The sequence below is a fragment of the Enterocloster lavalensis genome, assembly GCF_046603895.1.
In the GTDB taxonomy this organism is placed as follows: domain Bacteria; phylum Bacillota; class Clostridia; order Lachnospirales; family Lachnospiraceae; genus Enterocloster; species Enterocloster lavalensis.
Map to the genome: position 1 here is coordinate 2,704,204 of NZ_CP176637.1, position 57,671 is coordinate 2,761,874.

Sequence of the window (57,671 nt, forward strand, 5' to 3'; positions counted from 1 at the left end):
AGATAAGAAGCCGGAACTGTAGATTCAAATTCATCCAATTCACCAGCATTCATAAGAATGGGACGTTCAATCACATCAAACATATCCGCCTCCACATATTCCTCCATCGGACACTCACTCACTGCATTACTGGAAGAAGCCACCTCCACCTGCTCCACCCGATTTACCTGAGCCGGTGTCGCCACATCTGCCGCAAAAGAAGGTGCAGCCATTCCAAAAACCATGACCGCAGCTAAAATAAATGCCATCCATCGTTTCCGCAACATACTGCACCTCCCAGGTCATTTCGCTGCGCTCGTCTCGCCCAGCTCCTCAAATGTCACAATCTTTACCTCATCTACAAAATCCAGGTCCATGATCTTCAAAACCGGCTTACCGTCCGAACCCACATTCATTTCAAATCTGGCGTCATAGAGGGCCGGGGCCTTCTTGATCTTCTTCATCAACTCATACGGCAGCGATCCCTTCGCCGGCCGCGTTCCCTTTGATCCATTCGTGTTATCCTCCGCCGCCAGGTTTACGTTAAAGTAATAGTTACAGGTAACACCGTTCTTAATCTCTCCGGTCGTTTCATCTACAATCTGGTACTGAGCCGCGTACAATAATATAATTTGCGTATTCATAAATCCTCCTTCATTTATATGTATCTCAATTTTTCAGCTCGAGCTAAATACCTGCAGGAATTTTGTATTACAACAAATATCATGATCCATTAACTAAAGACCAAAAGTCTAAACCATTCGTCAAATCTGAATAAATGATCGCGACCATAAACCATAACAGACACACTAAACATAAAAAAAATAAATATGTTGACAATGGCACCCCATTAAAAAAACGCTTATGCACGATATAAAGCAAATACACAATAAATGCCGTTATCAACATCGTTATTAAAAAATCCATACATATCTCCTATCCATCCACAACACAGCCGGCAGCCGCTTTGCACGCGGGGTAATCAAGCGGCTGTCAGCGGACCTCCGCCGACAGCCACTCCCCACCATGCTCGGGGCTGCTCCGGCTGTCAAGGGGGTAGTATTTCCGGCTACGGCTGCGCCTGCGCCGGAAATCTCCACCCTCATCCTTGACAGCCCGCTGCTCTTTCGCAGCCCCTTCATTGGAGAGTGCGCGGCCGCGGCGGTTACCGCCGACAGCCAGGATTCGCCAGCCGGGGAACCGCTTCCGCCAGGAGCTTCCACCGGCCGACTGTATCTCAGGCCCGGGCAGCTGCCGGCTGGCCGATTCTCTTTTTGTAGCACATCACTCCTGATCAGGATCACCCGATATACCATCCGGAAAATATTCCCTCACAGATGATTCAATCGCTTTCAGATCACGATAGACCACACGGTAAAACGCAATCTGGTTATACATTCGGGTCAGCTCAGCCTTGCGAATCGCTATGCTGCCATCCAACGCTTCAATGCGACGCTTCCGATCCGCTTCTGCACACATGGCGTCCAGGATGATATTTTCAAATTTCTGGTTGAATCCCTCCCCACGATATCCGTCTATATATGTAAAGACCTCTTCAGACAGGCGGATGGACTTGGCTATGCACTTTCCCTTACTCATCACGATACCTCTTTTCTGCCTTTTCTTCGGGCTTTTCGTCCATCAGGCATATCATCAGCATCGCCAACCGTTCTTTGTCCTCGCTTGACATACGCATTTCATCCGCTGCCAGCAAGGCATATCCAATCGCTGCACTATTTGTCATTAGGACACCTCCTCAAGCATGCCGCTCTCTAGCAGATATTTCACCGACACATACACCACATGATCTCGCTCGGGAACCTCGTCCGAAATGTACTCACGGATTCGCAGCAGCGGCGTTCCACATACGCCGGACAAGTAAAACGTATAGCGATAGCTGGATAGCCAATAGCTATGCCCTATCTTCTTGAGCTCAAATGATCTCATCGGCGGCAGCTCCAGGCCGCTGTATTCCTTTGCCAACTGGTAAAATTTCGTTTTGTTTGTCTTAATCACGTATTTCATATAACTCTCCCTTCCTGATCGGCAACCGGTATAATAGCCCATTGCCAACTTCCCAAAACAGTTACTTTCTGTTTTACAGAGGGTTATTTTCATGTTAGAATGGAATCACCACAAAACCAGACTACACCCAAATAACCCTCCAACCATCAAATCACCCAAGGAGGTGAGACAATGGGTCAATTAATCGAAGCTATTTTTACTCTTCTTAAATGGTTTTTTCTGGACATCTTACCCATGACACTAAAAGCCATTTGGAATTTTATTATTAGCTTCTTTTGAGGTAGTCTCTTTGTCTACCTCTAGTTATATTGTACTACAAATTTGTAAATTTATCAACTCATTTATTCCAAATATGTAAATTTATTAGGAGACACTATGTCAATCAATGAACGCTTTTTCAAAACATTAGAAGAAAAGGGAATAAAAGCCTCAGAAATAGCAAAAGCCCTCAATGTAAACAACTCTATTATAAGTGCATGGAAAACAAGAGGAACTAATCCCCCGATAGAATACACAGTACAAATTTGTAAACTTTTAGGAATTTCTATAGAATATTATATAACAGGAAAAGATTCAAACGAATTATCTGATGAAGAACAAGAACTATTAAATTTTTACCGCCAACTTCCAGAAAAAGAGCAGCTGCGCGAACTCGGCCGTTTGGAAGCCAAGGCGGAAATGTTCAAGGGGAAATTATCAGAATCGAAGATTGGATGAAAAAATAGTGTAGACGATCCTACACATAAAAGGTATAATAAAATTGCTGTCTACCCTACACCGTACAGCGGAAAGGGGGGACATTATGAACATTTTATTGAATCTCTTAGTTTCGGTTACGGCAAGTGTAATTGGTTATTACATATGCAAATGGCTAGACCGAAACCATTAAAGACAGCTAGCCTACAAAAAGGAAGCCCCAAGGAATCGCACTCCTTGGGGCTTCTGACATCATGAACTATTGAATCTCTTGGTTATTATTATATTACATCGCCCCCTCAAAAATGTCAATAGGCAAAGAGACTCTTAATCTATTTGTCCAGGGTTCGAGTCCCTGAAGGCGCACTTAAAAGGTCTGATTTTGCGGATATTGGAAGCCGCGGGGTCGGACTTTTTTTTGTTGCCCACCCCCGGCATCCTGCAAGCCACACGCAAGCTGACGGATGTCCCGGAGTCTCAGACCGACGAATCATCAATATCGCAGACCGGCTAAAAAATAGTGTAGACGAGCCTACACTTCAAAGGTATAATTTATATGCTGTCCACCCTATACCGACAACGGGAAGGGGGTGCAACATGAATTACATATTAAGTTTCTTGATTTCGGTCATGGCAAGTATAGCTGGTTACTATATCTGCAAATGGTTAGACCGAAATAACAAAGACAGCTAGCCAAAATGAAACCCCAGAGAATTGCGCTCTCTGGGGTTTCGCTTTGCAACATGAAATATTAAGTTTCTTGGTTATCTTCATATTACCCCGATCCCAAAAAAATGTCAAGATACAAACTAACTCTTAATCTATTTGCCCAGGGTTCCAGTCCCTGAAGGCGCACTTAAAAGAAAAGGTCTGATTTTGCGGATATTGGAAACCGCAGGGTCGGACTTTTTTTGGGTTTGCGGGTTTGATTTTTCCAGTTCCCAAAGAACCACCCCCACAACCTCACTCCCCTCTCCTCCCGCTTCCTTCACGCTACAGTTTTGTTAATTTTTCGTTAAAATCCTTACGCCCATCTAGTGCTATTTGCACAATTTTCCGATCTGTTTTTATCATTTCTTCATAACCAGCCGAACTTTTTTCAATATTTTGCATAGTTTTTTTAGTATATTGTATAATTTTTCCATCATATTACTTCATTTTTCGACCACAACCTGGCATTTGGTTACAAACGAGGAAACTGTTGACAATCGGAAAATTTAGAAGTAACATGTGGTTTACATTCAATTTCATCTCAGAAAGGGAGTGAGCACTACGGGAGATCTCGCGGAGAATCTACTGGAAGAGTTGAACTGCAAAACGGCGTTTACCATCCCCGTTTTCGGCGGCCTTCCCATATCCGAGTCAGTGGTGGTGACCTGGCTCATCATGGCAATCCTCACCATCCTGTCCATTTGTCTCGTCCGTAACCTGAAGGTAACCGACGTGGGCCGTAAACAGCTTGTGCTGGAAATGGGCATCGGATTCCTTTATCAGTTCTTCGATGGGATACTCGGAAAACGCGGCAGACGATATGTCCCCTATCTGATTACGGTCGCCCTCTATGTGGGCGTCGCCAATCTCATCGGGCTGTTCGGTTTCAAACCGCCCACAAAGGATCTCAATGTAACAGTCGCACTATCACTTATGAGCATTCTTTTAATCGAGTATTCCGGTTTTCACGAAAAAGGCCTGAAGAAATGGCTGAAAAGTTTTGCTGAACCAATCCCCATCATCGCACCGATCAACATACTGGAAATTTTCATCCGGCCGCTTTCCCTGTGTATGCGGTTGTTTGGCAACGTCCTGGGTTCCTTCGTCGTTATGGAATTGATCAAGCAGGTATGCGCACTGATCGTGCCCATCCCCTTCAGCTTTTACTTCGACATTTTTGACGGGCTGATACAGGCATATGTATTTGTGTTTCTGACCGCCTTGTTCATCAAGGAAGCACTGGAAGATTAAAAAATTCTAAATCATTCAAAAAGGAGAGTCTTACTATGTCAACATTAATCGCAATCGGAGCAGGTATCGCAGTTCTCACAGGAATCGGAGCAGGAGTCGGAATCGGAATCGCCACCTCCAAGGCAGTGGACGCCATCGCCAGACAGCCGGAGGCCGAGGGCAAGATCAGCAAGGCGCTGTTACTTGGCTGCGCATTGGCCGAGGCGACCGCCATCTACGGTTTCGTCATCGCCCTTCTGATCATTATGCTGTTAAAATAATTTCAGGAAAGGCAGGCGAAACGAATGCTGCGATTAGATTGGAATATGGTGATCACAATCGTTAACCTGATTGTGCTCTGTCTGTTATTGAAGAAATTTTTGATCGGGCCGGTCACCGCCATTATGGAACAGCGGGCCGCTCTGATTGAGCAGCAGCTCGCCGATGCCAAAAACGACAAGCAGGCGGCCGGGGATTTAAAAGCCAGCTATGAAGAAAAGCTGAAAACCTCCGACGCCGAGTCCGTCCGGATCGTGGAGGAGTCCAGGGCCAGCGCCCGGGCGGAATACGACCGGATCGTGGCCGAGGCGGACCGCAAGGCGGCCAGAATCCTGGAAGATGCGAAAAAGGCCGCCGAGCAGGAGCGGGAAAAGACCCTGGAGGAAGCCCGCACGCAGATCGCTGGCCTTGTGATGGCCGCCGCCGCAAAGGTCTTAAGCGAGAGCAGCGAGGCCGGTCAGAGCTTGCAGCTCTACGACCAATATCTGGCGAAAGCAGGTGTGACGGATGAATCAAACCGCAATTAATTACGCCACCGCGCTCTATGAGCTTTCCATCCCCGGCGAGGCGGTGGATGAGACGGCCGGTCTGTTCGCCCAGGCGCCGCAGTTACAGCAGGTGCTGTCCAGTCCGGTAACTTCCTTAAAGGAAAAGCACGCCGCCATCGTCCGGATCTTCCCCCCGGCCATGCAGAACTTTCTAAAGGAGCTCTGCGACAATCAGGATGTAGACCGGATCGGAGAGATTCTGGAAGCGTACCGCGGCCTCTGCCTTGAGAAAGAAGGCATACTTCAGGCCGAGCTTCGCTGCGCGGCCAGGCCGTCCGGCGAACAGCTGGAACAGATGACCGGCCGGCTTTGCCGCAAATACCATAAGTCCGACGTCCGCTGGACGATCCGGCATGACCCCTCCCTGATCGGCGGTTTTGTGATCCGGGTAGGCGATGTGGAAAGCGACTGGAGCCTGAAAGGGCGCCTGAAACAATTACAGCAAAAATTGATGTGGAGGTGAACTGCGTGGGTTCCATCAGCTCAAGTGAAATCATCTCAATTCTGAAAGAAGAGATTGAGAATTATGATCTGGATACCGGCGACCAGGAGGTCGGGCAGGTAATCTGGGTCGGTGACGGCATCGCCACCATATATGGAATGGATCAAGCCATGTACGGCGAGATCGTACTGTTTGAAAACGGAATCAAGGGCATGGTTCAGGACGTGCGCAAAAATGAAATCGGCTGCATCCTGTTCGGCTCCGATACCGGAATCCGGGAGGGCACCAAGGTCACCCGGACCAAAAAGAAAGCGGGCATCCCCGTGGGAGAGGCCTTCGTCGGCCGCGTCATCGATCCATTAGGCGCTCCCATCGACGGCAAAGGCCCCATCGCTTCCGAGGACTACCGGCCCATCGAGCACGAGGCCCCCGGAATCATTGACCGTAAGTCCGTCAGCGTTCCCCTGGAGACCGGAATTCTTTCCATCGACTCCATGTTCCCCATCGGCCGCGGACAGCGCGAGCTGATCATCGGGGACCGTCAGACCGGAAAGACCTCCATCGCCGTGGACACCATTTTGAATCAGAAGGGCAAGGACGTGATCTGTATCTACGTTGCCATCGGCCAGAAGGCCTCCACCGTAGCCGGAATCGTCTCCACCCTTCAGAAATACGACGCCATGGACTACTCCATCGTGCTGTCGTCCACCGCCAGCCAACCGGCGCCCCTGCAGTACATCGCGCCCTACTCCGGCACCGCCCTGGCGGAATACTTCATGTACAAGGGCAAGGACGTGCTGATCGTCTACGACGACCTGTCCAAACACGCGGTGGCCTACCGGGCCCTGTCCCTGCTGCTGGAACGCTCCCCGGGCCGCGAGGCTTATCCGGGCGACGTGTTCTACCTGCACTCCAGGCTTCTGGAGCGCTCCAGCCGTTTAAGCGACGAGCTGGGCGGCGGGTCCATTACCGCCCTGCCCATCATTGAGACACAGGCGGGCGACGTGTCCGCTTACATTCCGACCAACGTCATTTCCATCACCGACGGCCAGATCTTTCTGGAGAGCGACTTATTCTTCGCCGGAATGCGCCCCGCCGTGAACGTGGGCCTCTCCGTATCCCGTGTGGGCGGCGCAGCCCAGACCAAAGCCATGAAAAAGGCCTCCGGCAGCATCCGAATCGATCTGGCCCAGTTCCGCGAGATGCAGGTGTTCACCCAGTTCAGCTCGGATCTGGACGCCACCACCAAGGAACAGCTGACCTACGGCGACGGCCTGATGGAGCTGTTAAAGCAGCCCCTGTACCACCCCATGAGCCTTCACGCCAAGGTCATTACCCTGTGCGCGGCCACCCACAAGGAATTTCTGGACCTCGATAAGAGCAAGATCAAGGACTTCCAGAACGGCCTTCTGGAATACTTCGACCGCGTCCACCCTGAGATCGGACAGGAAATCGAAGCCAAAAAAACGCTGACCGACGAGCTGATCCAGAAGATTCTGGATGTAACCGCAGAGTATAAAAGCAAAAAGTAGGTGAGAATATGGCCAATACCCGAGAGATACAGAGCCGGATGAAAAGTATACAGGACACCATGAAAATCACCAACGCCATGTATACCATCTCCTCCTCAAAATTAAAAAAGGCCAGAAAAACGCTGACGGACACGGAACCGTACTTCTACTCCCTGCAGCAGATGATCAGCCGTATCCTGCGCCACATCCCCGAGATGGATAACCCTTATTTCGACGCCCGCCCTCAGATCAAACCTGAGGACCGCAAGATCGGCTACATCGTGGTCTCCGCCGACAAAGGGCTGGCCGGCGCCTACAACCACAACGTGTTCAAACTGGTGGAGGAACAGCTGGAAAAGCCGGGCACGCCCCTGCTCTTCGTGGTGGGCGTCCTGGGACGCCAGTATTTCGCCAAAAAGGGCATTCCCGTGGAGGAACAGTTCCACTACACGGTGCAGAACCCCAACATGAGCCGGGCGCGCATCATCAGTGAAATGATTCTGGACTACTATCTGACCGGCAAGCTGGACGAGGTGCACATCATCTACACCCGCATGGTGAACGCCATGAAAATGGAAGCGGAGATGGAGCAGCTTCTGCCCTTAAAGCGGCTGAGCTTTTCCGTTCCGGCCAACGTGCCGTTGGAGGAGATCAACTTAAAGCCCTCGGCGGACGCGGTGATTAACAGCATCGTTCCCATCTATTGTTCCGGCTTTATCTACGGCAGCCTGGTGGAATCCTACTCCTGCGAGCAGAATTCCCGTATGCTGGCCATGCAGACGGCCACGGACAGCGCCAAAAAGATGCTCTCCGAGCTGTCCATCGCCTACAACCGCGCCAGACAGGCGGCCATCACCCAGGAGATCACCGAGGTGATCAGCGGCGCCCGGGCCCAGAAGAACAAGAAATAGCCGCAAAACCCGGCTGCCGGCGACGGCTGCCGAACACGCAATATCCACAAGGAGGTTATCATCGACCTATGAATAAAGGTAAGATCGTACAGGTGTTAGGACCTGTGGTAGATGTATTGTTTGAACATAACAACCTCCCGGACATAAAAGATGCCCTTGAAGTCGACAACGCCGGAAAGCGCTGTGTGATGGAGGTAGCCCAGCATATCGGCAACGACACGGTCCGCTGCATCATGCTGGCCTCCAGCGAAGGCCTGTACCGCGGCATGGAAGTCATTGCCACAGGTTCAGGAATCAAGGTGCCCGTGGGCGACGCCACCCTGGGCCGTCTGTTCAATGTCCTGGGAGAAACCATCGACGGCGGAGATTCCCTGACGGATTCGCCGCAGTGGGAGATCCACCGCGAACCGCCGGCTTTCGAGGATCAGAGTCCGGTGGTGGAGATGCTGGAGACGGGAATCAAGGTCATCGACCTTCTGGCTCCCTACGCCAAGGGCGGTAAAATCGGCCTGTTCGGCGGCGCCGGCGTAGGCAAAACCGTACTCATTCAGGAGCTGATCAGCAATATCGCCACCGAGCACGGCGGTTACTCCATTTTCACCGGCGTGGGCGAGCGCTCCCGCGAGGGAAACGACCTCTGGACCGAGATGAAGGAATCCGGCGTTCTGGAGAAAACGGCCCTGGTGTTCGGTCAGATGAACGAGCCGCCGGGGTCCCGTATGCGCGTGGCAGAGACCGGACTGACCATGGCGGAGTATTTCCGGGATGAGGAGCATCAGAACGTGCTGCTGTTCATCGACAACATTTTCCGTTTCGTCCAGGCCGGCTCCGAGGTATCCGCGCTGTTGGGCCGCATGCCCTCCGCCGTGGGTTACCAGCCCACCCTGGCCACCGAGATGGGCCAGCTTCAGGAGCGCATCACCTCCACCAAAAACGGCTCCGTCACCAGCGTCCAGGCGGTATACGTTCCCGCCGACGACCTGACCGACCCGGCTCCGGCCACCACCTTCGCCCATCTGGACGCCACCACGGTGCTGTCCCGAAAGATCATGGAGCAGGGAATCTACCCGGCGGTGGACCCGCTGGAATCCAACTCCCGTATCCTGGAAGCCGAGGTGGTGGGCCAGGAACACTACGAAACAGCCCGCCAGGTCCAGCAGATTCTCCAGAAATACAAGGAGCTGCAGGACATCATCGCCATCCTGGGCATGGAGGAACTGTCCGAGGAGGACAAAACCACCGTAAACCGCGCCAGAAAGATCCAGCGTTTCCTGTCCCAGCCCTTCCACGTGGCTGAGAACTTCACCGGCGTGCCCGGCGTCTACGTGCCTGTCAAGGAGACGATCCGCGGCTTCAAGGCTATCATCGACGGCCAGATGGACCAGTATCCCGAGGCCGCGTTCTTCAACGTGGGCACCATCGACGATGTGGTGAAAAAGGCCGGGGAGCTGGAACAGAGCGCCGCCAAATAAGGAGTGAGGCTTGTGAACACATTTTACCTGAACATTACCGCAAGCGACAAGGTATTTTACGCAGACCACTGCAAGGCCCTGGTCATCCCGCTGGCGGACGGCGAGAAGGAAGTCCTTCCCCACCACGAGAACATGATCATCGCCATCTCCACCGGCGAGATGCGGCTTCAGAAGCCGGACGGCCAGTGGCTGCACGCGGTGGTTGGAAACGGGTTTATCCAGATTATGAACAACCGCGTGAAGATGCTGGTGGACACCGCCGAGCTGCCCGAGGACATCGACCTAAGGCGCGCCCAGGAGGCGAAGGAGCGGGCCGAGGAGCAGCTCCGCCAGAAGCAGAGCATCGTGGAGCACTCCCACTCCGAGGCCTCACTGGCCCGCGCGCTGACCCGCCTGCGCATCAAAGAAAAATACGTGTAGAACGACTTTACTTGTTAAAAGGCTTCCGATGGGCTATAATCCCAAGTTTGACAGTTTAGAATGTTGAAAACCCTTAGAAACGTCGTATTTATGCCGTTTCTGAGGGCTTTTCTTTTTGAAAAAAGGGAGTAATGGATTCTTATTCTTTTGAATGTCTGCAGATACCCTTTATGGTACGTTTCTTTATCAATTCATAGTCAGTACGGAACCCGGCGTACTCATGCAACGCATCCGTAAGCTTTGTACGTGTGTAAGATGGGATATATCCTTCGTTTCCTATGCTTGTTACCCTCATTTTTCTGAGTGTCGAAATAATCTCATCACAAGTGAACTGGCTGTCTAGTTTGCGTTCCAGAATCCGGTAGATTAAAAGCGCGATAAAACATGTCGTAAAGTGAGCTTTGATCCTGTCATCCCGTTTTAGGTAAACCGGCCTGGCCTCGAATTCTGATTTCATGATCCGGAAAGATTCTTCGATTTCCCACCGCCCTTGATTTACTGCTGCGATTTCGGAAGGGTCATCGTCGAGATTCGTATAGACGGCATAGAAGCCGTCATACTGGGCTTCTTCCTGTACGGCGTCCTGATCAATTTCGTAAATTTTATTTGCAGCGCATTCACCATATGCGGTGATCGATGTTTTCTTTATGAATCTGCGGTAATCATTCTGGCTATGCTTATCAATCCTTTTCGGCTCGGTATCAATTGCTTTTATCGCTCTTAAAATCTGCTGATTTCGGATCTGTTGTTGATAGTTCCTGTATTTCAGGGAATAGGTCACGATCAGAGTCTGATCGAAATCAATATCACGTTTCCCGTCATTTCCTTCCACATACAGCTGCTTGTAGAATAGCTTGCTGCGGTTTTTAGCGGTGTCTTCGAGCCTGCTGATATCATAGGTATCCAGGCTGTCTTTCAGATGCCATCCGGTGGGCTCCAGACACCATTGGCGCAAATCTTTTTTGAGCTTTTTAATGGACTGCGTTGTTATGAAACAGCGGCCGCCAAAGTTGTTGAATTTCCGGTTGCGTTCAGAAGACAATCCAGCATCCGTACAGACGATAAATTTTGAAAGCGAGAAATCTCTCAGGATCTGTTCTTCCAATGGGATCAGAGTAGTCTGTTCATTGGTATTGCCTGGATGGATACAAAAGGCAAGGGGGATCCCACTTCGATCAATGAAAAGTCCCATCTCGACGATAGGGCTCGGGCGATGTTCCTTGCTCGGACCGTATTGTTTCAGGCCTTCCTGACATTCCGTTTCAAAAAAGTAATTGGTACAGTCATAGTACAGGACTCCGGTCTGCCGTTTGACCAGCCGCCGGCTTGCTTCATACAGTTCCGCCTGGATGGAATCGGATTCGTTTGCAATGACAGACAGGGCACGATAAATCTGATGCAGTTCAAAAGCCGGTGGTTCGAGCAAATCGGAGGACTGCTCATAGCAGGAGAGTTTTGAAGACGGATTGAGGATCCTCTCATATACAAGACGTGAAAGGATGGAATCAAGGTCATAGGAAAACGAATATTCTTTTGAAATCTTTCTACAGATGTTTGGCAGGCGAAGATCATAGTAGATCTTCTGAAGGAAAAGGTAACCAACGTTATAGGAATTCTGCTTATCGAAAGGAATGAGAATATCCGTCCGCAGCGGAACAAGGACTTTATGCTGCTTTTCAGCTTCGGCCTGATTGAGCTCGTCCAGATGCGCCTTAGCCCATTTATTGGCATCTGTACAATGATATTTTTCCATGATTTCCCGTTCAGTTCCAAGGCGTTCCACAACTTCTGAGGAGCGTTTGCCGTCGCGGCGGACAGAGCGGATGATGTAGTAGCTTATTCCATTTTTGGTTTTATTTGTAGTCAATCGCATGGCAGACTCCTTAAGAGAGATGGTATAATCGTATTATATCATATATTACGCTATTACGCACTAAAAACTTTCTGAATTTGACAAAAAAATAAGCAGCCATAAGGCTTGCAAGATTTTCAGGTGTCAAACTCCCGAGCACTCCCACTCCGAGGCCTCACTGGCCCGCGCGCTGACCCGCCTGCGCATCAAAGAAAAATACGTGTAGAACGACTTTACTTGTTAAAAGGCTTCCGATGGGCTATAATAAAGGATGTTTTTAGTACATCCCCCAAAGGAGGCCTTTTTTCATATGAAAATTGTACACAGACTGCTGGGGATTCTCATCGCGTTCTGCCTGATGTGGATCCTGTTCATAACCTCGATCCAGGCCGTGGTCTACTGGAATCCCGGATATTTTGAGAAAGAGTACACAAAATATCAGGTTCTGGACGATCTTCCCCCCATGACCATGGAAGATCTTCTGGATGTGACCGACGAGATGATGGATTACTTAAAAGGTGACCGCGCCGATCTGCACGTGACCACCACCATGGGCGGGGAGACCCGCGAGTTCTTCAACGACCGCGAAATCGCGCATATGGAGGACGTGCGCGACCTGTTCCTCGGGGCGATTTTTCTGCGCCGCGTGTGCCTTGTCGTTGCCGTTGCCTGCCTGGCGCTTCTGTTCGGCTTAAAAGCCAATGTCCGCCGTGTGCTGCCCCCGGCCCTCTGCCTGGGCACCGGGCTGTTCTTCGGCATCCTGGCGGTTCTGGCGGCTATCATATCCACAGACTTCTCCAAATACTTCGTCGTTTTCCACCACATCTTCTTTAAAAATGACCTGTGGATTCTCAATCCGGAAACGGACATGCTGATCAATATTGTCCCCGAAGGCTTTTTCCTGGACACCGCCGCGCGTATTGCGGGTCTGTACGGAGCGCTGGTGCTGGTCCTCTTCGGCGTCAGCCTGTTCCTGTCGCTGCGCGGCAGGGGGAAAAAATAACACCTTTTTATCTTTACTTGGGTTCGGAAATCTTTTATACTATAAGGTGACTCTTTCCGCCCCTCTCAGTGATTTCATGGACAGGAGAACCGAATATAATGAAGCGATTATTTGCGCTGTGCCTGGCTTTCGCCCTGTGCGCCGTGCCGATGACCGCCTGGGCGGCCCCAGCCTGGCCGTCCGGCGTGACAATCCAGGCGGACGGCGGCATTGTCATGGAGGCCGGCACCGGAACCGTTTTATACGGCAAAAATATGGATCACCCCTACTATCCCGCCAGTATTACCAAGATACTGACGGCTTTAATCGTGATTGAATCCTGCGATTTAAACGAGATCGTCACCTTCTCCCACGATGCGGTTTACAACGTGGAGGAGGACAGCAGTTCCGCGGGCATCGACGAGGGGGATCAGCTGACCGTGCGCGACTGCCTGTACGCCCTGTTACTAGCCTCGGCCAACGAGAGCGCCAACGCCCTGGCGGAGCACGTCAGCGGCACCCGCGAGGCATTTGCGGACCTGATGAACCAGCGGGCCGCCAGCCTGGGCTGCACCGGAAGCCATTTCGCCAATCCCAGCGGACTCAACGACGAAAACCACTACACCACCGCCCACGACATGGCAAGAATCGCCCAGGCGGCCATTCAAAACCCAACCTTTGTAGAAATCTGCAGTTCCCGCACCTACCGTCTCCCCAATATGAAACGCGCCCCAGTTGAGAAATATCCCGACGGTTTTCCCATTGCCAACCATCACAAAATGTGGAACCGCAACGATGCCGCCTACTATAACGGGGCCTTTTGCGGAAAAACAGGATACACCTCCCTGGCGGGCAACACCCTGGTCACCTGCGCCAAACGCGGAGATATGACGCTGATCGCCGTGGTGTTAAACGGCCATCTGACCCATTACACGGACACCAAGGCCATGCTGGACTTCGGATTCGGGAATTTCCAGTCCCTCAAAATCTCGGAGTTTGAGACCACCTACACCTCCTTGGACAACGATATGACCATCGCGGGTATGACGGCAAAGGATACCATTTCCCTGGATCTGGATGAGGACAGCCGGATCGTGATCCCCAAGAGCGCAGGCTTCTCCGACGCGGTGCCTCATCTCTCCTACACCCTGGACCGGAACGCCCCCTCCAACGCCATCGCCCAGGTCAACTATACCTACGGCGACCAGCCGGTAGGCCGCTCCTATCTGCTCCTCGAAGGAGTCGGAGGCGCGGACGGCAGCGGGCAGGCGGCGGACGGCACCGGCACCGATGGCGGACAGGCGGCGGGCGGATCAAATGGAAACAGCGGCAGCCAGTCGACGGACGGCTCTAATGGCAACGGCAGCAACAGCGGCCTGGCAGCAGACGGTTCCAACGCCAACAACGCCGGCCCCGCCCCAGACGGCTCTAACGCCAACAACGCCATCCCCTCCCCCGACGGCTCTAACGCCAACAGCGCCAGCCCCGCCTCAGACGGTTCTAACGCCGACAGCGGCTCCGGCGCTTCCGGCCTGATCCCCCCCGGCGGCGGTGGCGGCAAACCGGGCGGCGGCTCACCCAACACCGCCACCAGCTTCAAGATCCCCTCCAACCTCGCCGCCGTGCTGGGAATCGCCGCCTCCTTTGCCGTGATCACGGCCATCATCGTGGCGGTCAAGCTCTACGTGCGCAGGCGGCAGGAAGCCATGGCGCTGCAGAGACGGCAGCGCAGAATCCAGCGCCTGGAGGATATCGGCTACTCAACCGCGGAGTTTGAGCGGATTATGGAGCAGTACCGTTCCTCCACCACTTCCTCCTACACGCCGCCCGGAAAACGGAGCAGGCGGAAGCGTTTTCCCTTCCGGAGGTCGTAATTATCATTGAACTTGCTCTTTCGATAGAGTATAATGGCTTTGTATATACCGATTTTAATGGAGCGAACGGTCATGTCCACACCAAAAGGCTTCCGCCTGGGAGCTCACATTTGTCATGTAATACGCCAGCTGCCGGTCACTGCGATGATTCTGGCCATGGCGACCCTGATCTCCACGGTGTTTTTTCACTTCAGCAACAATGTGATTAACATCTCGCTGATCTTCATTGTGGCGATTGTATTTATCGCGCGCGCCACGAACTGCTATACCGTGGGAATCCTGGCATCCCTCTACGGCGTTTTCTGGGTGAACTTCGCTTACACCTTCCCCTATATGACGCTGGATTTCACACTGTCCGGGTACCCCATCACCTTCATCGGAATGGCCCTGATCTCCACCCTTGTCAGCAGTATGACCATACACGAGGCCAAGCAAAACCAACTGCTCCAGGAAAAGGACCACATGCTGATGGAAGCGGAAAAGGAGACCATGCGCGCCAATCTGCTGCGTGCGATCTCCCATGATCTTCGGACGCCTTTAACCACCATCCTGGGCACCAGCAGCACGCTGATGGAGCACGGAGAAAACCTCTCCTGCGCCGAGCGCAGAAAAATGGCTCAGAACATCTACTCCGACGCGGACTGGCTCCTGCACATGGTGGAGAATCTGCTGTCCATCACCCGCATCCAGGACGAACGCGGCGTGGCCCACGTGACAAAGTCGGAGGAGCCCGTGGAGGAAGTGGTTTCCGAGGCCGTCCAGCGGTTCCGCAGGCGGTTTCCGGATGCATTGGTCACCGTCAGCGTACCCGAGGAGTTCATCGTCATTCCCATGGACGCCACGCTCATCGAACAGGTCATCAACAATCTGCTGGAAAATGCCTACTATCACGCCGGCAGCGACCTCCCCATCGAGCTCTCCGTGACGCTCAATGGGCCAGACGCCGCATTCACGGTCAAAGATCACGGAAAGGGGATTGATCCCCAGCTTTTGGGAACCATGTTTGAGGGCGGTACCCTCAAGCGCGGTACCGGCACGGACGCCCACAAGGGCATGGGCATCGGCCTGTCCATCTGCCGCACCATCATAGCGGCCCACAACGGGCAGATATCCGCGGGAAACCATGAAGACGGCGCGGAATTCACATTTATATTACCAGATTGGAGAAAAGACTATGGAGCCTAAATCCACAATTATCATCATCGAGGACGAAAAGAACATCTGCAGTTTTATTGAGACTATTCTGGAAGCCCACGGATACGTTACCTCCACGGCAACCAACGGGAATGATGGAATTGCACTGATCGCGTCCACCAAACCCAGCGTGGTCCTTCTGGATCTGGGCCTTCCGGATATTGACGGCCTGGAGGTAATCCGCAGAGTGCGCCTCTGGAGCACCGTGCCCATCATCGTGATTTCCGCCAGAACGCAGGAGAAGAGCAAGGTTGCGGCCCTGGACCAGGGTGCGGACGACTACCTGACCAAGCCCTTCGGCACCTCGGAACTGATGGCCCGCATCCGCACAGCCCTGCGCCACAGCCAGACAGGCGCCTCCGCCAAATCCCAGCCCCTCTACCATGTGGGCGATCTCATGATCGATTTTGAGCGGCGTCTGGTAAAGGTCAAGGATCAGGACGTGCATCTGACCCAGATCGAATACAAGCTTGTGTCCCTGCTGGCCCAGAACGCCGGCCGGGTGCTGACCTACGACTACATTATCAACGAAATCTGGGGCCCCTACGCGGACAGCAACAACCAGATCCTGCGCGTGAACATGGCCCATATCCGCCGTAAGCTGGAGGCAAATCCGGCCGAACCGCAGTACATATACACCGAGATCGGCGTGGGCTACCGCATGCGCGAGGAATAACCGCACCGCCCCATAACCGTCAAAAAGGCTGTTCCGCCCACAGGTTAACGACCTGTAAACGGAACAGCCTTTTTCGCATCTCAGGACTTGCCCTTCTGCTTCCGGGTGTGGTTGCGCACGCTGCGCCGCCTGCGCCCCTCTTCCTTCCTCTGCATAATCATATCTGCCTCTTCCTCCGTGGCGGACTTTATGGTCTTGACCACATAGGTGCCCCCGTACTCCGCTTTTTTGATCCGCAGCTTGCCCCGCATAAGCCCGTGTTCCGGGCAGGCTGCCAGGCCGTAGCAGAACCGCTGGCCGTAGGGGAACCAGCGCACCTTCTTGCGCAGCATGCGGTTGCAGTAGGGACAGACCATGTCGTTGACCGTCTTATCCTTCATGGCCTCCTCCCGGTTCTCAAAAGGCCGGGAAACATACTTGGCATAGTCGGGAAACCGGAGGGATATCTCCTCCTCCCTGCTCCGGGGCAGCCGGAAATAGTCCACGGAAATGTACGGCCGGACCTGCTCGAAGTCCATCACCGCCAGCACCCTGCCCGTGTAAAACGCGTCGGACAGCGCCCGGTGGAACGGCCGCTCCTGACGGATTCCCCGCTCCTGCACCGCCTGATCCAGCGGCGGCTTGTTCTTTCCATCCCCGTACTCCATACAGTAAAGCTTCTGCACGTCATAATAGAGCAGCGGCCGTGGAAATGGGATCGGTACCTTGAAATAATCCATGTTGCGCTGCAATTCCGTCAGATCCATGGATCCCCAGGTGCAAAAACAGTATTCCGTGCCGCACCAGTCCAAAAACTCCCGCATCACCTGCTTAAAGTTCTTTCCCCGGTGCTTCAGCTCCCCCATATCCATGTGGGTGACTTCCGATATCTTAAAATGCAGCTGTCTGTAAACCTGCGGCCGGATCAGCCGGTGGAACTCGCCCTTCTGGCGAAACGCCTCGTCCAGCTTAACCGCGCCGATTTCTATGATTTCAAATGGAAGATGCTCCACGGAGTCTTCTTTTCCGTTGGGGCTCTGGTTCCATTCGAGATCCAAAACAATGTAGTCCATTCTCTCATCCTGTCCAGTCTGTCTGTTATCCTTTTATCTTAACATATCAGACATGATCTGAAAAGGGGCATTTCCGGAGTCAGACCTGCTTTTCCCTTCCAGGCCTTTGTCCGCCATGGCACATGGAAGCGCCGCTGCAGCCCGCGCAGCCGCCCGAACAGCCGCAGCCCTTCCCCTCTCTCCTGTCCCGTATCATCTTACGGACCACCAAATACACCACTCCCGCCAGAATCAGCCCAATGATAACCGTCGATAAATTTTCCATTAAAAATGTCATATGTTCTCTCTCCTTCTCTCGAAGTTAGTTATTTCTAACTTTATCTATACTTAAATTAGCACCTTCCGGCTCTCCTGTCAATGGCAATCGTGAAAATTCCCCTCGAAGTTGACCCCATCCCACCCCCGGCATTTGAACTTTCCGCAAAAATATGTTACACTAGAGCATAATACCCATTTGAGGTTAATTAATTAATGTTTTGAGGGAGAGGTGGACTTTGAAGATACAGGAATCAGCAGAAAACTATTTGGAAACCATTCTGATGTTGAGCCAGGTAAAGCCCCATGTGCGCTCGATTGATATCGCCACAGAGCTGGAATTCTCCAAGCCCAGCGTCAGCGTGGCTATGAAAAATCTCCGTGAGAACGGCTACATCCTGGTGGACCCCAGCGGTTACATCACGCTGTCGGAAAGCGGGCGCGAGATCGCCGAGACCATGTACGAGCGCCACACGCTTCTGTCCAACTGGCTCATGTACCTAGGCGTGGACCGCAAGACCGCGGTGGAGGACGCCTGCCGCATGGAGCATATTCTCAGCGCCCCCACATTCGAGGCCATCAAGCAGCACATCATGACCGGCAAGGAATTACTGCCGGAAGAATAACCAACCCCAGACCCGAAAGGAGGCTATCACATGTTAAAGGATTTATTGCTTAACTGCCGTTCTTACCGCCGGTTCCATCAGGAGGTATCCATCCCCACCGAAGACCTGAAAGATATGGTGGACAACACCCGTCTGACCGCCAGCGCGTCCAACGCCCAGGCCCTGAAATTTAAGATCGTCAACACGCCTGCGGAGTGCGCCAAGGTATTTTCCACCGTCAAGTGGGCCGGAGCCCTGACCGACTGGGACGGTCCCGCCGAGGGAGAGCGCCCCAGCGCTTACATCATCATCGCCTGCGACCTGTCCCTGGGCAGGAACAAACAGTGGGACGACGGCATCGCCGCCCAGACCATCATGCTCAGCGCGGTGGAGAAGGGCTACGGCGGCTGCATGATCGGCAGCTTTAACCGCAGCGAACTGGCACAAGCGATGGACTTGGACCCCCAGTCCTATTCCCTGGATCTGGTGCTGGCCCTGGGTAAACCCGCGGAGACCGTGGTGCTGGCCCCGCTGAACGCCGACGGTTCCACCACCTATTACCGCGACAAGGACCAGGTGCATTACGTGCCCAAGCGTTGTCTGGAAGATATTCTCATCTGAGAATATTCCCATCTGCGCAGCGCCGGGTAACGCCGCGAACCGGCTTTAAACGCATTAAACGGCAAATGCCGGGAAGTTTTCCGCTTCCCGGCATATTTTTACGCCTCTTACCTTATTCCGCCTTCAAAGCCCTCATAGCGTTGATAATGGCGATCACCGACACACCCACGTCCGCAAATACCGCTTCCCACATATTGGCCGCGCCGAAAGCGCCCATGGCCAGCACAATGGCCTTAACGCCCAGGGCGAACGCGATATTCTGCTTCACGATCACCAGCGTCTTGCGGGAAATCCGCACCACGGAGGCGATCTTTCTGGGATCGTCGTCCATCAGCACCACATCCGCCGCCTCGATGGCCGCGTCCGAGCCCATGCTGCCCATGGCGATTCCGATATCCGCCCGGCTGAGCACCGGCGCGTCGTTGATACCGTCGCCCACAAAGGCCAGCTTTTCGCCCTTTCTCTGACGCGTCAACAGCTGTTCCACCTGCTCCACCTTGTCTTCCGGCAAAAGCTGGGCGTGAACCTCATCCAGTCCCAGCTGGGCGGCCACCGCCTCGCCCACCTCTTTCCGGTCGCCGGTGAGCATCACCGTCTTTCGGACGCCCACTTGCTTCAGCTCCCGGATAGCGTCCGCCGCCGACTCCTTGATGGTGTCAGCGATTACCACGGCCCCGGCATAAACGCCGTCCACCGCCACATAAACCACGGTGCCTACACTATGACACGCTTCGAAAGCAACCCCATTCTGCTTCATCAGCTTCTCATTGCCCGCCAGCACGGTCCTGCCGTCCACCACCGCCTCCAGGCCGTGGCCCGCGATCTCACGGTTGCCGGTGACGCGGCTCCGGTCCGGCTCCCTGCCCCAGGCATCCCTTATGGAGCGGGATATGGGGTGGTCCGAATAGCTCTCCGCGTAAGCCGCCAGCTCCAAAAGGTCCTCTTCGCCCATGGACACCGGCAGAATCTCCGTCACCTTGAACTCACCTTTGGTCAGAGTACCTGTCTTGTCAAATACAATCGTCGTCATGTCGGAGAGCGCTTCCAGGAAGTTGCTCCCCTTAACCAGCACGCCCTTCCTGGACGCCGCTCCGATTCCGCCGAAAAAGCTCATTGGCACGGAGATCACCAGCGCGCAGGGGCAGGAGATCACCAAAAAGGTGCAGGCCCGGCGCACGCCCTCCGCCCAGGACTGGCCCATCAGCAGGGGCGGAAGTACGGCAAGGATCACCGCGCCGATCACCACGGCAGGCGTGTAATAGCGGGCGAACTTGGTGATGAAATTCTCCACTTTGGCTTTCTTGCTGCTGGCGTTCTCCACCAGCTCCAGAATCTTGGCCACCGTGGAATCGTCAAACTCCCGGGTGACCTCCACCCGCAGAAGTCCGCTGCCGTTCACACAGCCGCTGATCACCTCGTCGCCCACAGACGCCCTGCGGGGCACCGGCTCGCCGGTCAGAGCCGAGGTGTCCACCATGGAATCGCCGAATACCACCTTGCCGTCCAGCGGAATGCGCTCACCGGCTTTCACCACGATCACGTCGCCCACCTGCACATCGTCCGGGTCCACCTGGCGCAGCACGCCGTCCTCCTCGATGTTGGCATACTCAGGGCAGATATCCATCAGATCCGAAATGGACTGGCGGGAGCGGTTCACCGCATAGCTCTGGAACAGTTCGCCCACCTGGTAGAACAGCATCACCGCCACCGCCTCGGAATATTCTCCCACTCCGAATGCGCCGAAGGTGGCCAGCGCCATCAGGAAATTCTCGTCAAATACCTGACCGTTGCGGATATTTCTCAACGCCTTGTAAATGATATCCCAGCCGATCAGCAGATACGGAATCAGGTACAATGCCAGCCAGGAAAGCGATCCCTTGGCTGCAAGCAGTTCCATATGCTCCGCCACCGCCAGCGGGATATAAATCATAAATGTCGCAACAATGCGAAACACCATGGCCTTTTGTTTCTTCGTCATAATTCGTTCCTCTCAAGCCTCCCAAGCTGCCTTACAGATTAATCACACAGTCCGGCTCCACTTTTTTGCACACTGCAACCACTTCCTGCATAATGCGGTCGAACTGATCCTCAGCCGCCTCAATGGTCATCTTCTGGGTCATAAAGCTCACGCTGGCGTTTTCAACGCCCTCAATCTTCCGGATGGCATCCTCCATCTTTGCCGCGCAGTTGGCGCAATCCAGGTCCGTCAGTTTAAACTTCTTCTTCATATCAATATCCTCCGCTTTTTAATTTATTTTATACACTCTGTCTATTCCTGAATGTGCTCCAGGCCCTGATTGATAATGGTCCGCACATGGCCGTCGGCCAGGGAATAAAACACCGCCTTACCCTCTCTGCGGCTCTTTACCAGCCGGTTCTGCTTCAGAATCCGCAGCTGGTGGGATATGGCGGACTGGTTCATATTGAGCAGCTGCGCGATATCGCAGACGCACATCTCCGCCTCAAATAACACATACAAAATCTTGATCCTGGTGGAATCCCCAAAAACCTTGAAAATCTCCGCCAGATCGTACAGCTCATCCTCGTCGGGCATCTTTTCCGTTACCGCCTTCACCACGTCCTCGTGCACCTGATAAAAATCACAACACTCCACGTCGTTGATCGCCATCGTAACCCCCCCTTCCTTTATCTTATAATTAGTTGGTTCGTCTGTTTATATTATCATATGAATGATTGTTCATATGTTTATATCTACATTATATACGGATTTTTCAAAATGTCAACAGTCAGTTTCTACATTTGCAAAAAAAATTGGCCGACAGGAGTCCCCTGCGGCCCAATGCACCCAATCAAATTCCAGACCGGAATCCGCCTCTGCAGCCCGGTCTGGAATTTGAACGTTTAATATTTACAAAATATGGAAATTCAAAACAGACAGTTGAGGAAATTTTCCCTCAGGTTGCCGCAATCCGCTATGCCGCCGCCATATGCTCAGATGCAATCCGCTTCATCGGCCGGACCGACAGCAGGCAAACTGCAATCGTCAGAAGATCCGCAGCCGGCTGGGCCAGATAAATCCCCGCCACGCCCATCTGGCGGGGCAGCAGCAGGATAAACGGCACGTACAGCAGCCCCTGGCGGATCATGGACAGAAACAGGCCGTACTTTGAAGCCCCAATGGTCTGGAAGGTAATGGTCATCATATAACAGAGCCCAAAAGCCGGATATAGGGCCACCTGGGAAACCAGCAGCTTGGCCCCGTAATCGATCACCGCCGGGTTGCGGTTAAACAGCCCGATCAGCGGCCGGCACAGCAGGATATAACAGGCTGCCACAAAAACTGTCAACACCAGGGAAGCGCGCAGGGCAAAACGCACGGACTCGTGAAAGCGCTCCTCCTTAGCGCCGCCGAACGAGAAGGACGCCACCGGCTGGTATCCCTGCATAAATCCCATCACCACATAACAGCCGATCAGAATCAGCCTCTGCACCACCCCATAGGCGGCGATAATCAAATCCGCATCCGCCATGGGTTTGGCGGCAATGTTGGTCAGGGACGTGGCCACGGCCAGGCAGATCTGGATGACTGCCGTCGGTATCCCGATCAGCGTGACCTCCTTCACCAGCTTCCAATCCGGCCTAAAATAAGCGCGTTTGATCTTGATCATGGAATGGCCGCACAGATAGAATCAGGCCAGGATCAAAAAGGTGACAAACTGCGAAACTGTGGTAGCCAGGGATGCGCCGCCTACCCCCAGCCCCAGCCCCAGTCGAACATGAAAACCGGATCCAGAACCACGTTTAACACCGCTCCCGTAATCACGGCCACAGAGGAGATTCGGACCGACGATTCCGCTCTCGCCGCACAGTTCATACTCTGGGCCGGGAGATTCGCCAGCGCCGCCACAAACATCCAAAATGCATATTCTTTCGCCTGTGGCAGCACTGCCTCCGAAGCCCCGAAGGCCGTTAACAGCGGTTCCATAAACAGCATTCCACCGATACACAGGCCCAAGCCGATGAACATCGAAATCCCCACCACAGTGGTCACCGTTCTCCCCGCGCCGTCCCGGTCCCCCGCCCCCAGCTGCCGTCCGGCCAGCACAGCCGCTCCGGCGGCAAAAATATTTTCAATACTCACCATGATCAACAGCAGGGGAAGCGTCACACCCACGGCGGCCAGCGCGACATCCGAATCCAGCATGCCGATGTAAGCCGTGTCCACAATATTGTATACCGCCTTGGCTAATAAGGCCAGGGTTGCCGGAATGGCCAGACTGGTGATGGCCCTGGACGGCTTCATCTCCCCTAAAACGGATTCCTGGCTGTTCTGTCTGTTTTTCACTGCTGCGCCTCCTCTCTCTCCGTCACCCCATAAAGCAGGATTTCCAGCGCCCGGTGGCAATCCGTCTCATGCTTCTGAATATCAACCTCCCCGGCTCCCGCCATCTGATATCTGGCATTCAAAAAATCCTGATATTGCAGAAACGTATCAACCGCCTCCCAGCGGGAAATCTCCGGCCGCAACTTCATCCCCGCCAGAATCTGCATCAGAATCTCAATATTCAGCGCGTCAAACCCCACTTTCCGCTCTCCCACAGCCGTTTTCAAATGAGCGGGCGGCAGAATCACCGCATCGCAGAAGATCCGCTGATATAACGGATTTTTCTGAAAAAACTCCATTCTGGCATTAAAATACAGTTCCAGACACTCCTGCGCTCCCCGGCCTCTCTGCGGCATGGCCTCCCGCAGGTACTCCGTCAACCGGTGAAAACAATCCTCCACGCATGCCAGATACAGATCGTCCTTCGTCTCAAAATAATGGTAGATAATCCCCTTGGATATCCCCTCCGCGCTGCAAATCGCATTGACCGAGCTGGCTCCGTACCCCTGCCGGGCAAACTCCTGCAAGGCGCTGTCCATAATCCGCTGTCTGGTCTGCCGGTTCTTCTCTTCCCGTTTCATAGAATCACTCTCCAATAATTGACCACATGGTCTATTTTAGTAGTCAGTATACTCCAAACAGACCATGTGGTCAATTATTTTATTCTAAAAAAACCATAAACAATCCTACGGCAAAGACCAGACCAGCCCGTTTATCCCTGAATTTCAAACTCCGGCTGACCTTCTGAACCGGGCGCAATCTCATATTTTTCGAAAACAATCACCGGATGGTCCGCTGCATTGATATAAAACCGGACATGATCAGAAATACCGGTAAATCCGCCCTGCTCAGGCGTCCAGAACGTTACATCGGTCCGCTTCTTCATCTGTTCGCGAATACTCGTATTTACTATGTCGGCGTAATCATCCCCCAAAAGATCCTTCAGCGTCACCAGATTTCCACTCTTTAAATCAATGTTATAATACATCGTCTCCCCATAAGCGGATGACCAGCTCTCACTGCCGGACACCATCAGAGACAGGTAATTCTCAGTCTGAGACTTAATCTCATACCAGACGCGGATCTCAAGCTTATGAGCCGCCCACTCCTCCTGCGTACCGCCGGTATCCAGAAACGCCTGCCGGTATTCCATTGCACGCTTCTTCGCCACACCGGCGTATTGCTCACAAAGCTGGTGAATCTGGCGGTTGACAGAGTCCGGCGCCTGACCTGTGGAATCCGCAATCATCTCCACGCTGGGAATTTCCACGGAAAGTTTGATATCATCTTCCTCCTGTTCGTAGGATCGGAAGGTTAAAACCCTTGCAATCTCCCCGATCACCGGAATCGCGCTCACGCTCTTGGCAAACACCGTGCTGGTATTTAGCGCAGTGGTAAACACAACCACCGCAGCTGCCGCGGCCATCATCCCTTTTTTCAAACCGTTTTTGCGACTCAGCGCGGCTGCCCTGCGCTCATCCGCCCGTTTTTTCTCAGACCGTTCAATCGCTTCCTGCACACGCGCGGAAAGCTCCTTGGGAATCGGGATCTCATCATAGCGTTTCTTGCTGTCGTTCAACTGCCTCATCACTCCACCTCCTGTACAATCTGTTTTAACAGCTTTAGGCCCCGGTACAGCTTTGCCTTTACCGTATTTAAGTTGAGTTCCATTACCTGGGAAATCTCCTTCAGCGACAATTCCTCATAGAAGCGCAGTCTGATAATCTTTTGGACATCCTCCTCCAACCGGTCAATCTGCGCCTCCAGATCATCCTCCGCCTCATATCGTTTTTCATAATAAGGAATCTGTTCATCGTAATCTTCGCCGGACAAAACCTCCCGTTTCCGCCTGTTCAAAAAATGAACGCTTTCATTCACGAGGATGCGGTAAAACCAGGTCTTAACCGCCTCCTCGTTTCTCAACGATTCATAATGATCCAGCGCTTTACACACTGAGTTCTGCACCACATCCAGCGCATCGTCCTTATTTTTAACGTAGCTGAACGCCAACCGGTAAAACTTCTCCTGGTTTTCAACAATATGGGTTACAATTTTATCGTACAGATCCTTTTTCATCAGGCGCCCTTCCCTCTCTGTTTTCCAGTAGGATTTTCATCTTCTGATCTATAGATTATTTCATATGGCCAAAAGTTGCAAATTCGATTATTTATCATCCCCATTTTCCAAAAAATGAGCAATCGCCCGCAGGCTGCACCAACGGCCCATTGCATTCAAACACTCGCCCGCAGGCTGCACCAGCCGCCCATTGCATCCAAAAAAGCGCCCGGCGGAATCTCTTCCGCCAGGCGCTGTACCGTTTTACATATGTCCGCCACAGGTATGGCCGTTTCCATGGCAGCTGTGGTGCTCGCCGCCCTCGTGATGGTGATTGCACATGGTGTCCGGATTGTAGTCCAGGCAGCCCTTCAGCAGCGCATCCACCGCCGCGTCCGCATCTCCGGTCACGCCGGGATAAAGCTCGATGCCCGCCTGAGCCAGAGCCATTCTGGCGCCGCCGCCGATTCCGCCGCAGATCAGCGTATCCACGCCGTGCCTTCTCAGAAATCCCGCCAGCGCTTCATGGCCATCGCCGCCTGTGCCCACCACCTCGGACGAAACCACCGCATTGTCCGCAATCTCGTAAATCTTGAAAGCCTCACAGTGCCCAAAGTGCTGGAATACCTCTTGATTCTCATATGTTACCGCAATTTTCATTCTGACATCCTCCTGATTTGTTTTCACAGCGGCGGGCGTGGCATTGGCGTTTTCCGCAGTTCCGGCCGCAGCACTGGGCTGCATTGGGGCAGATCTGGTAGTTTCCTCCCCGAATCTCCAATCCCCTTCCGTTGACAATACAGTCGGCGATCTTCCTGCGCGCTGTATTGTAAACCGCCTGAACCGTGGTCCTGGCAACCCCCATCTGCACGGCGCACTCCTCCTGGGTGCATTCCAGCAGATCGATCAGCCGGATTGTCTCATATTCCTCCAGCGTCAGCTCCACCTTGCCGTCGGTCTCTTGATCCAGAGGACCGAAAACCTCCACGGATGGTTTCGCACAGACTCGTTTTGCTTTACAGGGACGCGCCATGTTCATTCTCCTCGCAGCTATTTTTGACTTATGTCATAAATTATAGCGCAGTTAATGACATATGTCAATATCAAATCAGACTTCCGGCCCAGATGATCCAGATATCGTTTCAGAACCGGATTCTTTGACAGACTCCGCCACCGTTTCCCGGCCGGCTCCATCCTCCGCCGCCTGGCACCGCGCCCGCTCCTTAATCAAAAATACGCTGAGCAGTTTTGCGACAAAGGCCAGCAAATGAATCTGCTCCTCCGTCCAGATCCGGATCATGGCGCAATCCTCAAACACAATGGCCCCCCGGTAAATTCCCCGGTCGGATATCTCACACTGAAGCATGGACTTTGTCCCCCGCCGCTCAAAATACCGGCGCATGGGTTCCTTCAGAGCGGAAATATCCGGGCAATGCCAGACGCCGCCATCGTCGAACTCAGCGTGTACCGCCCGGATCAGCCGCCCGTCACATTTCCTCTGCTCCCGGCCGCTCCTGGACTCCACGCCCTCATTGCACCACTCGAATGCGTTGCTGATCAGACCGCCATCCGGCGACAACTCATAGATAGAGGCGCGGCTGACCGCGAACTGGCGTCCCAGCATATCCAATATGTGTTGCACCGCCTTTTGGATGTCATCCGCGTCGCAGAGCAGACGGAACACCTGCTCCATCACATCGCCGGTGACAATATCCGTGGTCTCCCTGGGGTCGATGGTGGTATTGGCCGTCCTGTAACTCCCGTTCCCGTCAAACAGGCGGCTCATCTGCTCCTGATCATACAGTGCGAACCGGTCCTTGCCCTTTGCCTTGGAGTAGTACAGCGCCATATCCCCCCGCTGGAATAGTTCGTCGAATGTGGTTCCATTTTCCGGGCAGCGGGCGATGCCGATGCTGCAGGAAACATTGCACTGAATCACATTTTGCCGGAAAAGCCCACCGACTCCGTCCCGGATCGTCATCGCCCGTCTCTCGGCAGCCGCGGGATCCGGCATGCCCCGCACAAACACCAGAAACTCGTCCCCGCCGATCCGGGCGATCAGGTCCTGGCCCCGGAACACTTCCCGCAGCTTCGCGGAAATGGCCTGCAGCACCGTGTCGCCGAACATATGCCCGTGGCCGTCGTTGATCTGCTTAAAATTGTCCACGTCAATGATATAGACCACCGCGGACTCATCTTTTGGCCGCCTCTGAAGATAGTCCTCCATCTTCCGGCGGACCGCGCTCTTGTTATACAGACCGGTCAGCTCGTCGCGGTCCGCCTTGTCAATCAGCGCCTGGGCCGCCCGCTTCTCCTCGTCGATGTCCGTCATCACGCCCACCGCTTTGTAAGTATTTCCCATATCGTCGAACTGGGTCGAGGTGCGGATCTTGCACCAGCGGTAACGGCCCTTTGCGTCCGCCAGGCGGAACTGCGCTTCCCCGTACACCTGCCCGGCCCTGATCCGCTTCACCAGCTTATCGATCATGGGCATATCTTCCGGATGTATGTGGGACACCTGCACCATCCGCTTGCTGGCCTGCTCCGTGATGGGTACATAGCCGAACTTTTCCACCCAGTTGGGCGAGTAGGAGAGCTGATCTTTTCCGATATCCCACTCGAAAATCACGTCGTTGGTCTGGTCCATAATGATCTTATGGCGTTCCAGCGTCAGCCGCAGCTCATCCTGGGCCTTCTTCGACCTGGTAATATCGATCAGAATGCTGAACAGGGACTCCTTTCCGTCCTCACCCACCGTCAGCTGGCTCTTATCCAGCACCCACACAATCCGCTGGTCCCGGGCCACCACCCGGTATTCCAGCTCCACCGTGCTGCCGGACTGCAGCTGTTCCTTAGTCTGGCGCAGAACCTCCTCGCGGTCGGCCGGATAAATGAGATTGAGGAAACGGTTCTGGAACTTGCTTCGCAGCTCCTGGTCCCCATATCCCAGCATTTGCATAAATCCCTCGTTCACCTGCACCAGGGTGAACCAGCGGTCATTGAGACACTGCTGGATCCCTCCCACCAGATTGTGAAGCAGACCGGTTCCGGCCGGCTCCATCACCTTAAGCGGGGCCGCGCTCTCCGTCTCCGGCTGCCAGATCACCAGCGCGCTGCACTGATGCGGCTGTCCGCAGTCGATCCGCAGCAGCGTAATCTGACACCAGCGGTATTTCTCCGTCAGAGGATTAAACACGCGGAAGCGGTAGCTGCGGCGTGTGAGCCCGTTTTCGAAAAATGCTTCCATATACCGGCCAGAAAGCTTTTTCACCAGCCCACGGTCATCCGGGTGCACCAGCGCATCCGCAAAATTCGCCACCGACTCCGCAAAACTGCTGCCGGAGCGCAGCAGCTCAAAGGCACTGTCCGGCATATAGACCACATGGTAGACTCCATTGGTCATATCCACCTCCATGACCGTGGAATCCGTATATTTTAGCAGGGAAAAATACTTCATCTGCCCCATCTGAAGCGTATCCAGCGGGTCCTGTTCCCTGTGGTATCCGGCTCTCGTGGGATGGATGTAGTCCTTCCTGGCCGATGTCCCGTCCGCGTACTCCTGGGACAGGCGCTTAAACGGCTCCTGCACATTTTTCAGGCACTCCAAAAGTTTGGGCGAAAATGCCCCGCACTCTCCGTTTAAAATCATATTGACGGCCTGACCGGCCGGAAGGGCCTTCCGGTAAACCCGGTCTGTAGTCAAAGCGTCATAGCAGTCGGCGATCCCCACCACCTGAGCGCAGACCGGAATGCTGTCCCCCTTAAGCCCGTCGGGGTAGCCGGAACCATCCCACCGCTCGTGGTGATAACGGCAAATATTGTAGGCGTACTGCAAATACTCCTGATCGCTCATCCGGTCCAGGCCCGCCAGAATCTCGCAGCCTTTCACCGAATGGGTTTTCATGATCTCAAATTCCTCCGGCGTCAATCGTCCCGGCTTGTTGAGAATCGAGTCCGGAATCGCGATTTTACCGATGTCGTGCATGGACGATGCGCTGGCGATCATGTCAATGTTACGCTCATTCAGGCCGTACTCTGCATAACAGCGCGACACGTCCTCCAGCAGCACCTTGGCAAACATGCGGATCCGCTGGATATGCTGCCCGGTCTCCACGCTCCGGTACTCGATAATGGAGGACAGGGCGTCGATCATCACGGCGTTGGATTCCCGCAGCCTGGCCGCCTGTTCGGCGATCAGCTCCTCCTGGTTCAGCCGATGCAGGTTCAGCTCGATAATGTTCTGGATCCGCCGTTTGATCACATGGGGTTCAAAGGGCTTCTTCACGATATCGGAGGCCCCCAGGTCAAAGGCTCTGACCTCGTGTTCCACCGAATCCTCCGCCGTGATCACCACCACCGGAACATCTGTGAATTCCCCCCGTTCCCGCATCTCCTCCATCACCTGATACCCGTTCATAACCGGCATCATCAGGTCCAGCAGCAGAGCGGCAATCTGGCCGTGGTACGCCTCCAGCAACAGCAGCGCCTGTTCCCCGTTCTCCGCCTCCAGCAAATTGTACTGCGTCTCAAACACCCCGTGCAAAATCGCCCGGTTGACCTCCATATCATCCACAATCAGGATCGTATCCCGCTTCATCATATCTTATCTCCAGCCGCGATTAACTTGTTCCGCCAAATACCCTATCTACGATCTATCATACTCCAATACGTGGCGTAAAACAAGAACAAAGAGTTTGGCCGGCTGTCTCCTCCGCCCCATTGCACGGAACAAAGTGCCTTCGGCACTCTCAACTCCCCTGCCCCTCACTCATGAGGGGTTTTAGGGGATTTCCTTTTTTGCTGCTTTATTGTAAAATGTTCTTATGCATAAGAACATCCTCCAAACTATTTTTTCTGACCACTTTGAATATATCCAATATGTTATTCGACCTGATAAAAATGTTTTGGATAACATCAACCGGATGATCCTCTGCCATGATCCTTCTTATGGCGGAGCTTTCTTTGGCTGTCCTCATTGTGGTAACCTTAAATTTGTTCCCTTTTCCTGTAAAAGCCGGTTCTGTCCCTCATGCGGCAACGTCTATAACCAGAAACGTGCTTTTCGTATGTCTTGTAAACTCGTTTCCTGTATCCACAGACACTGTGTCTTTACCATTCCTGAGGAACTGCGCATCTTCTTTCTTAAGGACCACTCACTCCTTAACTGCCTGTTCCATTCTGTCAGGGATGTCGTCCTACGCATGTTCTTCAAGATGAATAAGTCCGAACTCTTTACTCCTGGTTTTATCTGCGTCCTTCATACCTTCGGTAGAGATTTAAAGTGGAATCCTCACATCCATGCCCTGATTTCGGAAGGCGGTGCTGGCAACATTACTCCCTGGCGACCCAATCCCCATTTTGATTATGATTTCCTGCGCCTGGCTTTTCGGAAAGTCCTTTTGGATCAGCTCTCTCTTAAACTGGGACCGCCTTTTAAGAAGCTTAAAAACCAAATCTACAAAGACCATCCCGAAGGCTTTTATGTGAGAGCCAAACCTAATTTGTGTTCTCCTGATATCACCATTAAATACATCAGCAGATACCTTGGACGGCCTGTCATTGCCACTTCCAGGATGGATGCCTATGACGGGGATTCTGTGACGTTCCATTATCAGCGACATGAGGACCATAAAACGATCACAGAATGCATCCCCGCCATTGACTTTATCAAACGCCTGATCCTGCATATCCCTGACAAGCATTTTAAAATGGTCCGCTACTACGGCATTTATGCAAAGCACCACAAACAGGAAAAAAATCTCCGGAAATGTTTATCCAAGCAGAAGCAGCATTATCTTTCTAAGCTCCTAGATTGGCGGAATTTGATTCTTCTGACCTTTGGCTATGATCCGCTCAGATGCCCGGAGTGTGGCACTTCTATGTTGGTTTTAGAAGTTTACCACAAAAAAACTGCACTATTTGAACGCTATCGAAAGGTTATGGGATATGGATAGTTCCATATGCCCTATTCTTTCTCTACCGTCAGATAGTGCAGCCTAAACCAAAAACAAAAAATACATAGACAACGTCATGGCGAAGTCACACCTTCGCTCTTTTGCTATGCCTTTTTTATTTCCAATCTATTATACACCATCTTCGCTGATTTGAGAAGTTTCCTATAAAGCAAAAAAAGTTCTGAGAAGACATGCTTCTCAGAACTCTGTTTATAGAGGCGACAACCGGATTTGAACCGGTGATAAGGGTGTTGCAGACCCGCGCCTTACCTCTTGGCTATGTCGCCATATATGCTTGATGACCCCAACGAGATTCGAACTCGTGTTACCGCCGTGAAAGGGCGATGTCTTAACCGCTTGACCATGGGGCCTGACTAGTGGTCACCATGGACTCCACTAAAAAACTCCCCGAGTAGGACTCGAACCTACGACAGCGCGGTTAACAGCCGCGTGCTCTACCGACTGAGCTATCGAGGAATAGCATGTGCTTTCCGAGTCTTAATTATACCCTATAATCTAAGATTCTTCAAGTACCTTCTTTATTAGTATATGCAACTTTTGCTTTTATATGCAAAAAATACATACCCTCAAAACCACATATTGAATGATGTTTTAAAACCTATACCGTTTTGGTTAAGCCCTCGACCGATTAGTATTAGTCAGCTCCATACATTACTGCACTTCCACCTCTAACCTATCTACCTCGTCGTCTTCAAGGGGTCTTACTCGCTTATGCGATGGGATATCTCATCTTGAGGGGGGCTTCACGCTTAGATGCCTTCAGCGTTTATCCCGTCCAGACTTGGCTACTCTGCCATGGGCTTGGTACCCAACAGATACACCAGCGGTCCGTCCATCCCGGTCCTCTCGTACTAAGGACAGCTCCTCTCAAATATCCTACGCCCGCGCCGGATAGGGACCGAACTGTCTCACGACGTTCTGAACCCAGCTCGCGTACCGCTTTAATGGGCGAACAGCCCAACCCTTGGGACCTGCTACAGCCCCAGGATGCGATGAGCCGACATCGAGGTGCCAAACCACTCCGTCGATGTGAACTCTTGGGAGTGATAAGCCTGTTATCCCCAGGGTAGCTTTTATCCGTTGAGCGATGGCAATCCCACTTTCTACCACCGGATCACTAAGTCCTACTTTCGTACCTGCTCGACCCGTCGGTCTCGCAGTCAAGCTCCCTTATGCCTTTGCACTCTGCGAATGGTTTCCAACCATTCTGAGGGAACCTTTGAGCGCCTCCGATACCCTTTCGGAGGCGACCGCCCCAGTCAAACTCCCCACCTGACATTGTCCCCCAGCCGGGTCACGGCTGCAGGTTAGAAACCCAATATCGCAAGGGTGGTATCCCAACATTGGCTCCAGTAAGACTGGCGTCCTACCTTCAAAGCCTCCCACCTATCCTGTACATGCAATACCGAATCCCAGTATCAAGCTGGAGTAAAGCTCCATGGGGTCTTTCCGTCCTGGCGCAGGTAACCAGCATCTTCACTGGTATTTCAATTTCACCGGGTGCATTGTTGAGACAGCGCTCAAATCATTACGCCTTTCGTGCGGGTCGGAACTTACCCGACAAGGAATTTCGCTACCTTAGGACCGTTATAGTTACGGCCGCCGTTTACTGGGGCTTAAATTTAAAGCTTCGCTTGCGCTAACCTCTCCTCTTAACCTTCCAGCACCGGGCAGGCGTCAGCCCATATACCTCACCTTTCGGTTTTGCATAGACCTGTGTTTTTGCTAAACAGTTGCTTGAGCCTATTCTCTGCGGCCAGATCTCTCTGGCACCCTTTATCCCGAAGTTACAGGGTCATTTTGCCGAGTTCCTTAACAATGCTTCTCCCGCCGGCCTTAGGATTCTCTCCTCATCTACCTGTGTCGGTTTACGGTACGGGCACGTATTACACAATAGCGGCTTTTCTTGGCAGCCGGAATCACACACTTCGCTACTTATAGTTCGCTACGCGTCACGTCTTCGGATTGTACGGCGGATTTGCCAACCGTACTCCTACCTCGCTTGCCCCGGTATTTCCATTCCCGGGTTGTGTTGTCCTTCTGCGTCCCCACAGTTCTGATAATACGCGGTACAGGAATTTCAACCTGTTGTCCATCGACTACGCTTTTCAGCCTCGCCTTAGGCCCCGACTTACCCAGAGCAGATCAGCTTTACTCTGGAAACCTTGGATATTCGGCCTGGAGGATTCTCACCTCCATCTCGCTACTCATTCCGGCATTCTCTCTTCTTAAAAGTCCACAGCTCCTTGTCGGTACTGCTTCGTTCCTTTAAGAATGCTCCTCTACCAATGTCTTACGACATTCCTAAGCTTCGGTGTTGTGTTTTAGCCCCGGACATTTTCGGCGCAGGACCTCTCGACTAGTGAGCTATTACGCACTCTTTGAATGTGTGGCTGCTTCTAAGCCAACATCCTAGTTGTCTCTGAAATCCCACATCCTTTTCCACTTAACACACACTTTGGGACCTTAGCTGTAGGTCTGGGCTCTTTCCCTTTTGACTACCCAACTTATCTCGTGCAGTCTGACTCCCATACATCATCTATACGGCATTCGGAGTTTGATATCCCTTGGTAAGCTTTGACGCCCCCTTAGGAATTCAGTGCTCTACCTCCGCTAGACTAATATGAGGCTAGCCCTAAAGCTATTTCGAGGAGAACCAGCTATCTCCGGGTTCGATTGGAATTTCTCCCCTATCCACACCTCATTCCCACCCTTTTCAACGGATGTGGATCCGGTCCTCCACGGAATTTTACTTCCGCTTCAACCTGGACATGGATAGGTCACCCGGTTTCGGGTCTGCCTGTACTGACTTTACGCCCATTTGAGACTTGGTTTCCCTTCGGCTCCGTGGCTTAACCACTTAACCTTGCCAGTACCGGCAACTCGCCGGACCGTTCTACAAAAAGTACGCGGTCGCACCTTAACGTGCTTCCACAGCTTGTAAACACAGGGTTTCAGGTTCTTTTTCACTCCCCTCCCGGGGTCCTTTTCACCTTTCCTTCACAGTACTATGCGCTATCGGTCACTAAGGAGTATTTAGCCTTGGAGGGTGGTCCCTCCGACTTCCCACAAGGTTTCACGTGTCTCGTGGTACTCTGGATCCTGCCGCTGCCTATCGTTTTCGTGTACGAGACTTTCACTCTCTTTGGTCTGACTTCCCAGACAGTTCCACTAACGAATCAGCTAGCTTTCCGCAGTCCATAACCCCAGCGTGCACGCACGCTGGTTTGGGCTCTTCCCATTTCGCTCGCCGCTACTTTGGGAATCGATTTTTCTTTCTCTTCCTCCGGCTACTTAGATGTTTCAGTTCACCGGGTTCCCAGCGTATGGCTATGTATTCACCATACGTCGACTGAGGGTTACTCAGCCAGGTTTCCCCATTCAGATATCTCCGGATCAAAGGATATTTGCTCCTCCCCGAAGCTTTTCGCAGCTTATCACGTCTTTCATCGGCTCTTAGTGCCAAGGCATCCACCCTGCGCTCTTTATAGCTTAACCAAAATGACTTCCACCTGCGGGTGCGGGTTTCTGTCGACAATCCATAGCGTTGGATCGTTTGGTCTTAGGTTTGTTACATTTGATACATCTTTCGATGTATCCCTCGGATGTCTTGATTATTCTATAGAATATTCAATTCATTTTCATTCAATATGCGGTTTTCAAGGTACATATTTTGAAATCATTTGTTAGATGATTTCGAATGGAGACGGAGAGTTTCGAACTCCTAGCCCCTTGCTTTCAAAGCAAGCGTCCGACCAATCGAACGGTATCTCACAATCGTGAAATATGGGTTTTCCCTCTTTCGAGGCAATCTCTATGTATTTTCTATATCCACTCACCCAATCATACGAACGTCTGGGCAGTGGGCTTAAGTGGACTCGAACCACCGACCTCACGCTTATCAGGCGTGCGCTCTAACCGGCTGAGCTATAAGCCCTTAATAAATCCGGCAGCCACCTGCTCTCCCATGCCGTCACCAGCATAGTACCATCGGCCGCTTGAGTCTTAACCATCGTGTTCGGGATGGGAACGGGTGTTTCCCCCAAGCGCATCGCCACCGGAAATTTCTTACCTTGGCTAATCCAAGATTCAACAGTATATAAAACCCTTACTTCTTCTTCCTTAGAAAGGAGGTGATCCAGCCGCACCTTCCGATACGGCTACCTTGTTACGACTTCACCCCAGTTACCTGCCCCGCCTTCGGCAGCTCCCTCCTTTCGGTTGGGTCACTGACTTCGGGCGTTGCTGACTCCCATGGTGTGACGGGCGGTGTGTACAAGACCCGGGAACGTATTCACCGCGACATTCTGATTCGCGATTACTAGCGATTCCAGCTTCGTGTAGTCGGGTTGCAGACTACAGTCCGAACTGGGACGTTATTTTTGAGATTTGCTCACCTTCGCAGGGTCGCTTCCCTTTGTTTACGCCATTGTAGCACGTGTGTAGCCCAAATCATAAGGGGCATGATGATTTGACGTCATCCCCACCTTCCTCCAGGTTGTCCCTGGCAGTCTCCCTAGAGTGCCCATCTCACTGCTGGCTACTAAGGATAAGGGTTGCGCTCGTTGCGGGACTTAACCCAACATCTCACGACACGAGCTGACGACAACCATGCACCACCTGTCTCTCTTGTCCCGAAGGAAAGGCGCCGTTACACGCCGGTCAAGAGGATGTCAAGACTTGGTAAGGTTCTTCGCGTTGCTTCGAATTAAACCACATGCTCCACCGCTTGTGCGGGTCCCCGTCAATTCCTTTGAGTTTCATTCTTGCGAACGTACTCCCCAGGTGGAGTGCTTATTGCGTTTGCGACGGCACCGAAGGGCTTTGCCCCCCAACACCTAGCACTCATCGTTTACGGCGTGGACTACCAGGGTATCTAATCCTGTTTGCTCCCCACGCTTTCGAGCCTCAACGTCAGTTACAGTCCAGTAAGCCGCCTTCGCCACTGGTGTTCCTCCTAATATCTACGCATTTCACCGCTACACTAGGAATTCCACTTACCTCTCCTGCACTCTAGCTTGACAGTTTCCAAAGCAGTCCCAGGGTTGAGCCCTGGGTTTTCACTTCAGACTTGCCATGCCGTCTACGCTCCCTTTACACCCAGTAAATCCGGATAACGCTTGCCCCCTACGTATTACCGCGGCTGCTGGCACGTAGTTAGCCGGGGCTTCTTAGTCAGGTACCGTCATTATCTTCCCTGCTGATAGAGCTTTACATACCGAAATACTTCTTCACTCACGCGGCGTCGCTGCATCAGGCTTTCGCCCATTGTGCAATATTCCCCACTGCTGCCTCCCGTAGGAGTTTGGGCCGTGTCTCAGTCCCAATGTGGCCGGTCACCCTCTCAGGTCGGCTACTGATCGTCGCTTTGGTGGGCCGTTACCCCGCCAACTGGCTAATCAGACGCGGATCCATCTCACACCACCGGAGTTTTTCACACTGTACCATGCGGTACTGTGCGCTTATGCGGTATTAGCAGTCATTTCTAACTGTTGTCCCCCAGTGTGAGGCAGGTTATCCACGTGTTACTCACCCGTCCGCCACTCAGTCATCTCAGAATCCATCCGAAAACTTCAGCTGAAATGCTTCGTTCGACTTGCATGTGTTAGGCACGCCGCCAGCGTTCATCCTGAGCCAGGATCAAACTCTCAAATTAAAAGTTGATTCTTGGTCTTAGACTACTTAGCTTGGCTAGTTATCTTTAACCTTCATTACTTGGTTTTGTTCTGAATTTTCTCAAATCCAAAGGTCTAAACCAGACCTTTTTCTTTAGAATTTTCAGGGTTTTACATACTGTTCAATCTTTGATTTTCAAGGTTCTCTGTTGTTGTTCTTCGTTAGCAGCAACTTTTATATCTTAGCACACTCGCTAGCGTTTGTCAACAACTTTTTTAAAAACTTTTTTGTTTTTGTTGCTTTGGCTTCAACAGCAACTTTGATATCTTATCACATCAGGCTGTATCTGTCAACAACTTTTTAACCTTTTTTTGAAGTTCTGTTTGATCTTCTTTTTTCGAGGTTATCCCCCTGCTTTCGCAGTGGAACTTTAATATAGCATCATATCGAAAATATGTCAAGGGAATTTGTGCCATTTTTTTAAACAATTTTTTGATTTCCTGCCAAAACACTAAATATGCTCTATTTTCCTCGTTTCTTCTATATTTAGTGGTTGTAAAAAAATAATCCCGGCAACGCTTTTTCGCGCGTTCACCGGGAAATTGAATTAATTGCATATATAGTATATGAAATTTCTCCTAAAGAATGCTGTTTAAAATGCCCCGCAACAGGAATCCCAACAGATTGTACTGATACAGAAAGGTCAGCCAACTGCTCTCCTCCACCTGCTCCATGAGCGCGCTTCCCAGCGGCGTGGCGGAAAACAAGTCCAGAAGCAGACAGGCCACCCACAGAAGCAACAGTCCATGGGCAAGTCCCAGGAGCGCGCCGGCGATCTTATTCAGTCCTGAGATGATCGGCAGACGGGCCAGCAGATCCAGCCAGCGCACCAGGAGCTGGATCAATAGAAACGTCAGCAGGAACATCAGAACGGACACCGCGGCATTGATCAGAATCCCGGCCAGATAAGCGCTGACATATTCGATAAAATGATCCACCCCCAGCAGATTGTATACCTCGCTGTTATTGTTCTCAATCAGAGCGTCCTTCATGGACTGAGGGAGCTTCAGATTTTCGATGGCTATGCGCTGAAACGCAGGGGTATCCTGCTGTTCTTCCCGGTATTCCTCCAGGCCGGAGGCTTTTACCATCATCTCAGCCACCGCCTGCCGCACCTGGGTGTTCTCCTTTAGGAAGGAAGTCACATACGGGGTGGCAAAGCGGACCGCCAGGATGGTGATCACCAAGGCGCCGATGGATACGCACTGGCGCAGGAATCCTCTGTAATGTCCGTACAGCATCATGCTGACTAAAAATACGCCCACCGCAATGGGCAGCCAATGTTCTAAACTCATCTTACCGTCTCTTTCTGTCTGTTATGTTCCGTTTCCCCGCTGTCCTAACCGATCAGCCGCTCAATCACCGCGGCAACCCCGTCCTCGTCATTGGTCAGGGTAATCTCATCCGCATATTGTTTTACCAGATCCAGGGCATTGTCCATGGCGACGCCCACTCCGGCCATCCGGATCATGGACACGTCGTTCTCGCCGTCCCCGACGGCCATGGTGGCTTCCCGGTCGACGCCCAGATAATCGGCCAGCCACATCAGCCCGTTGCCCTTGGTCGCATTTTCATCGTTCAGCTCCAGATTGTTGACCATAGCCGCTGTAATCGCAATTCCGGACTCCTGCTCAAGGCGGCAGCGCAGCGGCGCGCGGTCCGCGATATCCGCGAAAAAGATATTGATCTTCTCCACGCCCTTACCGGACTGCCTCACATATTCCACCACGTCCCGGACCACATCCCGGGTATCGTGGACCATGGTCTGCATCGCCTCGCTCAGCCCGTAGTGGTGCAGCTGGGCCATACAGCGTTCCTCCGTGACCGCGCGGCCGCCAATGTAGGGGTCGGCCATGACGTCGAATTCTCTGGTGATTTCCAGCAGTTCGACGGCTTTTTGCGGGGATAAGGTGCACGCCATCAGCTGCTCACCGGTCTCAAGATCCACAATGGCCCCTCCATTTGTGGTGATGGCATACCGGACGCCCGGCAATTCCCGGATACGCTTCGGCACGCCGTCCGTGGGCCGCCCGGTGGTGGGCACAACGTAGATTCCCTTCTCGGCGCAGCAGGCCAGCGCACGGATATTCCGCTCGGATATGTTCTTGTCACTGTCCAACAGCGTTCCGTCAAGGTCAAACGCAACAATCTGAATCGCTTTCATAGTAATTTTGCCTCTCTTGTTTTTAATTAAGTATCCCCGGAAGTTCACTGAAATCCAGTCTTCCGGGGCTTCTTTATCATATGAAGTGTTCCTCTTTCAGGATCAACAGCCCGTCCTTATCGTATTTGGACGAGAAGATCCCCTTTACGCGCTTGCCTAAGGAGGGCCGCTCCGCCTTGTCGGCTGCTTCCTCGATCAACTCCTCCGCGTTGGCCCGCGTCAGCGGGATGCCGTCCTCCTCCATGATCTCAATGCGCTCATAGAGGGCGAGCATGCTCTTTCCGGAGATGCTGCAGTCGATTTCACCGGCATACTGGCAGGCATACTGGGCGAACTCGTCAATGTCCATCTCCTCCCCGTCATCCTCATACGCGTCCTCAGGCTCATCCTCGATGCGGGCCGCAGGCGCTTTCTCAGGCACCTTGCGCTTCGGTGCAGGAGGCGTTTTGGGCGCCGGAATGTCCTCCACGGGCTCGTCGTAGCCGTCGGATTCATATGGCTCCTCATAGTCCTCAGGCTGATACCGGTCCTCATACTCGTCCTCGTACACAGGCTCCTGTTTTACCACCTTGGGACGCGCAGGCGCCTTTTCCGCGGCGGGCGGTACGGGAGCTTTGAGTACCGGGGCCTTTGGCTCCGCAGACGGCATTTTCACCGGGGCGGCCGGACTCGCAGGGGATTTTGCAGCCGTCGCCTTAGGCTCCGCCGCAACCACTTTGGGCACAGGGGCAGCCTTGGGGGCAGGAGCAGGCGCCGCGGGCTTTTCCGCGTCCGAAGCAGGCGCTCCGGGAGCCTCGCCGATGCACTCAAAACGTTTTGCAAGGCCGGGGTACTGGCGGTGAATGGCTTCCAGCTGTTCCCGGTTGTCGATCATCACCACGTTCATTCCGGTCTCATCCCGGGCCATAAGCAGATCCAGCTCCTGGAGCATCTCGTCGCTCATATCGCCCGCATACTCGATAATCAGGTCTTTGCCGGTGAGTTTGTCCGCCAGGGCCAGAACGCCCTTCTGGTTGAGCTTCTCGCCGGTGATCTTGGCCGCCTGATTCTTGATTCCCAGCTCCCGGTGAACCTTTTTCAGTGCGTCGATGGCAAGGGCAAGGCCTTCATCGGGATCCTCGGATTCAATCATCAGATGGTTGGAAACGCGGGCTGCAACCGGCGCATAGTCGTCGGCTCCGTCGTCCGCCTTCAGACTGCGCAGATCCTTTAATACTCTGGTCTGCGCCTGGCGGGATTCCTCGGAGAACTCCGCGCCGGACAGACGCGACAGCTCCCGGGCGAGGCTGGCCTGCACTTCGGCCTCATGAACTCTGGCCGCCAGCGCTTCCTGGGTCAGCGTCTCCTTCTCCTCCGGCCAGCCGGACTCCTCCGTACCGGTCCCTCCGGCGTATCCCGATTCGTATTCCGTCTCCGCCTGAGATTCCTCCTCAGGCTCATACGCCTCCTCATAGACCTGGGGGGCCTCCCCGCTCAGTCCTTCCTGCGCCTCGTAGGGCGTATATTCCTGATCTCCGGTGTAGGATACCTCAGGCTGCTCCCCGTAATATCCGCCGGCTGAATCCGGCTCCCCGGCGCTGTAACCGCCGTCCTCCCGGTATGCGGGGGCTCCGGCGTAGGCGGGTTCTTCCGCATAGGCAGGGTCCTGCGCATAAGCGGGGCCTTCCCCATAAGCCGGGTCTTCTGCGTAAGCGGGATCGTCCCCATAGGCCGGGTCCTGCGCGTAAGCAGGATCGTCCCCATAGACGGTTTCCCGCGCGTATGCGGGGTCGTCCCCATAGACGGAATCCTGTGCGTAAGCAGGGGTGTCCCCATAAGCGGAATCCTCCCCGTAGACGGAATCCTCCCCATAAGCGGGGTCGTCCCCATAGCCGGAATCTTCCGCGTAAGCAGGTTCTTCCCCATAGGCAGACTCCTCCTGATAAGCCGGTTCCTCCCGGTTACCGCGGTAGGGACGGTACGGCTGGCGCTCCCCGTAGACGGGCTCCTCTTCATAGGGATCCTCCTGGGGCGGCTCCGCCGCAGCGCGCTGGACCGGCACCGGCACGGGGCGTCCAGCCGGAGGCATGTCGTAGTCGTAGGAAGCGGACGGCGCCTCGTAGCCCTGCTCCACAGCCCGCAGCCGCGCCTCGTATTTGTCCCGGTTCTCCTCCAGATCCATCTGATACTTGGTCAGGGGAGCGTGCTGAATCTTTAACTCCATGGCCTTGTCCACATATTTGCCCAGGCCGAACATCAGCATAATCTTATCGCAGGTGCGCACGCAGAGATCCGACATGCCCACCTCATTGTACAAAGTGGCCAGTTCATACAGCCACTTTTCATCTAATTCCACATTGCAGTATTGCTCCAGGGTATGGATCAGCTGCTGGGGCGGCGCGCCCTTGGCTCCGAGAATCATGTAGCGGAGCAGATATTGTCTGGGATCGTCGGGAGCCAGGTCGCAGAATTCCCGGTAATAATCCTCCGCCTCGCCGACATTGCCTTCTTTGATCGCCAAATCAGCCAGCTTATACAGCAGGCGCTTGCCGATGGGCGCCCGCTCAAAGGCCAGCAGAAGGATATCCTTCGCTTCCTGGTAATCCTCATTTTTCTCGTAGATGGTTGCCACCATGGACAGGATGCTCACATTGCGGACACGTCTCCAGTCAACGGTGTCCGTAATTTTCATCGCGGTCTCATAGTCGCCTTTATTCACCAACTTTTTAATCTGTTCCACCTTAATGTTAAACTCGTACTTATCCATCTTTTGCATCTCCCTATTGCTATTTCCCGGCATGGGAATCTGTGATCGGCCAGACACACCCTATAGTTCAGTCCTGCCTTCCAACGCCCGAAGAAGCGTTACTTCATCTATGTATTCCAGGTCGCCGCCCACGGGAACGCCGCTGGCGATCCGGGTGACCTTCACCCCTGTAGGCTTGATCAGCTTGCTGATGTACATGGCTGTGGTCTCGCCCTCCAGGCTCGAATTGGTTGCAATGATGACTTCTTCAACATCGGATTGAAGCCGCTGCATCAATTCCTTCAGTTTAATATCATTAGGGCCAATCCCCAGCATGGGAGAGATGGCTCCATGGAGCACATGGTACACTCCATCGTACTTACCGGTTTTCTCGTAGGCAGCCAGATCCCTGGTGTTCTCCACCACCATGATCTCCTTGTGGTTGCGCTTGTCGCTGCTGCAGATGGGACAGAGCTCCCGGTCCGTGAGCGTGAAGCACTCCTTGCAGTAACGGACGTTGTTCTTGGCGTCGGTCATGGACCTGGCCAGCTCATCCACCTGCTCCCGCGGCATATTGATGATGTGAAATGCCAGGCGCTGGGCTGATTTGGCGCCCACCCCCGGTAATTTTGACAATTCTTCAATTAATTTTGTGATCTGGCTGCTGTAATAATCCATTAGAAGGGGAAACCTCCGCCTAACGCGCCGCCAAGTCCGCCGGTCAGCTTGGACATGGCCTCCGCGCTCTCAGCCTCCATCTGGCGGAACGCCTCGTTGGTCGCCGCAACGATCAGGTCTTCCAGCATCTCGATGTCGTCGGGGTCCACTACCTCCTCGGAAAGCTTTACGGAGACGACCTCCTTCTTGCCGTTGACGGTAACGCTCACCGCGCCGCCGCCGGAAGCCGCCGTGTACTCCTTGGTCTCCAGCTCCTTGGTGGTCTCCTCCATCTGGCGCTGCATGCGCTGTGCCTGCTTCATCAGATTGTTCATATTGCCGGGCATACCGCCCGGAAATCCGCCACGTTTTGCCATGGTGTGTATTCCTCCTGTGATGTTTTTGCGGCACCAGTCCTGTGTGCCGTTTTGGTCTTATTGTTTGTATATTCTGTGGATTGCTCCAACATTACCGCAAATCAGTCCTCATATGTAATATCCATATGAATTTTGCTTTCCAGCTCCTCCTCGGTCACGTAGATCGTGTTGAGAAGCTCCCCGCGGCCTGCGAGCCGGGTCTTAAAATAAATGGAACGGTTATATTTCTCCTGGACCAGCTGCTCCAGCTGTCCGATGACGGTGGGGCGCTTGCCCATGTCGTAGTTCATGGGATCCATAAATACGATAGTCAGACAGCTGTCCCCGCCCGGCTCCACCACGGTATCCCGCAGATAGGACCTGGCGCCGCCGCCTAAGCTTCGGACCAGCTTTCCCCACTCGTTGCGCACCAGCTTTAAGTCTTCCAGCTGGGCCTGGGGAAGGGCTACGGTCTGGGGCGGTTCCCCTACAGGAGCTGAGGGAACCCCAGCGCCCAATCCCGCGGCAGGCGCCCCCGGGACGGCCTGCGCCAAATCTCCTGTCTGCGCATCCCCGGGGGCCGCAGCGTAACCCGCCGCCATCGCTCCTGAGGGAACCGCGGCGTAGCCTGCGGCCATCACCCCGGCGGGCGGGGCGGGGCGGGATTCCAGATCTTCCACCTGGGCTTCCAGCTGATTCAGCCGTTCCAGCACCGCGTCCAGACTGGTCTCCATGGCGGGCCTCGTCAGCTTGATGAGCGCCACCTCCACGATCACCCGCTTTTGGCTGGCATACCGCAGTTGATTGGATAGTTCAGAAAAAATGCGGATGTAGCGCATCAGAGTCTCGCCGTCCGCCTTTTTCGCGTCCTCTTCCAGTTGTTTTAAGTTTTCCGTGGACATGTCCAGCAGTCCCTCGGCGTCGTCCGCGCTCTGAAACAGCAGCAGATTGCGCATGTACCAGATGAAGTCCGTGACGAACTGCCCCAGCTCTCTGCCCTGGATCACGATCTCTTCCAGCTTGAGAATGCAGTCCCGCGTCCTTCCCTCCACGATTGCGCCGAACAGTTCGCTGAACACGCTGGCGTCCACCGCTCCCAGGACTTCCAGCACGTTGTCGTAAGTCAGAAGCTTGCCGTAATGGAAGGCCACGCACTGGTCCAGCAGGCTGAGCGCGTCTCTCAGGGAGCCGTCGGCCGCCTTGGCCACATAGGTGAGCGCCCGGTCCTCCACCTCGATGTGTTCCGCCCGGGTCAGCTCCCGCAGGTGCCCGGCAATGGTCTCCAGCGCGATCCGCTTGAAATCATAGCGCTGGCACCGTGACAGTATGGTAATCGGAATCTTGTGGACTTCCGTTGTCGCCAGAATAAAAATAACATAGGACGGGGGCTCCTCCAGCGTTTTGAGCAGCGCGTTGAACGCGCCGATGGAGAGCATGTGCACCTCGTCGATAATGTATACGCGGTAACGCCCGTCGGTGGGCGGATACTGGACCTGGTCACGGATATCCCGGATATTCTCCACGCCGTTGTTGGAGGCGGCGTCAATCTCCACCACGTTCATGGAGGAGCCGGAGATAATGGCCCGGCAGGCCGGACATTCGTTGCAGGGGCTTCCGTTCACCGGGTTCTCACAGTTGACTGCCCGGGCGAAGATTTTCGCGATACTGGTTTTACCGGTTCCACGGGTTCCGCAGAACAGGTAGGCGTGGCCGATGCGTCCCGACGTGATTTGATTTTTCAGGGTCTGTACGATGGGGTCCTGTCCCTTTACGTCCTCAAATGAGGCGGGACGCCATTTGCGGTATAACGCCGTGTATGACATGTGAGTCGCTCCTTGCTGTCTTGATTTGCGCGGGAACGGCCGGTTGAAGAGCCGCCCCGCATCAGAGTATTACTCGTCGCCGAAGCAGATTCCCACCATCTTGGCTTCCTTGATCATGGAGCAGTTGGGATCCACGGTCTTGAGTCTGCCCGCAACCTCGGACAGGGGCACTTTGACGATATCGTTGTTTTTCACCGCGGCCATATAGCCGAATTCCCCGTCGGCGATCATCTTCGCGGCGGTGGCTCCCAGTCTGGTGGAGAGAACGCGGTCATAGGCGCAGGGTTCGCCGCCCCGCTGCATATGTCCGGGCACCGTCACGCGGACCTCGCTGCCGGTGATCTCCGTGATCCTGGCGCCGATCTCATACGCCACGGACGGGTATACCATCTCAGTCCGCTTCTTGGCCTTCAGCTCCTTCTTGGACATGCTGGCCTCCTCTTTGGAAATGGCGCCCTCGGCCACCGCCAGAATGGAGAAACGCTTGCCGGCCTTGGAGCGCTTGGTGATGGCGTCGCAGACCACGTTGATATCGTAGGGAATCTCGGGGAGAAGAATGATATCCGCTCCGCCGGCCAGACCGGCGTGCAGGGTAAGCCAGCCCACCTTGTGTCCCATCACCTCCACAATGAATACGCGGCGGTGGGAGGCGGCGGTGGTGTGGATACAGTCGATGGCGTTGGTGGCGATATTCACAGCGCTCTGGAAGCCGAAGGTCATGTCGGTCCCCCACAGGTCGTTGTCAATGGTCTTGGGCAGGGACACCACGTTCAGCCCTTCCTCGCTTAAGAGGTTGGCTGTCTTTTGGCTGCCGTTGCCGCCCAGCACCACCAGGCAGTTTAATTTTAACTTCCGGTACGTGTGCTTCATGGACTCTACCTTGTCCAGTCCGTTCTCATCCGGAGTGTGCATCAGTTTGAAGGGTTGTCTGGAAGTGCCGAGAATGGTGCCTCCCTCGGTCAGAATACCGGAAAAGTCGGACGGCTGCATAATCTTGTAGTCCGCATACATGAGTCCCTTATATCCGTCTTCGAAGCCGATGATCTCCACGTCGTCAAACATGTTATACAGTGATTTGGCGACTCCACGCATGGTGGCGTTGAGTGCCTGGCAGTCTCCGCCGCTGGTCAGCATCCCTATTCTTCTCATATCTGCGCTTCCTTTCTCTCTGGAACTTTTAATTCGTAACGCCTGCGCCTTACGGCGCATTCCTATAACTTCTAACGTATCCTGTTAATGGTTCTATTATACCCATTTTGTAATTATACCGCAAAGACAGTATCGGGGCAAGCAAAAAATATGGACATAGATCTTACGGAAACGGGAGTTTGACACCTGAAAATCTTGCAAGCCTTATGGCTGCTTATTTTTTTGTCAAATTCAGAAAGTTTTTAGTGCGTAATAGCGTAATATATGATATAATACGATTATACCATCTCTCTTAAGGAGTCTGCCATGCGATTGACTACAAATAAAACCAAAAATGGAATAAGCTACTACATCATCCGCTCTGTCCGCCGCGACGGCAAACGCTCCTCAGAAGTTGTGGAACGCCTTGGAACTGAACGGGAAATCATGGAAAAATATCATTGTACAGATGCCAATAAATGGGCTAAGGCGCATCTGGACGAGCTCAATCAGGCCGAAGCTGAAAAGCAGCATAAAGTCCTTGTTCCGCTGCGGACGGATATTCTCATTCCTTTCGATAAGCAGAATTCCTATAACGTTGGTTACCTTTTCCTTCAGAAGATCTACTATGATCTTCGCCTGCCAAACATCTGTAGAAAGATTTCAAAAGAATATTCGTTTTCCTATGACCTTGATTCCATCCTTTCACGTCTTGTATATGAGAGGATCCTCAATCCGTCTTCAAAACTCTCCTGCTATGAGCAGTCCTCCGATTTGCTCGAACCACCGGCTTTTGAACTGCATCAGATTTATCGTGCCCTGTCTGTCATTGCAAACGAATCCGATTCCATCCAGGCGGAACTGTATGAAGCAAGCCGGCGGCTGGTCAAACGGCAGACCGGAGTCCTGTACTATGACTGTACCAATTACTTTTTTGAAACGGAATGTCAGGAAGGCCTGAAACAATACGGTCCGAGCAAGGAACATCGCCCGAGCCCTATCGTCGAGATGGGACTTTTCATTGATCGAAGTGGGATCCCCCTTGCCTTTTGTATCCATCCAGGCAATACCAATGAACAGACTACTCTGATCCCATTGGAAGAACAGATCCTGAGAGATTTCTCGCTTTCAAAATTTATCGTCTGTACGGATGCTGGATTGTCTTCTGAACGCAACCGGAAATTCAACAACTTTGGCGGCCGCTGTTTCATAACAACGCAGTCCATTAAAAAGCTCAAAAAAGATTTGCGCCAATGGTGTCTGGAGCCCACCGGATGGCATCTGAAAGACAGCCTGGATACCTATGATATCAGCAGGCTCGAAGACACCGCTAAAAACCGCAGCAAGCTATTCTACAAGCAGCTGTATGTGGAAGGAAATGACGGGAAACGTGATATTGATTTCGATCAGACTCTGATCGTGACCTATTCCCTGAAATACAGGAACTATCAACAACAGATCCGAAATCAGCAGATTTTAAGAGCGATAAAAGCAATTGATACCGAGCCGAAAAGGATTGATAAGCATAGCCAGAATGATTACCGCAGATTCATAAAGAAAACATCGATCACCGCATATGGTGAATGCGCTGCAAATAAAATTTACGAAATTGATCAGGACGCCGTACAGGAAGAAGCCCAGTATGACGGCTTCTATGCCGTCTATACGAATCTCGACGATGACCCTTCCGAAATCGCAGCAGTAAATCAAGGGCGGTGGGAAATCGAAGAATCTTTCCGGATCATGAAATCAGAATTCGAGGCCAGGCCGGTTTACCTAAAACGGGATGACAGGATCAAAGCTCACTTTACGACATGTTTTATCGCGCTTTTAATCTACCGGATTCTGGAACGCAAACTAGACAGCCAGTTCACTTGTGATGAGATTATTTCGACACTCAGAAAAATGAGGGTAACAAGCATAGGAAACGAAGGATATATCCCATCTTACACACGTACAAAGCTTACGGATGCGTTGCATGAGTACGCCGGGTTCCGTACTGACTATGAATTGATAAAGAAACGTACCATAAAGGGTATCTGCAGACATTCAAAAGAATAAGAATCCATTACTCCCTTTTTTCAAAAAGAAAAGCCCTCAGAAACGGCATAAATACGACGTTTCTAAGGGTTTTCAACATTCTAAACTGTCAAACTTGGGAGTATACCGCAAAGACAGTATCGGGGCAAGCAAAAAATATGGACATAGATCTTACGGAAAATGTACTTCCGGCAAATCTATGCCCACATTATTTTAAATCCACGCACCTCGCTTTGTACAGTTACCACGGGCGTTACTCATGTAGTTAGCTCAGTCCAGGCGACCTTACGGCACATGAGAGGTTCCGCTTAGTGCTGCTGCATTCCTGCCCTGACACGGTTCACAGATTCCCATTGCGTAAGACCCAAACGTCAACACCACTTTCACAAGGCAGCCCCGCAGTAAGCTGTCCGGGGCGAGGTATCACCCCTGCTAGAGCGGATTGCAGGTACAGGGCACCGCTATCTCCCCGGCTGCGTGGAAACTTTATGACAATTTTGAGTGCTCGGGGCGTTTATGCGCCCGCTTATTCGCTTGTTAAGTATACCCTTTGGCAGATGATTTGTCAAGGGCGGGATCGGGAAAGAGACCGGACAAATCCTTCCTGCGCCGTGGGGAAGGAAATCCCGGCAAGGGACAGCTTTTCCAGATCCATCTGCAAATTGCGCGGACAGGAGGCAAAGCGCTGGCGGTCCGGTATCAGCCGGGGATCGGAAGCGTTTTGGATAGATGGAGCCGCGGCGCTGTTGCCGCTGTTCCCAAAAGCGCCACGCAGAAGGCTGAGGAACACGGCCGCGGTCTCGTAAGCGTTTAGGGGATTGGGGCTTCCGAAGTTGTACACCCCGGGCGCAAGGTCCAGAGCCGCCTCCATGTTAATGGCCACGTCCCACACATCCGTAAGGGACCGGCGGTCGTAAACGGGAAATGCCAGGCGCGCATCGGGGTCCGGGTTGTCCAGGAGGCCGCGCAGGGTTGTGACAAGATTTCCATGCTTTTCCGGTCCGGGCTTTCCGGTATCGTACATCCAGCTCAGGCGCAGGCTGACGGTATCCGGGCAGGCGGCGGCGCAGCGCTTTTCAGCCTCCAGCTTCTGCCGCCCGTAAACGCCGGAAGGATACAGTTTTTCGCTCTCGCGGTGCGGCACGGGAGAGGCGGTGCGGACGTTGTCAAAATACACCTGGTCGGAACTGCAGAAGATCAGCTTCGCGCCGGAGGCGCGGCAGGCTATGGCAATATTTTCCGCACCGATTACATTGACCGAATAGGAAAATTCCGGTTCCCGTTCGCAGCGGCCCGTATCGGAGACCGCGGCGCAGTGGATCACGTAATCGGGCCTGACCTGACGGAACAGCGCCAGGAGCCCGGCGGCGTCACGGATGTCCGGCGCACGGCCTGATAGTGGATATACATGGTAAGGGGATACTGCGTCCGGCTCTGTTTGCGGGAAATGCGGGGCCGCGGACGTCCCGGCGGAAAAGCGGCGGACCAGACGGGAGCCCAGGAAACCGCCCGCCCCGGTAATCAGGATTGTTTTCACAGTGCCGGTTCACCCCGCTTCTTTTTCGGTTTTTTCAGACGCAGAGCCCGAAAAAATTCCTTCATCATGGCGGAGCACTCTTCCCCTAGGACCCCGATTTTTGTCTCCACCTGGTGGTTGAAGCCGTCCTCGTGGAGCATGTCCAGGACCGACCCGGCGCAGCCCGCCTTGGGGTTCATGCAGCCGATCACCACCTGGGGCACCCTGGCCTGGACAATGGCCCCGGCGCACATGGGGCAGGGTTCCAGCGTCACATACAGGGTGCAGTTTTCCAGCCGCCAGTCTCCCATTTTTTTACAGGCCTTGCGGATAGCGATAATCTCCGCATGGGAGAGCACATTTTGATCCACCATGCGCCGGTTATAACCCCGGGCGATTATTTTATCTTCATATACGATTACGCAGCCGATGGGCACTTCGCCCAGAGCGGAGGCTTTTTTTGCCTGCCGGACGGCTTCCTTCATATAGCGTTCGTCTGTTGTCATGGCATTCCTCTGAATTCTGTCCGTCTTGTTCCAGCCGGACGGTTGTGGTATACTTTAGGATGTGTTTTGAAATTGCGGGCCGCGGGCATTTCCGGGCGAGTTCCTTCATGCAAAGGGCGGACGTGAATTTCAAATGTACGTTGAATATTATATCGGAATTTTACGGGATTGAAAAGTAATATCCCCGGAATGGAGCGAAAAGATGAAAATTTGCGGGTTACAGAAAACGACGTTGTTGGATTTCCCCGGCCATGTGGCCGCCACGGTCTTTACGGGAGGCTGCAATTTCCGCTGTCCGTTCTGCCACAACAGCGAGCTGCTGCCGGGAACGGTGGATGCGGAGTATGAGACAGGGGAGGTATTGGACTTTCTGAGAAAACGGAAGGGTATTCTGGAGGGGGTCTGCATCACCGGAGGCGAGCCCACGCTGCAGCCGGATTTGGAGGATTTCATCCGCAGCGTACGGGAGCTGGGACTTTTAGTGAAGCTGGACACCAACGGCTATAAGCCGGATCTGCTGCAGGACCTCTGCGGGAAGGGACTGCTGGATTTCGTGGCTATGGATATCAAAGCGGGGCGCAGCCGTTATGCGGCCGCGGCTGGTGTGGACGGTATGCGGTTGGAACGCATCGACGAGAGCATCCGGTTTCTGCTGGAGGGCAGCGTTCCCTACGAGTTCCGTACCACTGTGGTGCGGGGGTTGCACACGGAGGAGGATTTTAAGGAGATCGGACCGTGGATTAAGGGCTGCGGGGACTATTACCTGCAGAATTTCACGGAGAGCGGGCAGGTGCTGGAGCCGGGGGTATTTTCCGGTTTCGGGAAGGAGGAGCTGGAAGGGTTTGCGCAGCTCGTAAGACCCTATGTGGGCCGGGCGGCGCTGCGGGGGATTGACTATTGAGAGAGTTGGCAGAGACGGACGTTTGCAGCCTCCCGGAAGGTTAAAAAGGGCCGGATTTCCAGGCGGGGCATAACCGGTGCCCCGGCGGAAATCCGGCCTTTTGGCGGATCAGCTCAGATTATCCAGCCTGATATCGGTGTACCAGTAGCCGAACCGGCCGTTGCCGGTGGGCTGCTTCTGAGCCAGCACAAAATGGGGGAAGCCAAACATGGAGGCCATGTATTTTTCATTGCTGTAGTAGTTGCCGGGCACGCCCAGAAGGTAGCGCGTGCCGCCCGAGGTGGTGTCCACCTTGGCTAAAATCAGATAGCGGTAGTTGTAATAGCCGTGGAGCAGGAAACTGTTGTTTCCATAAGTCCATGTCTCTCTGGGCAGCAGGCCGATGTCCTGGGGTTTGATCGTGAGGATTTCACATTCCCCGGCGCACTCAAAGGCGTGAATCTTCGGATAGCGCTTGCGGAATCCTTCCCATATTTGCAGGGTTTCTACGCTCTCACGCTCTTCCTCCTCCAAACGTTCCAGTTCTTCCGGGTTACCCAGAATCAGCTCTTCCCGGCCGGAAGTGATTACCGGCTCCTGAACGGTCCCGCTGTTCTCCGGGATTGTGTCGATTACCTCCTCGTAGGTGCCGGTGTCTGTCTGCGGCTGCATGGAGACGGAGGTGTCGGAGCGGCGGTCGGACGGCTGGCGGTCAGGCTGCGGATTGGCCGCGGATTGGCGCGCTGACTGCATGAAGCGCTGCCGGACCGTAGATTGATGGCCGGACTGCGGCGTCTGGGCCGCGGGCTGGCCGCTGGGCTGCATGGGGCGCTGGGTGGCGGGCTGGCCACTGGGCTGCATGGGGCGCTGAGTGGCAGGCTGGCCGCCGGGCTGCATGGGGCGCTGGGCCGCGGGCGGGACGCCGGATTGCATGGGGCGCTGGGTGGCGGGCTGACCGCTGGGTTGCATGGAACGCTGGGCCGCGGACCGGTTGCCGGATTGCTGCCATGGCTGCCGGGAGTTGAATTGGCGGGCGGGCTGTGCGGCCTGCTGCGGCGCGGACTGACCGCCGGACGGCTGTGCGGCCTGCTGCGGCGCGGACTGACCGCCGGACGGCTGCATGGCCTGCTGCGGCGCGGACTGACCGCCGGACGGCTGCATGGCCTGCTGCGGCGCGGACTGACCACCGGACGGCTGCACGGCCTGCTGCGGCGCGGACTGACCGCTGGACGGCTGCATGGCCTGCTGCGGCGTGGATTGACCGCTAGACGGCTGCGCGGCCTGCTGTGGTGCGGGCTGACGGTCAGGGCGTTGGGCGGTCTGCGACGCCGCGGGTTGGCCGCCGGGCTGCCGGGCGGTTTGTACCGGCATAGGGCGACGGCCGGGCCGCTGGGTGAATTGCTGCGGCATGGGACGGCCGCCGGGCTGCTGGGTGGCCTGCTGCGGCGCGGATTGGCCGCCGGGCTGCTGGGCGGACGTCTGCGGCGCGAATTGGCTGCCAGGCTGCTGGGCAGACGGCTGCGGCGCAGATTGGCCGTCGGGCTGCTGGGCGGGCGGCTGAGCGGTCTCCATCTGTGGCGACGGCTCAGCACCGGGTTGCATTCCCTCCTGCTGATCCGTGGGCTGGCCGGGGCGAAGCGGACGGGCGGCGGTTGGAGACTCCAGACGAATAAAGTCCATCTCTTCCGGCGCCGGACCTGTCTGCAAAGGATTTTCCGCCTGCCACTCTGAGCGCGGTCTGCCTGCGGACTGAGCGGAACGGGCGCGGCTGTAAGGCGGCATATCCGGCAGAATCAACTGCTGGTTTATTCCGGTTCCACGTTCCACGCCGCATTTGGCGTCTGACAGAAAACGCGGCTGGGGCGGACGGCCCGCCGGCTGCGTCCACTGCATTGCCGGAACGGGTGAAGCCGGCTGCCTGCGCATATCTGCGCGCTGATTGGCGGAATACGGCTCCGCCTGGTTCTGCTGCGGGTTCAAAACGCCGGCCCGTGAAAACTGCGGCTCCCGAAGCGGTGGGAAACCGCCGGTACGCTGGAACACAGCGTTTTCCACATTATCTGTATCCACGGCCGGGCGTTCTGAGGTCATGCGGTCCGGGATTTTGGCAGCGGCTCCGGCCTGTTTTCCGCCAATACCATATTCTTCTTCCGTTCTGGCCGCGCTGTTCTCTCCGTAAATAATGGATTCCCGCACCGGCATGAAGTGATTTTCCCCGGATTGGACCGGCTCATTCGCACTCATTTGGACCTCGGTGGAAGTCCCGTTCCGGGAAATCAGAACACCGCCGTTGGAATATGCGTAATCTTGTGTTGAGCATCCATTTTTCTCCGAACCGGCATCCTGGCTCCGGTCAGATACACCTTCCCCGATGCCCTTCTCTTCCGCTTCCGAACCGGCCGGAAACTCTGCATTTTCAGAGACAGCTTCGCTGTAGGAAAGCTCCGACTCCATAATCAGGCCGGAAGTCTCCGCTCCACGGAACCCGGTATCCATGCCCTTGGACTCCGTATCTGCTTCACCGGCCCCGGCATCCGTTCCTTCGGCCCAGACATCCGCAGCTTCTGCTCCGATATCTGCTCCATCCGCCCCGGTATCCACTTCTTCTGCCCAGGCATCTGTGGCTTCGGCTCCAATATCCCCTTCGCCGGTCTCAGAATTTGTTCCTTCGGCCCAGGTACTCCCAGCTTCGGTTTCGACCGTTTCCCCGTTGACCTCAATATTCATTTCGCCGGACCCGAAGTCAGCGGCCATCCCAGCTGTCCTGGCATCGATTTCCCCGGCTCCAGGTTCTGGTTCCACAGCTTCTGCTTCCCCGGCATCGATATCGGTACCTGCTGTGCCAAGCGGTGTATTCTCATCCCCGGCATCCACTTCGTCACCGCCGGTATTTGCCGATGCGCCGGAATTTTCACCTTCCTTGTCCGCGTTTCCCTCTTTCGAAGGCCCGGACCCGGACTGCGCTTCCACCGGCTGCCCTTCCTCCGGGCTGCCCGCGATTTCCCGGTCCATCTCCGCGGCGATTTCCTCCGCTTTTTTATGTATCTCCTCTTCCTCGCTGATGTCGCGGCGGCTCTTGGATGTCACATCCGCCAGCTCTACCTCGGCCGCGTGGGCCACGGCATCCTCCCAGATGGTGGTGTAGCAGCGCCAGCCGTCCGACGGCTCGTGGATGCTCAGGCCATAGCAGGAATCCATTCCAATCCCGGAATCCGCTACATTTTCCACCGGAATTACTGCGCGGAACTCTCCGGCCCCGCTGCGGATAAAAATATTCCCCAGGCTGATCTCCCTGCCCGGCGCCAACAGATACACCCCAAGGTCACTGCCTCCTACATAGACTTTTTTGACATTGACGCTGAGCTTGCACTGTCCGCCCCGCGACTCCAGTTTGACAAAGCCTATATTTTTACCCTTCACCTCGCCCTCATAGGCGTAGATGTAAGAAATCAGTCTCCGATAATTTGACATACTCTCACTCCTCGCACGGTTGGTCCGCAGTCTATCTCTGCTTTTTATTAATATTTTATGCGTTACCCCCTTGAAAGTATGTTAGAAAAATGTTATCCTGTATTCAAGAAATTTAGAAAAATATTTTCAGAATCATTTTTCCACCAGGGGATTTTGTATCCGGGCACAATGTATTTTAATAAATATATATGAAAGGCGGCAAAAACTATGAAGCTCTACAAAGCAAAAGACTACGAGGACATGAGCAGAAAAGCGGCAAATATCATTTCCGCACAGGTGACTTTAAAACCGGACAGCGTTCTGGGCCTGGCCACCGGTTCCACCCCCATCGGCACCTACAAGCGTCTGATCGAGGGCTACCGGAACGGCGATCTGGATTTTTCCCAGGTAAAGAGCGTAAACCTCGACGAGTACCGTGGACTGACCAGAGATAACGACCAGAGCTACTACTATTTTATGTACAACAACCTGTTCAAGGATATCAACATCGACCTGAATAACACCAACATCCCGGACGGCACCGAGCCGGACAGCGAGAAAGAGTGCGCCCGCTACGAGGCGGTGGTTGAGAGCATGGGCGGCGTGGATATCCAGGTGCTGGGACTGGGCCACAACGGCCATATCGGTTTCAACGAGCCTGCTGACGAGTTCCCCAAGACCACGCACTGTGTGGATCTGACCGAGAGCACCATTGAGGCCAACAAGCGTTTCTTCGCGGATGTCAACGATGTTCCCCGCCAGGCTTACACCATGGGAATCAAGACCATTATGAGCGCGAAAACGATCCTGCTTCTGGTCAGCGGCGCGGACAAAGCACAGATCCTGCACGACTGCCTCTGCGGCCCCATTGTTCCCCAGGTTCCCGCTTCCATCCTTCAGCTGCACGGCGATGTGATTGTGATCGCGGACGAGGCGGCAATGTCCAAATTCTAAGTAAAATCGAACATATCGGCATTTCAGGCCGGAATTCTGCCATCAGAATTCCGGCCTTTTTTGTAAGAAAACCTTAAAACGTTTTTTCCCGCGCTCCGCTATAATAATGATAAGGAGCAACCGACACAGAGGGAGGGATATCTTATGAGAAATAGCAGAAGAGCATGGATGGTACCGGCAGTGATTGCGCTGGGGCTGCTTCTGGCCGCCTGCGGACGCCAGGGAATGGAGCATATGACCGGGTCCGGTCCGGCAGAAACGGCGGGTAAGGGCGCGCAGGACAGCGACAGCGCTCAGAGCGGCAACGGCGCTCAGGACGGTGACGGCGTTCAGAGCGGCAACGGAGCTCAGGCCGGTAATGGAACGCAATCCGGGACCGGAACGCAGCCGGGTTTTGGCACTCCTGGAACTGACGGAGCACAGGCAGACGGCACGGGAGGCCAAAATCAGACGGGAACCGGCGCTTCCCAGGCAGGCCGTAAGAATACCGGCGCGTCACAGTCCAAAGTGACGGCCGAGATGATCGGCGGCAGCTACTTCAAATCCGGCGACTTCACCTACAGGCTGCGCGTTACGCCCGGCACCCCGGAAAACCCGGATTTTCCCGTGCTGGAATTTGTCAAACGGGACCCCAATTTTTCCAACGCCTTTTCTATGCTGCACACCTTCCGGCTGGATACCCCGGCTGCAGACGGTACCTACACGCTTACGGACTCGGCGGGCGGGCAGGCCGGAAGTTCCTTCACCATTGACTGGAAGGTGGGCGGACCCGTGGTACTGCATGGGGAAATGGAGGAGGCCGGGACTTACTATCCCGTGGATGGGAACCTGATGATGCCGGAGCTTTTTGCCCGTCCCTTAAACCAGTCGGACCTGATCGGCCTGACCCAGGATGAGTTGAAGCTTATGCGCAACCAGTTCTACGCCGTGTACGGAAGGGAATTTAAGACGGAGGCGATGAAAACTTATTTCGAGAGTCAGCCGTGGTACCAGGCGCGTTTTGGCGCAGACGGTTTTAACGAGCTCCTGCTGGGCGGCCTTGAACGGCGGAATATCGCGTTTTTGAAGGCGGCCGAGGACTCCTTCGACGAAGCGCAGGCGCGGGAGATAAAATCGGGTTACGCGGCCCTGCCCCCCGCTCCCTATGAGGACCTGCTGCCGGAGCGCGGCGAAATATGGGTGGAGCTGTACTCCGATGCCGGACATACCGTGGACCGCGGCCTCTACTACCAGGCAAAGGGCACCATTTCCGTCCCCATCACAATCACCCGGGACCAATATATTTCTCTGAATGAAGTGACGCAGCTGGAGCTGGTTTCCGACGAACTCACCGGCGAAACTGTAATCCTCAAACAAGCGCAGGACACCCAGTACGGGGATTATGTGCTGATCGACCCGAAGAATCCCGACGAGGCAAGCGGCACTTACGTCAATTTCTCCTATGAGCCCTATTCTCAAACCTTCAGCATGTGGACGGACAGCGTGGACACGGTGTTTAAGACAGTTTATGAAGGTAACGTATTCGTGTTAAAGGGCGCCTGCGAGGAATATTACAATTACTTCAACCTATCGGAACGTCCACAGGGCGCGGGGGCCTTCCGCGTGATGGAATTCAATGAAAACAATCCCTATGGCCCGTCGCCCTATATGGGGAACCAACTCGTAACCGATGCCAAGGGGTACGTCAAAGCGCTGTATTTTATGGGCGATTAAAGGCGTACACGTACCTGTAACCGCACATTCAAACACAGATCGGCGCAAAAAAGCGGGCCGGAAGCCCACATCTCACATCCTGGCTTCCGGTCCGCTTTCTTATTTCCGTTTCGTTTCTATCAGGTCATATCTTCAAAATCCGACTCATACTCCAGCACATCCGAATCCTGCTGCTGGATATCCTTGCCCTCAAAGTTTCCGCCGTTCACTTTAACTTTGATCGTCTTAAGCTCGAAATTGTCGATAAAGGTGTTGCCCACCTCTGCCAAAAGCATGCGGTCGGAACAGCCCTCCTCGCTCTTTAACTGGCTTAAATCCAGCGTCGCCGTGGCTGTCTCGCCCTCGCCCTCGATCTCGAAGCTCAGCACCTTGG

Annotated in this window: 48 protein-coding genes, 5 tRNA genes, 3 rRNA genes, 1 other RNA gene and 2 pseudogenes (2 of these 59 only partly in view); 21 read left to right on the forward strand and 38 right to left on the reverse strand. The window is 54.0% G+C overall.

Annotation, left to right across the window (positions count from 1 at the left end; all coding sequences use genetic code 11):
* From ACK2JC_RS12010 to ACK2JC_RS12030, 5 genes are all read right to left on the reverse strand, one after another.
* Window positions 1-266, reverse strand: partial view of a hypothetical protein gene (locus ACK2JC_RS12010; protein ID WP_368272297.1) — the 5' end (the start) only. The gene continues 1,051 nt to the left of window position 1, outside the view; only the first 266 of its 1,317 coding nucleotides appear in the window; it begins with the start codon at window positions 264-266; its stop codon lies off the left edge, out of view.
* Window positions 267-281: 15 nt separating this feature from the next.
* Window positions 282-623, reverse strand: a complete 342-nt coding sequence (locus tag ACK2JC_RS12015; protein WP_368272296.1) for a hypothetical protein — start codon at window positions 621-623, stop codon at window positions 282-284.
* Window positions 624-1,263: 640 nt separating this feature from the next.
* Entirely contained in the window at window positions 1,264-1,578 is a 315-nt protein-coding gene (locus ACK2JC_RS12020) for a hypothetical protein (protein WP_368272295.1), read from the reverse strand.
* A complete protein-coding gene (locus tag ACK2JC_RS12025) occupies window positions 1,571-1,723 on the reverse strand; it encodes a hypothetical protein (RefSeq protein WP_368272294.1) in 153 nt (50 codons plus the stop codon). The genes ACK2JC_RS12020 and ACK2JC_RS12025 overlap by 8 nt, the downstream gene beginning before the upstream one ends.
* Window positions 1,723-2,004: a hypothetical protein gene (locus ACK2JC_RS12030; RefSeq protein ID WP_368272293.1), complete on the reverse strand. Its 282-nt coding sequence runs from the start codon at window positions 2,002-2,004 to the stop codon at window positions 1,723-1,725. The genes ACK2JC_RS12025 and ACK2JC_RS12030 overlap by 1 nt, the downstream gene beginning before the upstream one ends.
* A 375-nt stretch (window positions 2,005-2,379) precedes the next feature.
* Here ACK2JC_RS12030 and ACK2JC_RS12035 point away from each other — a divergent pair, with 375 nt between their 5' ends.
* From ACK2JC_RS12035 to atpC, 9 genes are all read left to right on the forward strand, one after another.
* Complete coding sequence (locus ACK2JC_RS12035; RefSeq protein WP_368272292.1) at window positions 2,380-2,721, forward strand: helix-turn-helix domain-containing protein; 342 nt, start codon at window positions 2,380-2,382, stop codon at window positions 2,719-2,721.
* A 1,242-nt stretch (window positions 2,722-3,963) separates the two neighbouring features.
* Window positions 3,964-4,662: a F0F1 ATP synthase subunit A gene (locus ACK2JC_RS12040; protein ID WP_024737530.1), complete on the forward strand. Its 699-nt coding sequence runs from the start codon at window positions 3,964-3,966 to the stop codon at window positions 4,660-4,662.
* A gap of 35 nt (window positions 4,663-4,697) precedes the next feature.
* Window positions 4,698-4,922, forward strand: coding sequence for an ATP synthase F0 subunit C (atpE, locus tag ACK2JC_RS12045; RefSeq protein WP_007719759.1), 225 nt, complete (start codon window positions 4,698-4,700; stop codon window positions 4,920-4,922).
* A gap of 24 nt (window positions 4,923-4,946) precedes the next feature.
* Complete coding sequence (atpF, locus tag ACK2JC_RS12050; RefSeq protein WP_118757418.1) at window positions 4,947-5,447, forward strand: F0F1 ATP synthase subunit B; 501 nt, start codon at window positions 4,947-4,949, stop codon at window positions 5,445-5,447.
* Window positions 5,428-5,931, forward strand: coding sequence for an ATP synthase F1 subunit delta (gene atpH / locus ACK2JC_RS12055; protein ID WP_118757419.1), 504 nt, complete (start codon window positions 5,428-5,430; stop codon window positions 5,929-5,931). The genes atpF and atpH overlap by 20 nt, the downstream gene beginning before the upstream one ends.
* A gap of 5 nt (window positions 5,932-5,936) precedes the next feature.
* On the forward strand, window positions 5,937-7,442 hold the full coding sequence (gene atpA / locus ACK2JC_RS12060) for a F0F1 ATP synthase subunit alpha (RefSeq protein WP_092371175.1): 1,506 nt from the start codon (window positions 5,937-5,939) through the stop codon (window positions 7,440-7,442).
* An 8-nt stretch (window positions 7,443-7,450) separates the two neighbouring features.
* Entirely contained in the window at window positions 7,451-8,332 is an 882-nt protein-coding gene (gene atpG / locus ACK2JC_RS12065) for an ATP synthase F1 subunit gamma (protein ID WP_007719763.1), read from the forward strand.
* A 68-nt stretch (window positions 8,333-8,400) separates the two neighbouring features.
* Entirely contained in the window at window positions 8,401-9,804 is a 1,404-nt protein-coding gene (gene atpD, locus ACK2JC_RS12070; protein WP_320937212.1) for a F0F1 ATP synthase subunit beta, read from the forward strand.
* A 12-nt stretch (window positions 9,805-9,816) separates the two neighbouring features.
* The gene (gene atpC / locus ACK2JC_RS12075; protein WP_024737528.1) at window positions 9,817-10,224 is read left to right on the forward strand and encodes an ATP synthase F1 subunit epsilon; all 408 of its coding nucleotides are present in this window, start codon (window positions 9,817-9,819) and stop codon (window positions 10,222-10,224) included.
* 139 nt (window positions 10,225-10,363) lie between these two features.
* On the opposite strand, the gene ACK2JC_RS12080 is transcribed toward atpC, so the two are convergent.
* Window positions 10,364-12,097 carry an IS1634 family transposase gene (locus ACK2JC_RS12080; RefSeq protein WP_368275008.1) on the reverse strand — a complete coding sequence of 578 codons (1,734 nt, stop codon included), beginning with the start codon at window positions 12,095-12,097 and terminating at the stop codon, window positions 10,364-10,366.
* Between the two features lie 289 nt (window positions 12,098-12,386).
* Here ACK2JC_RS12080 and ACK2JC_RS12085 point away from each other — a divergent pair, with 289 nt between their 5' ends.
* The 4 genes from ACK2JC_RS12085 (at window position 12,387) to ACK2JC_RS12100 (ending at window position 16,802) form a co-directional block, all read left to right on the forward strand.
* Complete coding sequence (locus tag ACK2JC_RS12085) at window positions 12,387-13,079, forward strand: TIGR01906 family membrane protein (RefSeq protein WP_276951543.1); 693 nt, start codon at window positions 12,387-12,389, stop codon at window positions 13,077-13,079.
* Window positions 13,080-13,177: 98 nt separating this feature from the next.
* Window positions 13,178-14,932, forward strand: coding sequence for a D-alanyl-D-alanine carboxypeptidase family protein (locus tag ACK2JC_RS12090; RefSeq protein WP_320936145.1), 1,755 nt, complete (start codon window positions 13,178-13,180; stop codon window positions 14,930-14,932).
* A 72-nt stretch (window positions 14,933-15,004) separates the two neighbouring features.
* Entirely contained in the window at window positions 15,005-16,117 is a 1,113-nt protein-coding gene (locus tag ACK2JC_RS12095) for an ATP-binding protein (protein WP_092371936.1), read from the forward strand.
* Window positions 16,107-16,802, forward strand: a complete 696-nt coding sequence (locus ACK2JC_RS12100; protein ID WP_007719772.1) for a response regulator — start codon at window positions 16,107-16,109, stop codon at window positions 16,800-16,802. Before ACK2JC_RS12095 ends, ACK2JC_RS12100 begins: the two co-directional genes overlap by 11 nt.
* Window positions 16,803-16,882: 80 nt before the next feature.
* Here ACK2JC_RS12100 and ACK2JC_RS12105 read toward each other — a convergent pair whose 3' ends face one another.
* Both ACK2JC_RS12105 and ACK2JC_RS12110 read right to left on the reverse strand, forming a co-directional pair.
* On the reverse strand, window positions 16,883-17,854 hold the full coding sequence (locus ACK2JC_RS12105) for an exonuclease domain-containing protein (protein ID WP_368272169.1): 972 nt from the start codon (window positions 17,852-17,854) through the stop codon (window positions 16,883-16,885).
* Window positions 17,855-17,933: 79 nt separating this feature from the next.
* Window positions 17,934-18,131 (reverse strand): FeoB-associated Cys-rich membrane protein, encoded by a 198-nt coding sequence (locus ACK2JC_RS12110; protein ID WP_024737524.1) that lies wholly within the window; start codon window positions 18,129-18,131, stop codon window positions 17,934-17,936.
* Between the two features lie 217 nt (window positions 18,132-18,348).
* Between ACK2JC_RS12110 and ACK2JC_RS12115 the strand changes: the two genes are divergently transcribed.
* Complete coding sequence (locus ACK2JC_RS12115; RefSeq protein WP_118757423.1) at window positions 18,349-18,735, forward strand: metal-dependent transcriptional regulator; 387 nt, start codon at window positions 18,349-18,351, stop codon at window positions 18,733-18,735.
* Between the two features lie 30 nt (window positions 18,736-18,765).
* Window positions 18,766-19,335, forward strand: a complete 570-nt coding sequence (locus ACK2JC_RS12120) for a nitroreductase family protein (RefSeq protein WP_227167653.1) — start codon at window positions 18,766-18,768, stop codon at window positions 19,333-19,335.
* 112 nt (window positions 19,336-19,447) lie between these two features.
* On the opposite strand, the gene ACK2JC_RS12125 is transcribed toward ACK2JC_RS12120, so the two are convergent.
* The 10 genes and pseudogenes from ACK2JC_RS12125 to ACK2JC_RS12170 all read right to left on the reverse strand — a co-directional run bounded on the left by ACK2JC_RS12125 (window position 19,448) and on the right by ACK2JC_RS12170 (window position 30,335).
* The gene (locus ACK2JC_RS12125; RefSeq protein ID WP_320936147.1) at window positions 19,448-21,313 is read right to left on the reverse strand and encodes a heavy metal translocating P-type ATPase; all 1,866 of its coding nucleotides are present in this window, start codon (window positions 21,311-21,313) and stop codon (window positions 19,448-19,450) included.
* A gap of 31 nt (window positions 21,314-21,344) precedes the next feature.
* A complete protein-coding gene (locus tag ACK2JC_RS12130; protein ID WP_007719782.1) occupies window positions 21,345-21,563 on the reverse strand; it encodes a cation transporter in 219 nt (72 codons plus the stop codon).
* Between the two features lie 41 nt (window positions 21,564-21,604).
* Window positions 21,605-21,964 (reverse strand): ArsR/SmtB family transcription factor, encoded by a 360-nt coding sequence (locus ACK2JC_RS12135; RefSeq protein WP_092371929.1) that lies wholly within the window; start codon window positions 21,962-21,964, stop codon window positions 21,605-21,607.
* 304 nt (window positions 21,965-22,268) lie between these two features.
* Window positions 22,269-23,599: pseudogene (locus ACK2JC_RS12140) on the reverse strand (MATE family efflux transporter).
* Window positions 23,600-23,637: 38 nt separating this feature from the next.
* On the reverse strand, window positions 23,638-24,261 hold the full coding sequence (locus ACK2JC_RS12145) for a TetR/AcrR family transcriptional regulator (RefSeq protein ID WP_320936148.1): 624 nt from the start codon (window positions 24,259-24,261) through the stop codon (window positions 23,638-23,640).
* Between the two features lie 131 nt (window positions 24,262-24,392).
* Window positions 24,393-25,268 (reverse strand): DUF3298 and DUF4163 domain-containing protein, encoded by an 876-nt coding sequence (locus tag ACK2JC_RS12150; protein WP_320936149.1) that lies wholly within the window; start codon window positions 25,266-25,268, stop codon window positions 24,393-24,395.
* Window positions 25,268-25,756 carry a sigma-70 family RNA polymerase sigma factor gene (locus tag ACK2JC_RS12155; protein ID WP_007719792.1) on the reverse strand — a complete coding sequence of 163 codons (489 nt, stop codon included), beginning with the start codon at window positions 25,754-25,756 and terminating at the stop codon, window positions 25,268-25,270. Before ACK2JC_RS12155 ends, ACK2JC_RS12150 begins: the two co-directional genes overlap by 1 nt.
* Window positions 25,757-25,999: 243 nt before the next feature.
* Complete coding sequence (locus tag ACK2JC_RS12160) at window positions 26,000-26,395, reverse strand: NifB/NifX family molybdenum-iron cluster-binding protein (protein WP_092371927.1); 396 nt, start codon at window positions 26,393-26,395, stop codon at window positions 26,000-26,002.
* Window positions 26,373-26,768: a DUF134 domain-containing protein gene (locus tag ACK2JC_RS12165; protein WP_092371925.1), complete on the reverse strand. Its 396-nt coding sequence runs from the start codon at window positions 26,766-26,768 to the stop codon at window positions 26,373-26,375. Before ACK2JC_RS12165 ends, ACK2JC_RS12160 begins: the two co-directional genes overlap by 23 nt.
* 75 nt (window positions 26,769-26,843) lie before the next feature.
* The gene (locus ACK2JC_RS12170; protein ID WP_368272168.1) at window positions 26,844-30,335 is read right to left on the reverse strand and encodes a diguanylate cyclase domain-containing protein; all 3,492 of its coding nucleotides are present in this window, start codon (window positions 30,333-30,335) and stop codon (window positions 26,844-26,846) included.
* Between the two features lie 223 nt (window positions 30,336-30,558).
* On the opposite strand from ACK2JC_RS12170, the pseudogene ACK2JC_RS12175 reads away from it, so the two are divergent.
* Together ACK2JC_RS12175 and ACK2JC_RS12180 are read left to right on the forward strand one after the other, a co-directional pair.
* Window positions 30,559-30,792: pseudogene (locus ACK2JC_RS12175) on the forward strand (transposase zinc-binding domain-containing protein); the annotation flags it as partial.
* 144 nt (window positions 30,793-30,936) lie between these two features.
* Window positions 30,937-31,689, forward strand: coding sequence for a transposase (locus ACK2JC_RS12180; RefSeq protein WP_368275016.1), 753 nt, complete (start codon window positions 30,937-30,939; stop codon window positions 31,687-31,689).
* Between the two features lie 216 nt (window positions 31,690-31,905).
* Here ACK2JC_RS12180 and ACK2JC_RS12185 read toward each other — a convergent pair.
* The 15 genes from ACK2JC_RS12185 to ACK2JC_RS12255 all read right to left on the reverse strand — a co-directional run bounded on the left by ACK2JC_RS12185 (window position 31,906) and on the right by ACK2JC_RS12255 (window position 46,260).
* Window positions 31,906-31,976, reverse strand: a tRNA-Cys gene (locus tag ACK2JC_RS12185).
* Between the two features lie 12 nt (window positions 31,977-31,988).
* A tRNA-Glu gene (locus ACK2JC_RS12190) sits at window positions 31,989-32,060 on the reverse strand.
* 33 nt (window positions 32,061-32,093) lie between these two features.
* Window positions 32,094-32,166, reverse strand: a tRNA-Asn gene (locus tag ACK2JC_RS12195).
* 152 nt (window positions 32,167-32,318) lie between these two features.
* Window positions 32,319-35,208, reverse strand: a 23S ribosomal RNA gene (locus ACK2JC_RS12200).
* A 203-nt stretch (window positions 35,209-35,411) separates the two neighbouring features.
* Window positions 35,412-35,476 (reverse strand) — tRNA-Ser (locus tag ACK2JC_RS12205).
* Between the two features lie 97 nt (window positions 35,477-35,573).
* Window positions 35,574-35,647, reverse strand: a tRNA-Ile gene (locus ACK2JC_RS12210).
* 7 nt (window positions 35,648-35,654) lie between these two features.
* Window positions 35,655-35,772 (reverse strand): 5S ribosomal RNA (gene rrf / locus ACK2JC_RS12215).
* A 64-nt stretch (window positions 35,773-35,836) separates the two neighbouring features.
* Window positions 35,837-37,366, reverse strand: a 16S ribosomal RNA gene (locus tag ACK2JC_RS12220).
* Together the 16S, 23S and 5S rRNA genes with 5 tRNA genes alongside form the textbook arrangement of a ribosomal RNA operon.
* Window positions 37,367-37,964: 598 nt before the next feature.
* Window positions 37,965-38,681 (reverse strand): CvpA family protein, encoded by a 717-nt coding sequence (locus ACK2JC_RS12225; protein WP_107435003.1) that lies wholly within the window; start codon window positions 38,679-38,681, stop codon window positions 37,965-37,967.
* Between the two features lie 44 nt (window positions 38,682-38,725).
* Window positions 38,726-39,550: a Cof-type HAD-IIB family hydrolase gene (locus ACK2JC_RS12230; RefSeq protein ID WP_320938032.1), complete on the reverse strand. Its 825-nt coding sequence runs from the start codon at window positions 39,548-39,550 to the stop codon at window positions 38,726-38,728.
* Window positions 39,551-39,626: 76 nt separating this feature from the next.
* The gene (locus ACK2JC_RS12235; protein ID WP_320938033.1) at window positions 39,627-42,296 is read right to left on the reverse strand and encodes a hypothetical protein; all 2,670 of its coding nucleotides are present in this window, start codon (window positions 42,294-42,296) and stop codon (window positions 39,627-39,629) included.
* Between the two features lie 60 nt (window positions 42,297-42,356).
* Entirely contained in the window at window positions 42,357-42,953 is a 597-nt protein-coding gene (gene recR, locus ACK2JC_RS12240) for a recombination mediator RecR (protein WP_007707929.1), read from the reverse strand.
* A complete protein-coding gene (locus ACK2JC_RS12245; protein ID WP_007707933.1) occupies window positions 42,953-43,309 on the reverse strand; it encodes a YbaB/EbfC family nucleoid-associated protein in 357 nt (118 codons plus the stop codon). Before ACK2JC_RS12245 ends, recR begins: the two co-directional genes overlap by 1 nt.
* 101 nt (window positions 43,310-43,410) lie before the next feature.
* The gene (dnaX, locus tag ACK2JC_RS12250; RefSeq protein ID WP_320938034.1) at window positions 43,411-45,111 is read right to left on the reverse strand and encodes a DNA polymerase III subunit gamma/tau; all 1,701 of its coding nucleotides are present in this window, start codon (window positions 45,109-45,111) and stop codon (window positions 43,411-43,413) included.
* Between the two features lie 69 nt (window positions 45,112-45,180).
* Window positions 45,181-46,260 (reverse strand): 6-phosphofructokinase, encoded by a 1,080-nt coding sequence (locus ACK2JC_RS12255; protein ID WP_092371890.1) that lies wholly within the window; start codon window positions 46,258-46,260, stop codon window positions 45,181-45,183.
* A gap of 306 nt (window positions 46,261-46,566) precedes the next feature.
* Here ACK2JC_RS12255 and ACK2JC_RS12260 point away from each other — a divergent pair, with 306 nt between their 5' ends.
* Window positions 46,567-48,300, forward strand: coding sequence for an IS1634 family transposase (locus ACK2JC_RS12260; protein WP_368275008.1), 1,734 nt, complete (start codon window positions 46,567-46,569; stop codon window positions 48,298-48,300).
* Window positions 48,301-48,498: 198 nt separating this feature from the next.
* On the opposite strand, the gene ffs is transcribed toward ACK2JC_RS12260, so the two are convergent.
* The 3 genes from ffs to tadA all read right to left on the reverse strand — a co-directional run bounded on the left by ffs (window position 48,499) and on the right by tadA (window position 50,301).
* An RNA gene (gene ffs / locus ACK2JC_RS12265) (signal recognition particle sRNA large type) lies at window positions 48,499-48,760 on the reverse strand.
* Window positions 48,761-48,844: 84 nt separating this feature from the next.
* Window positions 48,845-49,816: an SDR family oxidoreductase gene (locus tag ACK2JC_RS12270; RefSeq protein WP_320937302.1), complete on the reverse strand. Its 972-nt coding sequence runs from the start codon at window positions 49,814-49,816 to the stop codon at window positions 48,845-48,847.
* Window positions 49,813-50,301 (reverse strand): tRNA adenosine(34) deaminase TadA, encoded by a 489-nt coding sequence (gene tadA, locus ACK2JC_RS12275; protein ID WP_107435007.1) that lies wholly within the window; start codon window positions 50,299-50,301, stop codon window positions 49,813-49,815. Before tadA ends, ACK2JC_RS12270 begins: the two co-directional genes overlap by 4 nt.
* 202 nt (window positions 50,302-50,503) lie before the next feature.
* Between tadA and ACK2JC_RS12280 the strand changes: the two genes are divergently transcribed.
* A complete protein-coding gene (locus ACK2JC_RS12280) occupies window positions 50,504-51,202 on the forward strand; it encodes an anaerobic ribonucleoside-triphosphate reductase activating protein (RefSeq protein ID WP_320937303.1) in 699 nt (232 codons plus the stop codon).
* A gap of 108 nt (window positions 51,203-51,310) precedes the next feature.
* Here ACK2JC_RS12280 and ACK2JC_RS12285 read toward each other — a convergent pair whose 3' ends face one another.
* A complete protein-coding gene (locus ACK2JC_RS12285; RefSeq protein ID WP_368272307.1) occupies window positions 51,311-54,652 on the reverse strand; it encodes a DUF6128 domain-containing protein in 3,342 nt (1,113 codons plus the stop codon).
* A 207-nt stretch (window positions 54,653-54,859) separates the two neighbouring features.
* On the opposite strand from ACK2JC_RS12285, the gene nagB reads away from it, so the two are divergent.
* Together nagB and ACK2JC_RS12295 are read left to right on the forward strand one after the other, a co-directional pair.
* Entirely contained in the window at window positions 54,860-55,585 is a 726-nt protein-coding gene (nagB, locus tag ACK2JC_RS12290) for a glucosamine-6-phosphate deaminase (protein WP_092362700.1), read from the forward strand.
* A gap of 144 nt (window positions 55,586-55,729) precedes the next feature.
* A complete protein-coding gene (locus tag ACK2JC_RS12295; RefSeq protein ID WP_320937306.1) occupies window positions 55,730-57,298 on the forward strand; it encodes a DUF4454 domain-containing protein in 1,569 nt (522 codons plus the stop codon).
* Between the two features lie 119 nt (window positions 57,299-57,417).
* Here ACK2JC_RS12295 and ACK2JC_RS12300 read toward each other — a convergent pair whose 3' ends face one another.
* Window positions 57,418-57,671, reverse strand: partial view of a GerMN domain-containing protein gene (locus ACK2JC_RS12300; protein WP_092362704.1) — the 3' end only. Its footprint extends 319 nt past the window's final position; only the last 254 of its 573 coding nucleotides appear in the window; its start codon lies beyond the right edge, outside the window; it ends in the stop codon at window positions 57,418-57,420.

Excerpts from the sequence above, each read along its gene's own strand:
- ACK2JC_RS12015 (WP_368272296.1), bottom strand. The coding sequence starts at position 623 with ATGAATACGCAAATTATATTATTGTACGCGGCTCAGTACCAGATTGTA.
- ACK2JC_RS12020 (WP_368272295.1), bottom strand. The coding sequence starts at position 1,578 with ATGAGTAAGGGAAAGTGCATAGCCAAGTCCATCCGCCTGTCTGAAGAG.
- ACK2JC_RS12025 (WP_368272294.1), bottom strand. The coding sequence starts at position 1,723 with ATGACAAATAGTGCAGCGATTGGATATGCCTTGCTGGCAGCGGATGAA.
- ACK2JC_RS12030 (WP_368272293.1), bottom strand. The coding sequence starts at position 2,004 with ATGAAATACGTGATTAAGACAAACAAAACGAAATTTTACCAGTTGGCA.
- ACK2JC_RS12035 (WP_368272292.1), top strand. The coding sequence starts at position 2,380 with ATGTCAATCAATGAACGCTTTTTCAAAACATTAGAAGAAAAGGGAATA.
- atpE (WP_007719759.1), top strand. The coding sequence starts at position 4,698 with ATGTCAACATTAATCGCAATCGGAGCAGGTATCGCAGTTCTCACAGGA.
- atpF (WP_118757418.1), top strand. The coding sequence starts at position 4,947 with ATGCTGCGATTAGATTGGAATATGGTGATCACAATCGTTAACCTGATT.
- atpH (WP_118757419.1), top strand. The coding sequence starts at position 5,428 with ATGAATCAAACCGCAATTAATTACGCCACCGCGCTCTATGAGCTTTCC.
- atpG (WP_007719763.1), top strand. The coding sequence starts at position 7,451 with ATGGCCAATACCCGAGAGATACAGAGCCGGATGAAAAGTATACAGGAC.
- atpD (WP_320937212.1), top strand. The coding sequence starts at position 8,401 with ATGAATAAAGGTAAGATCGTACAGGTGTTAGGACCTGTGGTAGATGTA.
- ACK2JC_RS12080 (WP_368275008.1), bottom strand. The coding sequence starts at position 12,097 with ATGCGATTGACTACAAATAAAACCAAAAATGGAATAAGCTACTACATC.
- ACK2JC_RS12085 (WP_276951543.1), top strand. The coding sequence starts at position 12,387 with ATGAAAATTGTACACAGACTGCTGGGGATTCTCATCGCGTTCTGCCTG.
- ACK2JC_RS12090 (WP_320936145.1), top strand. The coding sequence starts at position 13,178 with ATGAAGCGATTATTTGCGCTGTGCCTGGCTTTCGCCCTGTGCGCCGTG.
- ACK2JC_RS12095 (WP_092371936.1), top strand. The coding sequence starts at position 15,005 with ATGTCCACACCAAAAGGCTTCCGCCTGGGAGCTCACATTTGTCATGTA.
- ACK2JC_RS12100 (WP_007719772.1), top strand. The coding sequence starts at position 16,107 with ATGGAGCCTAAATCCACAATTATCATCATCGAGGACGAAAAGAACATC.
- ACK2JC_RS12105 (WP_368272169.1), bottom strand. The coding sequence starts at position 17,854 with ATGGACTACATTGTTTTGGATCTCGAATGGAACCAGAGCCCCAACGGA.
- ACK2JC_RS12110 (WP_024737524.1), bottom strand. The coding sequence starts at position 18,131 with ATGACATTTTTAATGGAAAATTTATCGACGGTTATCATTGGGCTGATT.
- ACK2JC_RS12120 (WP_227167653.1), top strand. The coding sequence starts at position 18,766 with ATGTTAAAGGATTTATTGCTTAACTGCCGTTCTTACCGCCGGTTCCAT.
- ACK2JC_RS12125 (WP_320936147.1), bottom strand. The coding sequence starts at position 21,313 with ATGACGAAGAAACAAAAGGCCATGGTGTTTCGCATTGTTGCGACATTT.
- ACK2JC_RS12130 (WP_007719782.1), bottom strand. The coding sequence starts at position 21,563 with ATGAAGAAGAAGTTTAAACTGACGGACCTGGATTGCGCCAACTGCGCG.
- ACK2JC_RS12135 (WP_092371929.1), bottom strand. The coding sequence starts at position 21,964 with ATGGCGATCAACGACGTGGAGTGTTGTGATTTTTATCAGGTGCACGAG.
- ACK2JC_RS12145 (WP_320936148.1), bottom strand. The coding sequence starts at position 24,261 with ATGAAACGGGAAGAGAAGAACCGGCAGACCAGACAGCGGATTATGGAC.
- ACK2JC_RS12150 (WP_320936149.1), bottom strand. The coding sequence starts at position 25,268 with ATGAGGCAGTTGAACGACAGCAAGAAACGCTATGATGAGATCCCGATT.
- ACK2JC_RS12155 (WP_007719792.1), bottom strand. The coding sequence starts at position 25,756 with ATGAAAAAGGATCTGTACGATAAAATTGTAACCCATATTGTTGAAAAC.
- ACK2JC_RS12160 (WP_092371927.1), bottom strand. The coding sequence starts at position 26,395 with ATGAAAATTGCGGTAACATATGAGAATCAAGAGGTATTCCAGCACTTT.
- ACK2JC_RS12165 (WP_092371925.1), bottom strand. The coding sequence starts at position 26,768 with ATGGCGCGTCCCTGTAAAGCAAAACGAGTCTGTGCGAAACCATCCGTG.
- ACK2JC_RS12170 (WP_368272168.1), bottom strand. The coding sequence starts at position 30,335 with ATGATGAAGCGGGATACGATCCTGATTGTGGATGATATGGAGGTCAAC.
- ACK2JC_RS12180 (WP_368275016.1), top strand. The coding sequence starts at position 30,937 with ATGTTCTTCAAGATGAATAAGTCCGAACTCTTTACTCCTGGTTTTATC.
- ACK2JC_RS12225 (WP_107435003.1), bottom strand. The coding sequence starts at position 38,681 with ATGAGTTTAGAACATTGGCTGCCCATTGCGGTGGGCGTATTTTTAGTC.
- ACK2JC_RS12230 (WP_320938032.1), bottom strand. The coding sequence starts at position 39,550 with ATGAAAGCGATTCAGATTGTTGCGTTTGACCTTGACGGAACGCTGTTG.
- ACK2JC_RS12235 (WP_320938033.1), bottom strand. The coding sequence starts at position 42,296 with ATGGATAAGTACGAGTTTAACATTAAGGTGGAACAGATTAAAAAGTTG.
- recR (WP_007707929.1), bottom strand. The coding sequence starts at position 42,953 with ATGGATTATTACAGCAGCCAGATCACAAAATTAATTGAAGAATTGTCA.
- ACK2JC_RS12245 (WP_007707933.1), bottom strand. The coding sequence starts at position 43,309 with ATGGCAAAACGTGGCGGATTTCCGGGCGGTATGCCCGGCAATATGAAC.
- dnaX (WP_320938034.1), bottom strand. The coding sequence starts at position 45,111 with ATGTCATACACGGCGTTATACCGCAAATGGCGTCCCGCCTCATTTGAG.
- ACK2JC_RS12255 (WP_092371890.1), bottom strand. The coding sequence starts at position 46,260 with ATGAGAAGAATAGGGATGCTGACCAGCGGCGGAGACTGCCAGGCACTC.
- ACK2JC_RS12260 (WP_368275008.1), top strand. The coding sequence starts at position 46,567 with ATGCGATTGACTACAAATAAAACCAAAAATGGAATAAGCTACTACATC.
- tadA (WP_107435007.1), bottom strand. The coding sequence starts at position 50,301 with ATGACAACAGACGAACGCTATATGAAGGAAGCCGTCCGGCAGGCAAAA.
- ACK2JC_RS12280 (WP_320937303.1), top strand. The coding sequence starts at position 50,504 with ATGAAAATTTGCGGGTTACAGAAAACGACGTTGTTGGATTTCCCCGGC.
- ACK2JC_RS12285 (WP_368272307.1), bottom strand. The coding sequence starts at position 54,652 with ATGTCAAATTATCGGAGACTGATTTCTTACATCTACGCCTATGAGGGC.
- nagB (WP_092362700.1), top strand. The coding sequence starts at position 54,860 with ATGAAGCTCTACAAAGCAAAAGACTACGAGGACATGAGCAGAAAAGCG.
- ACK2JC_RS12295 (WP_320937306.1), top strand. The coding sequence starts at position 55,730 with ATGAGAAATAGCAGAAGAGCATGGATGGTACCGGCAGTGATTGCGCTG.